This window comes from Kribbella sp. CA-247076 (assembly GCF_050942445.1).
In the GTDB taxonomy this organism is placed as follows: Bacteria; Actinomycetota; Actinomycetes; order Propionibacteriales; family Kribbellaceae; genus Kribbella.
Genome location: NZ_CP192051.1, coordinates 2,290,410 through 2,347,561 on the forward strand (window position 1 = coordinate 2,290,410; position 57,152 = coordinate 2,347,561).

Annotated in this window: 51 protein-coding genes (2 of these 51 cut by a window edge); 34 read left to right on the forward strand and 17 right to left on the reverse strand. The window is 69.1% G+C overall.

What is annotated here, in order from left to right; genetic code table 11:
* Positions 1-110, reverse strand: partial view of a hypothetical protein gene (locus tag ACQPYZ_RS11115; RefSeq protein WP_433167378.1) — the start only. 208 nt of this gene lie to the left of the window's left edge; 110 of the gene's 318 nt are visible here — the first part of the coding sequence; its start codon is at positions 108-110; its stop codon lies off the left edge, out of view.
* A gap of 136 nt (positions 111-246) precedes the next feature.
* On the opposite strand from ACQPYZ_RS11115, the gene ACQPYZ_RS11120 reads away from it, so the two are divergent.
* Positions 247-939 carry a hypothetical protein gene (locus ACQPYZ_RS11120; RefSeq protein ID WP_433167379.1) on the forward strand — a complete coding sequence of 231 codons (693 nt, stop codon included), beginning with the start codon at positions 247-249 and terminating at the stop codon, positions 937-939.
* Between the two features lie 10 nt (positions 940-949).
* Here ACQPYZ_RS11120 and ACQPYZ_RS11125 read toward each other — a convergent pair whose 3' ends face one another.
* Positions 950-1,507 carry a hemerythrin domain-containing protein gene (locus tag ACQPYZ_RS11125; protein WP_433167380.1) on the reverse strand — a complete coding sequence of 186 codons (558 nt, stop codon included), beginning with the start codon at positions 1,505-1,507 and terminating at the stop codon, positions 950-952.
* 155 nt (positions 1,508-1,662) lie between these two features.
* On the opposite strand from ACQPYZ_RS11125, the gene ACQPYZ_RS11130 reads away from it, so the two are divergent.
* Entirely contained in the window at positions 1,663-2,352 is a 690-nt protein-coding gene (locus ACQPYZ_RS11130) for a GAF and ANTAR domain-containing protein (RefSeq protein WP_433167381.1), read from the forward strand.
* Between the two features lie 43 nt (positions 2,353-2,395).
* Here ACQPYZ_RS11130 and ACQPYZ_RS11135 read toward each other — a convergent pair whose 3' ends face one another.
* Both ACQPYZ_RS11135 and ACQPYZ_RS11140 read right to left on the reverse strand, forming a co-directional pair.
* Positions 2,396-4,534, reverse strand: a complete 2,139-nt coding sequence (locus tag ACQPYZ_RS11135; RefSeq protein ID WP_433167382.1) for a hypothetical protein — start codon at positions 4,532-4,534, stop codon at positions 2,396-2,398.
* Between the two features lie 102 nt (positions 4,535-4,636).
* Entirely contained in the window at positions 4,637-5,500 is an 864-nt protein-coding gene (locus tag ACQPYZ_RS11140; RefSeq protein ID WP_433167383.1) for a LysR family transcriptional regulator, read from the reverse strand.
* Between the two features lie 95 nt (positions 5,501-5,595).
* On the opposite strand from ACQPYZ_RS11140, the gene ACQPYZ_RS11145 reads away from it, so the two are divergent.
* The 3 genes from ACQPYZ_RS11145 (at position 5,596) to ACQPYZ_RS11155 (ending at position 8,295) form a co-directional block, all read left to right on the forward strand.
* Entirely contained in the window at positions 5,596-6,243 is a 648-nt protein-coding gene (locus ACQPYZ_RS11145) for a dihydrofolate reductase family protein (protein WP_433167384.1), read from the forward strand.
* 32 nt (positions 6,244-6,275) lie between these two features.
* Positions 6,276-7,223, forward strand: a complete 948-nt coding sequence (gene rarD / locus ACQPYZ_RS11150) for an EamA family transporter RarD (RefSeq protein ID WP_433167385.1) — start codon at positions 6,276-6,278, stop codon at positions 7,221-7,223.
* An 85-nt stretch (positions 7,224-7,308) separates the two neighbouring features.
* A complete protein-coding gene (locus ACQPYZ_RS11155; protein WP_433167386.1) occupies positions 7,309-8,295 on the forward strand; it encodes a TerC/Alx family metal homeostasis membrane protein in 987 nt (328 codons plus the stop codon).
* Here ACQPYZ_RS11155 and ACQPYZ_RS11160 read toward each other — a convergent pair.
* Entirely contained in the window at positions 8,279-9,526 is a 1,248-nt protein-coding gene (locus tag ACQPYZ_RS11160; protein ID WP_433167387.1) for an MFS transporter, read from the reverse strand. The two genes, ACQPYZ_RS11155 and ACQPYZ_RS11160, sit on opposite strands and share 17 nt — an antisense overlap.
* Before the next feature lie 326 nt (positions 9,527-9,852).
* Between ACQPYZ_RS11160 and ACQPYZ_RS11165 the strand changes: the two genes are divergently transcribed.
* From ACQPYZ_RS11165 to ACQPYZ_RS11190, 6 genes are all read left to right on the forward strand, one after another.
* Positions 9,853-10,602, forward strand: coding sequence for an SDR family NAD(P)-dependent oxidoreductase (locus tag ACQPYZ_RS11165; protein ID WP_433167388.1), 750 nt, complete (start codon positions 9,853-9,855; stop codon positions 10,600-10,602).
* Positions 10,603-11,040: 438 nt separating this feature from the next.
* Complete coding sequence (locus ACQPYZ_RS11170; RefSeq protein WP_433167389.1) at positions 11,041-12,039, forward strand: ABC transporter permease; 999 nt, start codon at positions 11,041-11,043, stop codon at positions 12,037-12,039.
* Positions 12,036-12,980, forward strand: coding sequence for a carbohydrate ABC transporter permease (locus ACQPYZ_RS11175; protein ID WP_433167390.1), 945 nt, complete (start codon positions 12,036-12,038; stop codon positions 12,978-12,980). The genes ACQPYZ_RS11170 and ACQPYZ_RS11175 overlap by 4 nt, the downstream gene beginning before the upstream one ends.
* A gap of 41 nt (positions 12,981-13,021) precedes the next feature.
* Positions 13,022-14,677 (forward strand): ABC transporter substrate-binding protein, encoded by a 1,656-nt coding sequence (locus tag ACQPYZ_RS11180; protein ID WP_433167391.1) that lies wholly within the window; start codon positions 13,022-13,024, stop codon positions 14,675-14,677.
* Between the two features lie 5 nt (positions 14,678-14,682).
* The gene (locus ACQPYZ_RS11185; RefSeq protein ID WP_433167392.1) at positions 14,683-16,965 is read left to right on the forward strand and encodes a glycosyl hydrolase family 95 catalytic domain-containing protein; all 2,283 of its coding nucleotides are present in this window, start codon (positions 14,683-14,685) and stop codon (positions 16,963-16,965) included.
* A 24-nt stretch (positions 16,966-16,989) separates the two neighbouring features.
* On the forward strand, positions 16,990-18,003 hold the full coding sequence (locus ACQPYZ_RS11190; protein ID WP_433167393.1) for an ABC transporter substrate-binding protein: 1,014 nt from the start codon (positions 16,990-16,992) through the stop codon (positions 18,001-18,003).
* Here ACQPYZ_RS11190 and ACQPYZ_RS11195 read toward each other — a convergent pair.
* On the reverse strand, positions 18,000-18,659 hold the full coding sequence (locus ACQPYZ_RS11195) for a hypothetical protein (protein WP_433167394.1): 660 nt from the start codon (positions 18,657-18,659) through the stop codon (positions 18,000-18,002). The two genes, ACQPYZ_RS11190 and ACQPYZ_RS11195, sit on opposite strands and share 4 nt — an antisense overlap.
* Positions 18,660-18,765: 106 nt before the next feature.
* On the opposite strand from ACQPYZ_RS11195, the gene ACQPYZ_RS11200 reads away from it, so the two are divergent.
* The 7 genes from ACQPYZ_RS11200 to ACQPYZ_RS11230 all read left to right on the forward strand — a co-directional run bounded on the left by ACQPYZ_RS11200 (position 18,766) and on the right by ACQPYZ_RS11230 (position 26,344).
* Entirely contained in the window at positions 18,766-19,761 is a 996-nt protein-coding gene (locus tag ACQPYZ_RS11200) for an endonuclease/exonuclease/phosphatase family protein (protein WP_433167395.1), read from the forward strand.
* Positions 19,762-19,857: 96 nt separating this feature from the next.
* Positions 19,858-21,537: a sodium:solute symporter family protein gene (locus ACQPYZ_RS11205; protein WP_433167396.1), complete on the forward strand. Its 1,680-nt coding sequence runs from the start codon at positions 19,858-19,860 to the stop codon at positions 21,535-21,537.
* 14 nt (positions 21,538-21,551) lie between these two features.
* Positions 21,552-21,815: a hypothetical protein gene (locus ACQPYZ_RS11210; RefSeq protein ID WP_433167397.1), complete on the forward strand. Its 264-nt coding sequence runs from the start codon at positions 21,552-21,554 to the stop codon at positions 21,813-21,815.
* Between the two features lie 60 nt (positions 21,816-21,875).
* The gene (locus ACQPYZ_RS11215; protein ID WP_433167398.1) at positions 21,876-22,769 is read left to right on the forward strand and encodes a hypothetical protein; all 894 of its coding nucleotides are present in this window, start codon (positions 21,876-21,878) and stop codon (positions 22,767-22,769) included.
* Positions 22,769-24,538, forward strand: a complete 1,770-nt coding sequence (locus tag ACQPYZ_RS11220) for a GMC oxidoreductase (protein ID WP_433167399.1) — start codon at positions 22,769-22,771, stop codon at positions 24,536-24,538. The genes ACQPYZ_RS11215 and ACQPYZ_RS11220 overlap by 1 nt, the downstream gene beginning before the upstream one ends.
* 118 nt (positions 24,539-24,656) lie before the next feature.
* Positions 24,657-25,424: a phytanoyl-CoA dioxygenase family protein gene (locus ACQPYZ_RS11225; RefSeq protein WP_433167400.1), complete on the forward strand. Its 768-nt coding sequence runs from the start codon at positions 24,657-24,659 to the stop codon at positions 25,422-25,424.
* On the forward strand, positions 25,421-26,344 hold the full coding sequence (locus ACQPYZ_RS11230) for a helix-turn-helix domain-containing protein (protein ID WP_433167401.1): 924 nt from the start codon (positions 25,421-25,423) through the stop codon (positions 26,342-26,344). The genes ACQPYZ_RS11225 and ACQPYZ_RS11230 overlap by 4 nt, the downstream gene beginning before the upstream one ends.
* Before the next feature lie 28 nt (positions 26,345-26,372).
* Here the strand turns inward: ACQPYZ_RS11230 and ACQPYZ_RS11235 are convergent, their stop codons facing one another.
* Positions 26,373-26,828, reverse strand: a complete 456-nt coding sequence (locus ACQPYZ_RS11235; protein WP_433167402.1) for a hypothetical protein — start codon at positions 26,826-26,828, stop codon at positions 26,373-26,375.
* 78 nt (positions 26,829-26,906) lie between these two features.
* Here ACQPYZ_RS11235 and ACQPYZ_RS11240 point away from each other — a divergent pair, with 78 nt between their 5' ends.
* The 5 genes from ACQPYZ_RS11240 (at position 26,907) to ACQPYZ_RS11260 (ending at position 33,725) form a co-directional block, all read left to right on the forward strand.
* Positions 26,907-27,527: a TetR/AcrR family transcriptional regulator C-terminal domain-containing protein gene (locus ACQPYZ_RS11240; protein WP_433167403.1), complete on the forward strand. Its 621-nt coding sequence runs from the start codon at positions 26,907-26,909 to the stop codon at positions 27,525-27,527.
* Between the two features lie 162 nt (positions 27,528-27,689).
* Positions 27,690-30,170 carry a leucine--tRNA ligase gene (leuS, locus tag ACQPYZ_RS11245; protein ID WP_433167404.1) on the forward strand — a complete coding sequence of 827 codons (2,481 nt, stop codon included), beginning with the start codon at positions 27,690-27,692 and terminating at the stop codon, positions 30,168-30,170.
* Positions 30,171-30,267: 97 nt separating this feature from the next.
* Positions 30,268-30,687: a YjbQ family protein gene (locus tag ACQPYZ_RS11250; protein WP_433167405.1), complete on the forward strand. Its 420-nt coding sequence runs from the start codon at positions 30,268-30,270 to the stop codon at positions 30,685-30,687.
* Between the two features lie 101 nt (positions 30,688-30,788).
* Positions 30,789-30,995 carry a hypothetical protein gene (locus ACQPYZ_RS11255; RefSeq protein ID WP_433167406.1) on the forward strand — a complete coding sequence of 69 codons (207 nt, stop codon included), beginning with the start codon at positions 30,789-30,791 and terminating at the stop codon, positions 30,993-30,995.
* A gap of 168 nt (positions 30,996-31,163) precedes the next feature.
* Positions 31,164-33,725, forward strand: a complete 2,562-nt coding sequence (locus ACQPYZ_RS11260; protein WP_433167407.1) for an ATP-binding protein — start codon at positions 31,164-31,166, stop codon at positions 33,723-33,725.
* A 676-nt stretch (positions 33,726-34,401) separates the two neighbouring features.
* Here the strand turns inward: ACQPYZ_RS11260 and ACQPYZ_RS11265 are convergent.
* Entirely contained in the window at positions 34,402-34,938 is a 537-nt protein-coding gene (locus ACQPYZ_RS11265; RefSeq protein WP_433167408.1) for a pyridoxamine 5'-phosphate oxidase family protein, read from the reverse strand.
* Between the two features lie 86 nt (positions 34,939-35,024).
* On the opposite strand from ACQPYZ_RS11265, the gene ACQPYZ_RS11270 reads away from it, so the two are divergent.
* From ACQPYZ_RS11270 to ACQPYZ_RS11280, 3 genes are all read left to right on the forward strand, one after another.
* The gene (locus ACQPYZ_RS11270) at positions 35,025-35,867 is read left to right on the forward strand and encodes a DegV family protein (protein ID WP_433167409.1); all 843 of its coding nucleotides are present in this window, start codon (positions 35,025-35,027) and stop codon (positions 35,865-35,867) included.
* Between the two features lie 107 nt (positions 35,868-35,974).
* On the forward strand, positions 35,975-36,910 hold the full coding sequence (locus tag ACQPYZ_RS11275) for a helix-hairpin-helix domain-containing protein (RefSeq protein WP_433167410.1): 936 nt from the start codon (positions 35,975-35,977) through the stop codon (positions 36,908-36,910).
* A 322-nt stretch (positions 36,911-37,232) separates the two neighbouring features.
* Positions 37,233-39,383: a ComEC/Rec2 family competence protein gene (locus tag ACQPYZ_RS11280; protein ID WP_433167411.1), complete on the forward strand. Its 2,151-nt coding sequence runs from the start codon at positions 37,233-37,235 to the stop codon at positions 39,381-39,383.
* 45 nt (positions 39,384-39,428) lie between these two features.
* Here the strand turns inward: ACQPYZ_RS11280 and ACQPYZ_RS11285 are convergent, their stop codons facing one another.
* The gene (locus tag ACQPYZ_RS11285; RefSeq protein ID WP_433167412.1) at positions 39,429-40,004 is read right to left on the reverse strand and encodes an isochorismatase family protein; all 576 of its coding nucleotides are present in this window, start codon (positions 40,002-40,004) and stop codon (positions 39,429-39,431) included.
* Between the two features lie 88 nt (positions 40,005-40,092).
* Between ACQPYZ_RS11285 and holA the strand changes: the two genes are divergently transcribed.
* Positions 40,093-41,076: a DNA polymerase III subunit delta gene (gene holA / locus ACQPYZ_RS11290; RefSeq protein ID WP_433167413.1), complete on the forward strand. Its 984-nt coding sequence runs from the start codon at positions 40,093-40,095 to the stop codon at positions 41,074-41,076.
* 141 nt (positions 41,077-41,217) lie between these two features.
* Here the strand turns inward: holA and rpsT are convergent, their stop codons facing one another.
* The gene (gene rpsT / locus ACQPYZ_RS11295) at positions 41,218-41,478 is read right to left on the reverse strand and encodes a 30S ribosomal protein S20 (RefSeq protein ID WP_433167414.1); all 261 of its coding nucleotides are present in this window, start codon (positions 41,476-41,478) and stop codon (positions 41,218-41,220) included.
* Between the two features lie 23 nt (positions 41,479-41,501).
* On the opposite strand from rpsT, the gene ACQPYZ_RS11300 reads away from it, so the two are divergent.
* Positions 41,502-42,575 (forward strand): DUF2207 domain-containing protein, encoded by a 1,074-nt coding sequence (locus ACQPYZ_RS11300; protein ID WP_433167415.1) that lies wholly within the window; start codon positions 41,502-41,504, stop codon positions 42,573-42,575.
* Here ACQPYZ_RS11300 and ACQPYZ_RS11305 read toward each other — a convergent pair.
* Positions 42,523-42,981: an SRPBCC family protein gene (locus ACQPYZ_RS11305; RefSeq protein ID WP_433167416.1), complete on the reverse strand. Its 459-nt coding sequence runs from the start codon at positions 42,979-42,981 to the stop codon at positions 42,523-42,525. The genes ACQPYZ_RS11300 and ACQPYZ_RS11305 overlap by 53 nt on opposite strands.
* A gap of 177 nt (positions 42,982-43,158) precedes the next feature.
* Between ACQPYZ_RS11305 and ACQPYZ_RS11310 the strand changes: the two genes are divergently transcribed.
* Positions 43,159-46,155, forward strand: coding sequence for a S8 family serine peptidase (locus tag ACQPYZ_RS11310; RefSeq protein ID WP_433167417.1), 2,997 nt, complete (start codon positions 43,159-43,161; stop codon positions 46,153-46,155).
* A gap of 54 nt (positions 46,156-46,209) precedes the next feature.
* Here the strand turns inward: ACQPYZ_RS11310 and ACQPYZ_RS11315 are convergent, their stop codons facing one another.
* From ACQPYZ_RS11315 to ACQPYZ_RS11325, 3 genes are all read right to left on the reverse strand, one after another.
* Entirely contained in the window at positions 46,210-47,331 is a 1,122-nt protein-coding gene (locus ACQPYZ_RS11315) for a hypothetical protein (protein WP_433167418.1), read from the reverse strand.
* Positions 47,328-47,855 carry a SigE family RNA polymerase sigma factor gene (locus ACQPYZ_RS11320; RefSeq protein ID WP_433169658.1) on the reverse strand — a complete coding sequence of 176 codons (528 nt, stop codon included), beginning with the start codon at positions 47,853-47,855 and terminating at the stop codon, positions 47,328-47,330. Before ACQPYZ_RS11320 ends, ACQPYZ_RS11315 begins: the two co-directional genes overlap by 4 nt.
* 212 nt (positions 47,856-48,067) lie before the next feature.
* Positions 48,068-48,967, reverse strand: coding sequence for a hypothetical protein (locus tag ACQPYZ_RS11325; protein WP_433167419.1), 900 nt, complete (start codon positions 48,965-48,967; stop codon positions 48,068-48,070).
* Positions 48,968-49,110: 143 nt separating this feature from the next.
* Here ACQPYZ_RS11325 and lepA point away from each other — a divergent pair, with 143 nt between their 5' ends.
* The 5 genes from lepA (at position 49,111) to ACQPYZ_RS11350 (ending at position 54,935) form a co-directional block, all read left to right on the forward strand.
* A complete protein-coding gene (gene lepA / locus ACQPYZ_RS11330; protein ID WP_433167420.1) occupies positions 49,111-50,997 on the forward strand; it encodes a translation elongation factor 4 in 1,887 nt (628 codons plus the stop codon).
* Entirely contained in the window at positions 50,997-51,902 is a 906-nt protein-coding gene (locus tag ACQPYZ_RS11335; RefSeq protein ID WP_433167421.1) for an aminoglycoside phosphotransferase family protein, read from the forward strand. The genes lepA and ACQPYZ_RS11335 overlap by 1 nt, the downstream gene beginning before the upstream one ends.
* A 42-nt stretch (positions 51,903-51,944) precedes the next feature.
* Entirely contained in the window at positions 51,945-52,571 is a 627-nt protein-coding gene (locus tag ACQPYZ_RS11340) for an MOSC domain-containing protein (RefSeq protein WP_433167422.1), read from the forward strand.
* Between the two features lie 100 nt (positions 52,572-52,671).
* Positions 52,672-53,928, forward strand: coding sequence for an MFS transporter (locus ACQPYZ_RS11345; RefSeq protein WP_433167423.1), 1,257 nt, complete (start codon positions 52,672-52,674; stop codon positions 53,926-53,928).
* Positions 53,929-53,972: 44 nt separating this feature from the next.
* The gene (locus ACQPYZ_RS11350; RefSeq protein ID WP_433167424.1) at positions 53,973-54,935 is read left to right on the forward strand and encodes a UDP-glucuronic acid decarboxylase family protein; all 963 of its coding nucleotides are present in this window, start codon (positions 53,973-53,975) and stop codon (positions 54,933-54,935) included.
* A 40-nt stretch (positions 54,936-54,975) separates the two neighbouring features.
* On the opposite strand, the gene ACQPYZ_RS11355 is transcribed toward ACQPYZ_RS11350, so the two are convergent.
* The 3 genes in view from ACQPYZ_RS11355 to kduI are tightly spaced (at most 10 nt apart) and all read right to left on the reverse strand, a layout consistent with a single transcriptional unit that may run on beyond the window.
* Positions 54,976-55,737 (reverse strand): IclR family transcriptional regulator, encoded by a 762-nt coding sequence (locus tag ACQPYZ_RS11355; protein ID WP_433167425.1) that lies wholly within the window; start codon positions 55,735-55,737, stop codon positions 54,976-54,978.
* Positions 55,738-55,747: 10 nt separating this feature from the next.
* Positions 55,748-56,506 carry an SDR family oxidoreductase gene (locus tag ACQPYZ_RS11360; RefSeq protein WP_433167426.1) on the reverse strand — a complete coding sequence of 253 codons (759 nt, stop codon included), beginning with the start codon at positions 56,504-56,506 and terminating at the stop codon, positions 55,748-55,750.
* A protein-coding gene (gene kduI / locus ACQPYZ_RS11365) for a 5-dehydro-4-deoxy-D-glucuronate isomerase (protein ID WP_433167427.1) crosses the window boundary here: on the reverse strand, positions 56,503-57,152 show its 3' portion. Its footprint extends 175 nt past the window's final position; only the last 650 of its 825 coding nucleotides appear in the window; its start codon lies beyond the right edge, outside the window; its stop codon occupies positions 56,503-56,505. Before kduI ends, ACQPYZ_RS11360 begins: the two co-directional genes overlap by 4 nt.

A 57,152-nucleotide genomic window follows, 5' to 3' on the forward strand; every position in this document is an offset into this window, starting at 1 on the left:
GGCACCTGGACGACCTGGGTCTGCTCACCGCCGGCTGCCGCGGCAGAGACCCCGGCGGGCGTCAGCAGCAGGACGAGTCCGGTAAGGAGTACCACGCACAACCGTCGCATTGCGGGCAGGTTCCCTGGTCGGGAGCTTCTACACGCTTCGGGAGATTCGCCGCGGTCATGAGCGGTTGCCGGGGTTAGGGGACGAGCCCTCGGGTACCGACGGCCGCTTGGTGAGGTCTCGGTCAGGAGGGCAGACGTGGGCGGCTATCCGGTGGTGTGGCGGATCCTCTGTACGGCGCTCGTCGCGGCCGGTGTCCTGCTGGGTGTGGTCGTCCTGCCGCTCGAGGTCTGGGTCCTGGTCGCGCTACTCGCCGTCGTCCTCGGACTGACCGCAATCGTCGGCCGGGACCGGCCGACCCAGCCAGTTCCGTCGGCTCGCGGCGGTGCGCGGCCGGTGTTGCTTCTGGTGCGAGCTGTGGGTGTCGGCTTGGCGGTGGCGGCCGTTCTCGCGTTCGCCGTCGTACTCCGCGCGGGTGTGGTGGTACTGGTTGTGATGGTGATTGCAAGCTCCTCGCCCGCGGTCGGGTGGTGGCGTCGGCTGCTCCGGAAACACGCGCGGTCGGCTGAATCGCGCGTTCCGGCGCCTGTCGAATCCCGCACGCAGGCATCACCGGCCGACTCCGCGGTGCTCGCGTTGCCGGCCGCAGATCTGACGACCAGCCAGCTTTGTCGGCAGTGGCACGACAGTTACCTCGCGCTGCGCCAGGCGCCCCCGGCCCAGCGGCTTCGGCTCGTGATGATTCGTCAGCAGTACCTCGACGAGCTCGAGCGCCGCGACCCCAGAGGTCTACGCGCGTGGTTTGACTCCGCCGCCAGCGCCGGTGGCGACCCCAGTCGTTTCCTCACCACCACTCACTCCGACGTCCCACCTGACCAACACTCGTCCTGACGCTTGCCGATCAGGAGGGGCGGCCGCTGAGGCGGTCGCGGAGTCTGTCGACCAGGCCGACGCCTGGTCCGACCAGCTTGTGGAAGAGCTCGGCGTTCGGTGCCGCCGGATGTGGTCGCGTCGGTGCCACTTGCTTCGCCAGCTCGACCATTTCCTTGAGCTCGACCAGGGTGGCGGCCGGGACGTGCGCCCGCAGCTGCGGGAACTGGCTGCTCTCCTCGTCCTGCACGTGATCGCGAAGTACCCGCCGTAGATTGCCGACAATGCTCTCGAACTCGGCGCTGTCCGCGCGGGCGCTCTCCAACCGCTTCATCAGCGTCTCGAGTTCCTGGTGCTCCTCGATGTCGTGCTCGACGGCCCGGGCGCCGTTCGGCAGGTGGTCCCGCATCGCCGGGTACACGTACATCTCCTCGGCGACAGCGTGCCGGACCAGTTCCGCGATGAGCTGGTCCGCCAGGTTCCGCCGCTCCTCCGGATCGCTGGTCGCGACGACCTGGTCGCCGAGGATCTCGACTTCTCGGTGATCCGCCGTCAGCACGTCGATCACATCGGGGTCGCGCGAAGTCATCAGCATCTCCTCGGTACGCCGGAACGGTCGCCGCCTAGGTACCCCGACGAAGCCCCCCGAAAAGTGCGCGGGCTGTGAATCCGGGACGCCGCGTCGACGAGGGTGCAGACTGAGGTCAACTGGCCGTGCAGCGCCGGTCGAGCTGGGGAGGCAGCATGGAGCGAAAGGATCTGCTCGAGGCGGTGACCGAGGTCGCTGCCAGCCTGCCGCCACCCATCGACGTGGACGAGGCGCTCCGGCGGATCACCGCCAGTGCGGTGGAGACCATCCCCGGAGTCGCCTACGCCAGCCTGTCGGTGACGTCGAAAGGCGGAAAAATCCGGACCTTGGCGCCGACCGATGCGGTGGCCGTCCAGGCCGACGATCTCCAGTACGAGCTCCGGCAGGGACCGTGCTACGAGGCGGTGACCGGCGCGCCGATCGTCCAGGTCGACGATCTCGCCGGCGATCTCCGCTGGCCGCAGTACGGGCCGAAGGTCGCGGTGGCGCTGGGGCTGCGGGCGCAGTTGGCGTTCCAGTTCCGGGCCGAGCCGCACGCCAGGGGCGCCCTGAATCTGTACGCCGTCGACGCGCGCGAACTGACGATCGAGACCCGGCAGCTGGGTGCACTGTTCGCTCATCTCGCCTCGGTGGCGCTCGGCTGGTCGCGGCAGGACCAGAGCCTGCACGAGGCGCTCACCACCCGCGAGACGGTCGGCCAGGCGGTCGGCATCCTGATGGAGCGCTACAAGATCGACGCCAACCGGGCGTTCTCCTACCTGGTCCGGGCCTCGCAGACCACGAACGTGAAGGTGCGCGAGGTCGCCGCCGGGATCATCGCGGACACCCTCGACGGCGCGCCGTAGGCGACGGGCGGCGTACGGCGGGCCGTCGGGGGAGTAGGCGGGGTCAGAACTTGAGGTCGATGGTGGTGCCGGACGGTGTGCCGGGGTGGCGCAACCACAGGACGCCGGCGTCGGCGTCGTAGCGGAGGTCGGTGAGTTCGGCGTCGTCGGCCGTGACGGTTGACGGCTCGGCGGGGACGCGCAGGGCGGTGGTGACCTGCACGCCTTGCGGCGCCTCACAGGTGAAGTGGATCGTCGATCGGTCCTGATGCCAGTCGACGACGCGGCCGGCCGAGGCCAGGAGTACGTCGTCGTCGTACGTGAGATCGCGAAGCCACGTCAGCTGACCTGGGCCGAGCTCGCGCTTCCGGACGACGGCGAGGTTCGGGTCGAGCAGGTCGAGGTACGTGCCTTCGACCACGTGCGCGCCGCCGGCCTCCGCGAGCACGGCACCGATCAGGTAGGGACCGCGTTGCACCGACAGCCAGTTGGTGGAGGTCCAGATCAGGCCGCCAGCTTCGGCCAGTTCACGGATCGCCGCGACCAGGTCGGCGGCGCGTTCCGGCGATTCGGTGAAGTCGGCTGGGCGGGAGGCGAGGAACCTCACCCGGCCCTGGCCGACCGGCTGGAGGTCGTCGCGGGTGCGGTCGGCTCCGAGTGCTTCGGCGAGGTGGTCGGCGCAGGTCTCGTAGCGGCCGGTCCACCAGGAGCGGAGCTCGTGGTACGGGTCCGCGCCGTCGCCGACGTACAGCAGGCTGCCGCCGCGGTTGACCCAGCCGGCCAGGGCGTAGTGGATCCCGGGCGCGAGCGGCTTCTGGAACTCGTAGCTCAGGACGAGTACGTCGACGTCGTCCAGCGCATCCGGAGTGTCGATCACGTTCTCCAACTGGACCGGGCAGACGCGTTGCCCGTCGCACAGCGGCGGCAGCGCGAGCCCGTAAAAGTCGGAGAAGTGCAGTTGCTCGCGCCCTTCGACGGCGAGGGCGTCCTGCAGCCCGTCGTAGTGTCCGCTCTCACCACCGGGAGCCCAGCGCTGGAACATGGCGGTGTCCGAGAGCGCGATCCCGATCCGCGGTCCTTCCTGTGCCCAGCGGACGTCCGGCTGGTCTAGGTCGCGCAGGCTGTTCATCGCGATCAGGTAGCTGGTGGCGGTGTCCGCCGGGATCGGCTGCCGCTCGGCGGAGCCCTCGCGCAGGTACGGGCGGTTGAAGATCCGATTCGGCCACGGTGCCACCTCGTACCGCGAGACGCCGGGGTGCAGCAGCGACGCGACCAGCGTGCGCTGGTAGTTCGCCAGGTAGTCCTCCCAGGTGCGGTCCGGGTGGTCCTCGATCGGGTCGTGCAGGAACCACATCCGCCGGTCGGTGCCGCGGGTGAGGTCCTGGGCGATGCCGTACTCCAGGTACGCCGTCTCGAACGTGCGCTCGGCGACCTTCCCGGCGTACACGTTCGGCGTCCGGGAGGTCCCGGTCCACACCTGCGCGATCGCGCCGTCGATCGAGGGCAGCGTCCGGAGGCGCGATTCGGGGCTGATGATCTGCCACTGGGTGTAGTTCAGCAGGCTGTGCGTCGGGACGTAGAACCGGACCTGGCGGCCCTGCTGGAGCGCTTCGTCGCGCAGGACGGACGTGACCCGGTCCAGGCTCCGCGACAACAGGTGCTGCTTGAGTTGCCCGGCGCGGAAGTGCGCCTCGGGAGTACTGTGCGGTGGCTGCCAGGGCTCGCCGAAGAAGGCCTGCCATTCCCGCTTGAACGACTCCGAGTAGCCGGCCCGGGCCCAGAACTCCGGCTCCTCCAGATGGATGCCTTCGACACCCAACTCGATGATCGGCCGGAGCTTCTGCACCAGGTACTCGGTGAAGGCGAACGTCGGCACCATGTATGGGATGTCGGTGCTGTGACCGTGCAGGATCGGCGACCCGTCGCCCGCGGTCTGCGCGTCGGCCCAGTGGTCGGAGCCGTCCCACCGCCCGTCCAGGTAGTCCTGGTAGGTGCCCCACGAGATGCCGGTCATCAGGTGGACGCGATACCCGGCGGCACGCCAGCGGGCGATGCGCTCCGGGGTGGTGTCGTTGAGGCCGTACACCATCACGAAGTCGGTGCGCAGGTCGATCGACTCGTCGTACGGCGCCTGCTCCTGAAACCCGGTCGCCTCGCGAAGCTTGTCGGTGGTGCGGTCGTTTCCGGCGTTGCTGTTCGTCATACGCCCTTCCCGTCTCCTCGACTTCCACCAACCCTTCCCGCTCCGGGACCGCGCACGCCAGCCCGACGTCAGGAACTGGACAACCGCGGTCGCCGGGCGCTGCTACTCGGCCGCGTTCTGGAGGGCTTCGATGAGGGCGGTGGTAGCCGGTGGGTCGGGAGGCTCGCCGTAGGTGACGGCGAAGAGCTGACGGCGGTAGTCGGGCACCTCGGTGGCGTGGATGCCGGGGTGGCGGTGGGCCTGCAACGCGAGGCCGGGGATGGTGGCGACACCGATGCCCGCGGCGACGAACGCCTGGACGACGACGATCTCGTCGCTGAGCGAGGCGATCCGTGGGGTGACGCCCGCCAGCCGGCAGACGGTGATCAGCTCCTCCTGGCATCGTTCGCAGCCGCCGATCCAGGCCGAGTCGCGATGGTTGGCGATGCTGTCGCCGGGTTGCAGGCTGAGGAGGTAGATCGAGTCGTAGCCCACGTGGACGAGCCGGAATCCGTCGTCCTCGGCCGGCGCGTCGGCGTACCGGAAGATCAGGGCGACGTCGATCTCGCCGTGCCGCAGCAGTTGCAGGGCTTCGACCGGATGGTGCTCGATCAGGTTCAGCTCGAGCCCCGGGTACGTCGAGGTCAGCGCGGCGGCCGCCTTCGGGACGAGCGTGCTCAGCGCGGACGCGTTGGCGGCGAGCCGGACCCGCCCGGCCTGGAGCCCAACGTGGGCGGCCAGCTCCGTGGTCGCCGCTTCGATCCGGCCGATGATCTCGGCGGCCCGGTTGGCGAGCAGCTCACCTTCGGGGGTCAGCCGGATCCCGCGGCCGACGCGTTGGACCAGCTTGACGCCGGTCGCCGCTTCCAGCCGGGCCAGGTGGTGACTCACCGACGGCTGCGAGTAGTGCAGCTCCCGGGCCGCTTCGGTCACCGAACCGTAGCGCGCCACCGTGGCCAGCACCTTGAGATGGACCGGGCTGAGCATAGATCAAGAATATCAATGAGTTCCTCGAAGTATTGGCATTAGACGGCATCTGTTCGCGACTCCATGCTGAAGGCAACGCCAACTCAGGAGGAACGATGAGCAAGCTCAGGTGTCATATTTCGATCTCGCTGGACGGCTTCGTCGCCGGCCCGAACCAGAGCGTGGAGAACCCGCTCGGCGAGGGCGGCGAGAGCCTGCACGACTGGGTGGTCCCGCTGGCCACCTGGCGCGAGTCCCATGGCAAGCAAGGCGGCGAGCAGAACGAGAGCGCCCGGGTCGTCGAGGAGGTCCGGGAGAACATCGGCGCCGCGGTGATGGGCCGGGGCATGTTCGGCCCGATCGGTGGCGGCGACTGGACCGGTCAGGAGTGGAAAGGCTGGTGGGGCGACAACCCGCCGTACCACTATCCCGTCTTCGTGGTCACCCACCACCCGCGCGAGTCGATCGAGATGGCGGGCGGTACGACGTACCACTTCGTCACCGAGGGGATCGAGTCCGCCCTCGACCAGGCGAAGAAGGCCGCCGGCGGGAAGGACGTCATGCTCTGGGGCGGCGGCAACATCGTCCAGCAGTACCTGGCTGCGGGACTCCTCGACGAGCTCGAGTTGCACGTCGTTCCGCTGCTGCTCGGCGACGGCTCGCGCGTCTTCGGCGGTCCGGCAGGCCCCAACGTGCGGCTCGAGCAGATCCGGGCCGTCGAGGCGCCCGGCGTCACACATCTGAAGTACCGGGTCCTGAAGTGACCTGACGGCTGACCCGCGGAAGGAGTACCGAGATGTCTGCACCTACGTCGACCGCCGGACCACCGGTCCAGTCGCCTGACTCCGACAGCCACGGGTCGCTGAACCGTGGTCTGCTCTACGGCGCGTCGACGTACGGCATCTGGGGGCTGCTTCCGCTGTACTGGCGTCTGCTCGACAACGCCGGCGCGATCGAGGTGCTCGCCCACCGGTTCGTGTGGACGCTCGCGATCATCGCGCTGCTGCTGTGGGTCCGTCCGCGCGCCGGCTGGTGGCGCGAGCTGAGGCAACGCCCCGCCGCCCTCCGGCTGCTCGCCGCCGCCGCGGTGATCATCGCGTTCAACTGGTACCTCTACATCTGGGGCGTCAACCACGAGCGCGTGGTCGAGACCTCACTCGGGTACTTCATCAGCCCGCTGATCACTGTCGTCGTCGGAGTCGTGCTGTTCCGCGAACGGCTCCGGCGACCACAGTGGTTCGCGCTCGGCCTGGCCGCGGTGGCGGTGGCGTGGCTGACGCTGGACTACGGCCGGGTGCCGTGGGTGGCGGTCGGGCTGGCGTTGAGCTTCGCGACGTACGGCGTCCTGAAGAAGAAGGCGGCCACCGGAGCGGTCGAGGGTCTCGCGGTCGAGGCGACGATCATCCTGCCGGTCGTCCTCGGCTACCTCGTCTGGCTGGACCTCGTCGGCCGCGCCACCTTCATCCACGCCGGCTGGACGACCACCCTGCTCTTGATCGCCGCCGGCCCCGCGACGGCCATCCCACTCCTGTTCTTCGCCGGCGCGGTGACCCGCATCCCGTTGACCTACCTAGGCCTCCTGCAATACCTCACGCCTTCCATCCAGTTCGCCCTGGGCGTCCTCATCTTCGCCGAACCCATGCCCCTCACCCGCCTCATCGGCTTCGCCCTGATCTGGACCGCCCTGGCCATCTTCTCCGGCGAGAACCTCCGCCACGTCCGGAAGCTCCGCCGCTCCATCTAAGTTGTATGCGGTATACGATTCTCGAGTTATATTGGTCTTGGATACAGTTGACGTGTTGTCGTGGGGGGTCGTCCGGAGGTTTGTCGTGGTCTCTGTCGTGCCCCCTGCCGTCTGGGTGCTGACGATTGCCGGGTTGTTGGCAATCGTCGCATTCGACCTGATCGTGATCGCCCGCCGGGATCACGCGGTGACGATCAAGGACGCGACCCGGTGGGTGCTGTTCTACGTCGCACTCGCCGGACTGTTCGCGGTCGGGCTGTTCCTGTTCGCGCCGGGCGGAGGCACGACCGGTGGTGAGTTCGTCGCCGGCTACATCACCGAGTACAGCCTGAGCGTCGACAACCTGTTCGTCTTCGTGATCATCATGGCGCGGTTCGCCGTACCGGGGCTGGCGCAGGACAAGGTGCTGTACGTCGGCATCGTGGTGTCGATGGTGTTGCGGGCGGTGTTCATCCTGGCCGGCGCGGCGGCGATCGCGGCCGCGAGTTGGGTGTTCTACCTCTTCGGCGCCTTCCTCGTGTACACCGCGGTCCGCCTGGCACTCGAGGGCGACAACGAGACCGACTTCCAGGAGAACGCCGTACTGCGGGGCCTGCGCCGGATCCTCCCGTTGTCGCAGGAGTACGACGGCGCGAAGCTGACCACCCGCGTCGACGGCCGGCGGATGGTGACGCCGCTGGTGATCGTGATCTCCGCGATCGGGACGGCGAACGTGATCTTCGCGCTCGACTCGATCCCGGCGATCTTCGGGCTCACCCAGGACGCCTACATCGTGCTGACCGCCAACGCGTTCGCGCTGATGGGCCTGCGGCAGTTGTACTTCCTGATCGGCGGTCTGCTGGAGCGGATCATCTACCTGAACGTCGGCCTGTCGGTGATCCTCGCGTTCATCGGCGTGAAGCTGATCATCGAGGCCCTGCACGGCTCGCACATCGACGACATCGGCGCCATCCACCTTCCACACATCGGCATCCTGACGTCGCTCGGCTTCATCGCCGGCACCCTGTTCGTCACCACGGTCGCCAGCCTGATCAAATCGTCGTACGACCGCCGCGTCAGCTCGGAAGACTGACCTGCGATCGGGAGGAGCGCAGTCGCAGGAAGAGCAGTGGGATCGGCGTGAGGATCAGGCCGGACGCGAGTAGCGCCGTACGCAGCGACGAACGACCGACCGCGCCGAGCGGCGGCCCACCGACGACCTGACCGATCGCGTTGGCCTGCGACACCATCGAGATCACCGTCGCGCGGGACCGCGAGTCGACGTGCCGGTTCAGCCACGCGGACTCGATCGGCCACGACAGCGTGGCGGTGATCGTCCGTACCCACATCGCTGCCAAGGCCAGCCACAGGTGGTCCAGCAGTGCGAACGCGATCACCCCGCCGACCTGCAACAGGCTGAGCAACGCAAGGATCCCGTGCGGATGCGCGGCACTGAGCCGCGCCGGCGTGAGCTTGTTCAGGACCAGCGAGGTGACGAGCGACAGCAGGGTGCCGACCAACGCCAGCACGGTGAACCAGAACGCAGGGTCCGACGTCCCGAAGACCGAGGGAAACTCGAACTCCAGGATCTTCACCGACCACAGCCGGTCGAACGCCTCACTGGACAACCCGGAGATCAGGCTGATCACGACCAGCATGCGTACGACGGGACGCCGCCGGGCGACCGCGAGACCGTGCTGGAACGTCTCGGCCACCTGCCGGAACGTCTCCCGCTCCGCCTTCGGTGTCCGGTGGAAGTTGTCCTCCCGCATGAACGCGGCCAGCACCAACGCCAGCAGGATCATCCCGGCGCCGGACAACGTCAGCGGCAACGGCAGGCTGATCAAGCCGAGCGCCCCGGCCGTGACGGTGCCGGCGATCGTTCCCGCCAAGCCGATCTGCTGACTGCGGACGAACACGGGCCCGGCGCGCTCGGCGCCGATCTCGTCGGTGATCCAGGCCTGGTCGGCGCCGGAGGTGAAGGTGTAGCCGACGCCCCAGAGCACCTGGGCGGCGAGGATCGCCAGGAACTCCGGCACCAGTCCCTGCAGCAGGAAGCCGGCACCGATCAGGACGATGCCGATGACGATCGAGAGCCGTCGGCTGTACAGGTCGGCGACGATGCCCGTCGGCACCTCGAACAGGAAACAGGCGAGCTCCAGAGTGGTCCCGACCAGAACCATCTGGAGCGGGTCCAGTCCGGCGTCGCGGACGTAGTACACCATGCTGAGCGTGAAGGTCAGCGCGGAGAAGAACGCCCAGGCGCCGTTGTAGGAGTAGTAGGTCCGGACCGGATCGGCGGACCGGAACGCGGGCAGAGACATCGTGGTTGCTCCCGGAAAGCGTGTGCTGGCATGACGAAGCGCGACCGGACGTACAGGTCAAACGCTTGACGTGACGCACGACCGCGATCCCCCGCGGAGGTGCGCTTTCAGGAGCGACGTTGCATGCCGCCAGGGTAGGGAAGATCCGGCGAGTCCGCCGCCGATTTACCCGGCCACGAGTGGTGATCGGAGGTACCATCGAAAGTGCCTGGCCCGGCCGTTCCCCCGTGATGGTCGGGTCAGGTTTTTCGTGCCTCGATGTCGAGGATCCCCGGCCGGCTTCGTCGCCCCTGTAGACCGTCAGGACCGACGAGAGGATCCGCATCATGCTGCTCGAGAACAAGACCGCGATCGTGTACGGCGGCGGAGGCGCGATGGGCGGCGCGATCGCCCGGGCGTTCGCCGCCGAAGGCGCCATAGTCCACCTGGCCGGACGTACGCTCGCGAAGCTGGAGAAGGTCGCCGCCGACATCACCGACGCCGGCGGTACGGCGTCCGTGGCCGTCGTCGACGCGTACGACGCCGACGCGGTCAACGAGCACGTGGCGTCGATCGAGGGCCGGATCGACGTCGCCTTCAACGCCGTGAGTGTCCGGGTGAAGCAGGACGTCCCGCTGGTGGACCTCACCGTCGACGAGTTCGTGATGCCGGTCGAGGACGCGGCCCGCACCAACTTCGTCACCGCGACCGCGGTCGCCCGGCGGATGATCGAGCAACGCGGCGGCGTGCTGATGATGCTGTCATCGTCGGCGGCGCGCGAGTCCGGCGCCGACTTCGAGATGGGTGGCTTCAGCCTCGCCTGCGCCTCGATCGAGTGTCTCGCCCGGGCGATGGCCGGCGAGCTCGGCAGGTACGGCGTCCGCGTGGTCGCCCTCCGTCCGAACTTCACCCCCGACACCCACCCCGAGTGGGACATCCCCGAGGACGGCCTCGACCACCTGCTCCGGGGGACGGCGCTCGGCCGTCTGCCCCGCAAGGCCGAGGTCGGCGCCACCGCCGCCTTCGCCGCCTCCGACCACGCCGCCCCGATCACCGGCGCCGTCCTCAACCTCTCCTGCGGCGCGATCGTGGACTAGGGCGCAGTTCGACAGGAGGTGCTCGGTCCTCGAGCGCGTTCAGGCCCCGGCTTACGCCGGGAGTGGCCGGCAGTGGACGTATACGTCCTGTCGTGCGGTACCCAGCCGGGGGTTGACAGGGGTGGTGCTGGGCGGGTTGACTGCGACATAGTTCACTGAGGAAATAAAAGCGGTACGGTCCGGAGTCGGTGGCTCAGAGCGACTCCGGCCGGTATCGGTGTTCGCCCGGATCCCGTGGTCCAGCCATGGGATCAGGTCGTGTTCCCCGACAGTCGGTTGCCTTAGGCAACCCGGCGGAATCCTTGTGGACAAAGGGATCTGAGTCGATCGGTCAAGGTCTGGTATCGGCCGGAGTGGGGCTCTTCCGCTGTCCGCGGTTCTGTGTCATCCTCCCGGAAGTACGAGCCGAAATCCTATCGGATATTGGAAGGATGCGGAGTGAGCGCAACCCTGAAACCGGCCGCACCGCCGCCGGCGCCGGTCCGGCCGGAGGCGGTGAGATCGACCCGGATTCCGCGCCCGAGCCGGCGGACCGCCGCCCGCCGCAGCCTGCGCCGGCACTGGCAGCTGTACCTGCTGGTGATCGTCCCGCTCGCGTACTTCGTGATCTTCAAATACATCCCGATCGCGAACGCGGTGATCGCGTTCAAGAACTACAGCCCGGTCAAGGGTCCGTGGGGCAGCGAGTGGGTCGGGTTCCGCAACTTCGAGCTGTTCTTCGCCAACCCGGTGTTCTGGACCCTGGTGAAGAACACCTTCATCCTCGCCGCCTACACCGTGCTCGCCAGCTTCCCGATCCCGATCATCCTGGCGATCGCGCTGAACGAGATCCGCAACGGACGCTTCAAGAAGATCACCCAGCTGGTGACGTACGCGCCGTACTTCATCTCCACCGTGGTGGTCGTCTCGATGACGATCCTGGTGCTGTCGCCGCGGCTCGGGTTCGTCAACGACGCGATCGGGCTGTTCGGCGTACCAGCTGTCGACTTCCTCGGCAACCCGGACTACTTCCGGCATATCTACGTCTGGTCGGACGTCTGGCAGACGACCGGGTACTCCGCGGTGATCTACCTGGCCGCCCTCGCCGGGATCGACCCGGCGCTGCACGAGTCGGCCCGGATCGACGGCGCCAGCCGGATCCAGCGGATCCTGCACGTCGACCTGCCGGGCATCATGCCGACCGCGGTGATCATCTTGGTACTGGGTGTCGGCAACATCATGTCGATCGGGTTCGAGAAGGCGTTCCTGCTGCAGAACCCGCTCAACACCGCGCAGTCGGAGATCATCGCGACCTACGTCTACAAGACCGGTCTGCTGAACGCGGACTTCAGCATGGCGACCGCGATCGGGCTCTTCAACTCGGTGATCAACCTCTTCCTGCTGGTCGGCGTGAACTTCGTCGCCAAGCGCATCACCGGAAACGGACTGTGGTCATGAGCGCTACTCTGCAAGGATTCCGGCGTACGTCGGCTCCGCGGGCGTCGCAGCGCACCGCGATCGAGGAGACCCGCGGCGACAAGATCTTCCTGATCGGCGTGAAGATCATGCTCTGGGTCGCGCTGATCCTGGTCGCGGTCCCGCTGATCTACATCGTCGCCAACTCGTTCAGCAGCCCGTCCGCGGTCAGTGCCGGCCGGGTCCTGCTGTGGCCCGTCGAGCCCAGCCTTCGCGCGTACCAGGAGGCGTTCAGCGACCCACTGATCATGAAGGGGTACCTGAACTCCTTCATCTACGCGATCGGCGGCACGCTCATCAGTGTCACGCTGACGATCGCGATCGCGTACCCGCTGTCCCGCCGGACGTTCTTCGGCCGCAACGTGATCATGAGTGCGCTGATCTTCACCATGTTGTTCTCCGGCGGCCTGATCCCGACGTACATGGTCGTCCAGGACCTCGGGATGCTGAACACCCGCTGGGCGATGGTGATCCCGAGCGCGATCGGGGTCTGGCAGGTGATCATCGCGCGGACGTTCTTCCGCTCGACCATCCCGGACGAGCTGTACGAGGCGGCCACGATCGACGGTGCGAGCGACCTGCGGTTCCTCTGGTCGATCGTGCTGCCGCTGTCCAAGCCGGTGATCGCGGTGATCGCACTGATGTACGCGATCTTCCAGTGGAACAGCTACTTCGACGCCCTGATCTACCTGAAAGATCCCAGCCTGTATCCGCTGCAGATCGTGCTACGGAACGTGCTGATCCTCAACCAGTTCGGTGGTACGGGCTCGCAGGACCTGGCTCGGCAACTCGAGCAGCAACAACTGGCCAATGTCTTGAAGTACGCGCTCATCGTCATCTCGAGTCTGCCCGTACTGATCATCTATCCGTTCGTCGCCCGCCACTTCACCAAGGGCGTAATGGTCGGCGCGGTCAAGGGCTGAGACGCCCACCTCCAGAAGGGAAACAAGAAATGCGCTCATCCGTGAGCAGGGTCGTCGCGCTCGGCGCGGCCGGCGTGCTCGCCCTGGCGGCGTGCAGCTCGGACAATTCGGACAAGGGAGCCGCGAACGAGACCAGCGCGGACGGCAAGGTCGTGATCGACGCATTCGCGCCGGCCGACCCTTCCAACGGCACCAACCTGGACACCAACGCGGTCACCAAGCTGGTCAGCGACAAGTTCAAGGTTCAGTTCCGTTGGCAGACCACGACCTTCGACGCCGGTCCGGCCAAGGAGAAGCGGCAGATCGCGCTGGCCAGCGGCGACTACCCGGACCTGTTCCTGCTGATCCCGTGGGTCGACGGCTTCACCCAGGCGGAGGTGTTGAAGCTCGGGCAGCAAGGTGTCGCGCAGCCGCTCGAGGACCTGATCAAGGACAATGCTCCGAACATCCAGAAGGCGCTGGACGCCAACAAGACGTTCAAGGAGATGTCGACGGCGCCGGACGGGCACATCTACGCCCTGCCGCAGTGGTCGGACTGCTTCCACTGCACGTACCCGGACAAGCTGTGGATCAACAGCGCCTGGCTGAAGAAGCTCGGCCTGCAGGTGCCGAAGACCACGGAGGACCTGCGCAAGGTGCTCACCGCTTTCAAGACGCAGGACCCGAACGGCAACGGCAAGGCCGACGAGATCCCGATGACGACCGACGTCCAGGACAGCAGCCTGATCGCGTACCTGATGAACGCGTTCGCCTACAACCCGGTCGGCGCGAACAACGGCGTCCGGTCGCTGATCACACTGGACGGCGACAAGGTCGTCACGCCGGTCGCCTCCGACCAGTGGAAGGCCGGCCTGAAGTACATCAACTCCCTCTACAAGGAGGGCCTGATCGACCAGGCCGCGTTCACCCAGAACGCCGCCGCACTGCAGGCCCAGGGCAACAACCCGAAGGCGGTCGTGCTCGGCTCGGTGCCGGTGCTCTGGCCGGGCATCTTCGTCCAGCTCGACTCCAAGGACGGCCGGGACAAGCAGTACGACGCCGTACCGCCGCTGACCGGTCCGGAAGGCAAGAGCTACACCGGCTACAACTACCCGAGCTCGACCGGTTACACGTTCATGCTGACGAACAAGGCCAGCAAGGAGGCCCAGGTCGCGGCGATCAAGATGCTCGACTGGATCTACAGCGACGAGGGTCGGGCGATCTCGCTGATGGGCCCGGAGAACGTCGGCTGGCGCAAGCCCAAGTCCGGTGAGATCGGCTTGGAGGGCGAGCCGGCCTGGTACCGGTTGTCCGGGGACAAGCAGCCGAAGAACCTCTCCTGGGACGCCATGGCGCAGTACAACATCACGCTTGCCTTCCGTAACTCGCAGGTCGTACCCAAGGACATCTACTCCGGCGACGGCCTGGAGCGGCGGCTGTTCGAGGCAACCAAGCTGTACGAGGGTCACGAGGACAAGGCGCAGTGGTTCCCGCAGACCTCGGTCTGGCCGGACCCGAGCCTCAGCGGTGAGCTCGCCACCCTGCAGACGAACCTGAACAGCTACGTCAACCAGAACCAGCTCGCCTTCATCACCGGGTCGAAGAACATCGACGCCGAGTGGGACGCCTACGTGAAGGGGCTCGAGAGCACCGGCATGAAGCGGTACCTCGAGATCCAGCAGCAGGCGTACGACAAGTACAAGTCCGGGAGCAAGTAACCTCCATGTCGCACGAACTGTGGTTCACCACCGCCGCCCCCGACTGGTTCGAGGCGTTGCCACTGGGCAACGGCCACCTCGGAGCGAAGGTGTTCGGCCGGGTCGGGGAGGAGCGGATCGCGCTCAACCTCGACGACGTCTGGTCGGGCGACGGCCCGCGCACGCTGACCGTGACGGACGGTCCGGCGGTGCTGGCCGACGTACGGCGGCTGTTGCTGGACGAAGGTGATCAGCTGGCGGCGACCGAGCGGACGCGCGCCCTGCAAGGGCCGCTGGTCGAGTCGTACCAGCCGCTCGCCGACCTGCTGATCCGGGCGTCCGGCGAACCACAGGACTACCGACGCGGTCTGGACCTCCGCACCGGGATCGCCGCCGTCGACTACACGGTCGACGGCGTGCGGTTCCGGCGGGAGACGTACGTGTCCGCACCGGACCAGGTGATGGTGTGGACGATCACCGCCGACCGACCGGGGGCGATCGACCTGGAGCTGGAGCTGACCAGTCAGCACCCGATCCGGGCGGAGGTTGCCGATGGCACCTATGGTGTCGTCGGTCGTGCGCCGTCCGACCTGACGATCGAGTACCGGCAGAGCCCGGACCCGATCCGGTACGAGGAGGGACGTGGGATCGGCTTCGGCGTCGCCCTCCGAGCCGTCAACCAGGGCGGCACCGTGACGGTGACGGACGGCGGTGTCTCGGTCCGGGGTGCCGACGGGCTGACGGTGGTGCTGTCGGCGGCCAGCACGTTCGCCGGCTGGAAGGTGCCGCCCGGCCGGGATCCGCTGGTTGCGTTGCGCGAGGCAACCACCGCGCTGGATGCGGTCGCCGTGGACAAGCTCCGTGAGCGTCATGTCGAGGACCACCTCGAGCTGTACGACCGCGCCGAGCTGACACTGGGCGAGTCCGTCGATGCCCCGACGGACGAGCGGATCCGGGCGGTCGCTGCCGGTGGCAACGATCCGGACCTGGCCGCGCTCACGGTCAACTTCGGCCGCTACCTGTTGATGGCGTCCTCCCGCCCCGGGACGCAGGCGGCCAACCTGCAAGGCATCTGGAACCAGGACCGCCGGCCGATGTGGGCCAGCGACTGGACCAACAACATCAACACCCAGATGAACTACTGGCCGGCGGACCTGACCGGCCTGGGGGAGTGCTTCGACCCGCTCACCGACCTGCTCGACGGGCTGGCCGAGTCGGGCGCCGAGACCGCCCGGATCCTGTACGACGCCCCCGGCTGGGTCTCGCACCACAACGCCGACATCTGGCGCGCGACCTGGCCGGTCGGTGACGGCGGCGACGACCCGGTGTGGTCGATGTGCGCGACCTGTGGCGTCTGGCTGACCGCGCACCTGATGGAGCACTACCGCTTCCAGTTGGACCAGGATTGGCTCCGCGACAGGGCGTACCCGTTGATCGCGGGTGCGGCCGAGTTCGTGCTGTCGATGCTGGTCGAGGACGGCGACGGCCGGTTGCAGTTCATCCCGTCGACGGCGCCGGAGCACCACTTCGTCCTGCCGTCCGGTGAGAAGGCGTCGGTCGACCTCACCTCGACGTACGACATCTGGCTCATCCGCGAGCTGTTCGCCAACCTGACCGAGGCGGAGGCTGCGTTGCGGCTCAGCTCGGAGCTCGCCGGCCGGGCCACTGCCGCCCGCGACCGACTACCCGACATCCGCGTCACGCCGGACGGCCGGCTGCACGAATGGCCGACGGACTGGCAGCCGTCCGAGCCGCAGCACCGCCACCAGTCGCACCTCTACGGTCTCTATCCGGGTGCGGAGATCGACCCGGACCGTACGCCGGAATGGGCCGCAGCGGCTCGTGCGTCGTTGGAGCTGCGGACGGCCGGCGCGACGAACGGCGGGTGGACCGCCGCCTGGCTGGTCGCGCTCTGGGCCCGGTTGTACGAGCCGGAGAAGGCGTCGGCGGTCATCCGGGACTATTTGAGTCGGCTGGTCTCGGACAACCTGCTGCACCGCGACGGCGACATCTTCCAGATCGACGCCAACTTCGGCATGACCGGCTGCATCCCCGAGCTGCTGATCCAGAGCCACACCGACACGATCAGGCTGCTGCCGGCGCTCCCGGCGGAGTGGCCGGACGGTTCGTTCCGTGGGCTGCGGGCCCGGGGAGGGCTGGCGTTCGACGTCACCTGGCAGGGCCGCCGGATCACGGCCGCGACGGTCCGGGCCGATCACTCCGGTACACACCGGATCGCGGTCGCCGGCGAGGTGGTGACGGTCTCGATGACGGCGGGTGAACAGCTGGATCTGGTTAGGCCTGCCTAACCAACGGTGTGTATGCTCGCGTCCGTGAAAACCCGCATCGTAATGGCCGTTACGGCTGCCCTGCTCGTGCTGGCCGGGTGTGGTGGCAACGACACCCAGACGACCGACACTGGGGTCGGCGACACCGAGGTGGCGACCGGAGGACGGTTGTTCAAGACCGCCGACGAGGAGACCGCCAAGCTGGGCTCGGACGCGCAGCCGGGAGCCTTCCCGCGGACGGTGAAGCACGCGCTCGGCGAGACCACGCTGGAGAAGAAGCCCGAGCGGGTCGTCGTCCTGGACAGCGGTGAGCTCGACGACGTGCTCGCGCTCGGTCTCACCCCGGTCGGGATGGCGACGACCGCGGGTCAGGCCGGCGTACCGTCGTACCTCGCGGACAAGGCGCAGGGGATCAAGACCGTCGGCGGGATCAGCGAGCTGAACCTGGAGGCGATCGCGGCGCTCACGCCGGACCTGATCCTGGGCAGCAAGCTGCGGGCCAACGACCTGTACGACAAGCTGAGCGCGATCGCGCCGACGGTGATGAGCATCCGGCCCGGGTTCCCGTGGAAGGAGAACTTCCTGCTGGTCGCGGACGCGGTCGGCGAGGAGACCAAGGCCGACGGGATCCTGAACGACTACCAGAAGCGCGCCGACGAGGTGAAGTCGAAGGTCCAGGGCTCGCCGACGATCTCGCTGGTCCGCTTCCGGCCGGCCGAGATCCGGTTGTACGGCAACCTGTCGTTCATCGGCGTGATCCTGAAGGACATCGGGCTGCCGCGGCCGAAGATCCAGGACGTCCAGGATCTCGCGGTCGAGGTGTCGCAGGAGAACATCTCGAAGGCCGACGGGGACTGGGTGTTCTACTCCAGCTACGGCAAGCCGGAGACGACGGCGGAGAATGTCGTTGTCAACGGCAACTTGTGGAAGGCGCTGCCGGCGGTGCGGAAGGGGCAGGTCGCGCGGGTCGACGACGAGGTCTGGTTCCTGGGCCTCGGTCCGCTGGGTGCCATGGATGTCCTCACAGACCTGGAGAAGTTGTTGTCCAAGCGCGGCTAGTTGGGGACGCGGCCTCGGTTGGTTACTTGGACGTGGGGGGCGTAGCGGGCTACGGCGGTGACGAGGTCGTCGTACGGGAGGGGTTTGCCGAGGAGCTCGACGGTGCCGGGCCACTGTTTGGACGGGCCCCACGCCTTCGAGTTGGGTGGCAGTGCCTCGTCGTCGTACAGCAGGACGACGAGGTACGGCGACCACGTCTCCTCGCCCTCGGAGTCGACCTCGCGCCGCTCCACCCGGCAGATGCCGCGCACCTCGCTCCACGGGACCGTCCGCGGCTGCTCGCCGCCGAGGTAGACGCCGGTCGCGTCGATCGACAGCAGCACGTCGTCCTGTTCACCCTCGTGCCGTTCCTCGGCGGTCGTCACCAGACCGACCAGCAGCAGCACCGGCAGGCCGACCGCGAAGATCAACGGCATCCCGCCCCACGACAACCACACCGCCTCGAGCGGCTCGCGGACCGGCTCGTCCCTGACCACAGCCACCAGTACGGCGACCAGCGTGAGCAGCACCATCAGCGCGAACACGAGCGTGCCCAGGTACAGCATGGTCCTCGTCGTCCCGAGCCCGCGGCGCTTGACGACGAACGGCTCGGTGGTCGGCTCGGGCGGCATACCGGCATTGTCGGGTGCATCCGCCGTACGCACCAGCGTCCTCACGGAACGCTACTCATTTCGTCCCGGGCGGATCGTCCGTACGGATGAAAATGCGGCTCCCGCCGGGCGCGGGCTTTGGTCCGGACCCGGTGTCCGCAACAATCGCTGCATGCCGGACCGCCAGACCGCCGTCGCCTCCCGGAAACCGCCGACGCGCCGCACCGCCCGCCAGCGCCGTACCGGCGGCCGCTGGCGTCGTGGCTGGGTGATCGCCGTCCTCGCCCTGCTGACCGCCGTTCCGCTGCTGTTCCACCGCTGGGTGCCGAACTCGGTCGGCAACCTGGGCAGCCTGCTCGACACGTTCCTGCCCTGGGTCGGCCTCGCCGTGCCCGTCCTGGCGCTCGCGGCTTTGGTTCGTCGGTCCGCCGTCGCCGGGGTCGCGCTGCTCGTGCCCGCGGTCGTCTGGGGACTGATGTTCGGCAACCTGCTCATCCCCGGCAAGGGTGGCGGCGCCCACGACCTGCGAGTGCTGTCGCACAACGTCGACGCGGCCAACCCCGACCCGCGCAAGACCGCCGAGGACCTGCTCGCCGCGGACGCGGACGTGATGGCGCTGGAGGAGATCACCCCGGCGGATATGAAGATCTACAAGGCCGCGTTCGCGGAGGAGTACCCGTACGAGGTCTCCCGGGAGACGGTCGCGCTGTGGTCGAGGTACCCGGTCGCCGAGACCAAGTCGGTCGACGTCGGCTTCACCTGGACCCGGGCCCTGCGTGCCGAGGTCCGTACGCCGGAGGGCGACGTCGCGGTGTACGTCGCCCACCTGGCCTCGGTCCGGATCGGGACGAGCGGGTTCACCTCCGACCAGCGCAACGACACGATCAAGGCCCTCGGCCGGCAGATCGCGGACGAGAAACTGTCCGGCGTGGTCGTGCTGGGCGATTTCAACGGTACGGCGAACGACCGCAGCCTGGCCCCGCTGACCGCCGGACTGCGCTCGGCGCAGGGAGCGGCCGGGCACGGGTTCGGCTTCACCTGGCCGGCGAAGTTCCCGATGGCGCGGATCGACCACATCATGGTCCGCGGCGTCGTCCCGACGAAGGCCTGGGTGATGAGCCCGACCGGCAGCGACCACCGCCCGGTCGTCGCCGAACTCCGGGTCTAGGGCGCGCGCTCGCGTCTGCGCGATTGTGGTGACCGGGAGGAGTAACGTTTCCCACCGGTAACACCACGATGCGTCAGACGACGATCCGGAGGGCCGATGCTTGCGCAAGACTCCATCCTGAGGCTGGACGCCACGGCGATCGACTACCTCATCATCGCCTTGTACTTCGCCTTCGTGCTCGGCATCGGGTACCTGGCCAAGCGGGCGGTCTCCAACAGTCTCGACTTCTTCCTGTCCGGCCGGTCGCTGCCGGCCTGGGTCACCGGCCTGGCGTTCATCTCGGCGAACCTGGGCGCGATCGAGATCATGGGCATGTCCGCGAACGGCGCGGAGTACGGCATGCCGACCGTGCACTACTTCTGGGTCGGCGCCATCCCGGCGATGCTGTTCCTCGGCGTCGTGATGATGCCGTTCTACTACGGCTCCAAGGTCCGCAGCGTGCCCGAGTTCATGCTGCGGCGGTTCGGGCCGACCGCGCACCTGGTGAACGCGATCAGCTTCGCCGTCGCGCAGGTGCTGATCGCGGGCGTGAACCTGTTCCTGCTGGCCACCATCGTGAACGTGCTGCTCGGCTGGCCGATCTGGGTCTCGGTCATCGTGGCCGCGGTGATCGTGCTCAGCTACATCACCCTCGGCGGCCTGTCCGCGGCGATCTACAACGAGGTGCTGCAGTTCTTCGTCATCGTCGCCGCGCTGCTGCCGCTGACCATCGTCGGCCTGCACAAGGTCGGCGGCTGGCAGGGCCTGACCGAGAAGGTGACCGCCTCACCCGGTGGCGGCGAGCAGATGACCGCCTGGCCGGGGAACGCGCTGAGCGGCTTCAGCGACAACTTCCTGTCGGTGATCGGGATCGTCTTCGGTCTGGGCTTCGTGCTGTCGTTCGGCTACTGGACGACGAACTTCGTCGAGGTGCAGCGGGCGATGGCGTCGAAGAACATGTCGGCCGCCCGGCGGACGCCGATCATCGGGTCGTTCCCGAAGATGTTCGTCCCGTTCATCGTGATCATCCCGGGCATGATCGCGGCCGTGCTCGTCCCCGAGCTGGCCGAGTTCAAGGCCAGCGGCAGTGGGGAAGTGGACTACAACGACGCGCTGCTGCTGCTGATGCGCGACCTGCTGCCGAACGGCATGCTCGGCCTGGCGATCACCGGTCTGCTCGCGTCGTTCATGGCCGGTATGGCAGCGAACCTGAGCTCGTTCAACACGGTCGTGTCCTACGACCTGATCGAGCGGTACGTGATCAAGGACCGGCCGGACGAGTTCTACCTGCGCACCGGCCGCTGGGTCACCGTCGCCGGCACCATCATCGCGATCGGCACCGCCGCGATCGCCTCCGGCTACAGCAACCTGATGGACTACCTGCAGCAGCTGTTCTCGTTCTTCAACGCGCCGCTGTTCGCCACGTTCATCCTCGGTATGTTCTGGAAGCGCATGACCGCGACGGCCGGCTGGGTCGGCCTCGTGACCGGTACGACGACCGCGGTCCTGGTGTTCATCCTGGCGGAGAACGGCGTCATCGACCTGCCGGGCCAGGGGGCCAGCTTCGTCGGCGCCGGTGCCGCGTTCGTGGTGGACATCCTGGTCAGCGTCCTCGTCAGCCTGCGGACGGCGCCGAAACGCGACGAGGAACTGGTCGGCCTGGTCTACTCGCTGACGCCGAAGGAACAGCGGACCGAGGTGACCGTCCGCGGTGACCACGGCTGGTACCGCAGGCCGGTGCTGCTGGCCGGCATCTCGCTGGCGATGACCATCGCCCTGAACATCATCTTCGGCTGACAAGGAGCACAGTCATGGCTGAGCAGACGCCGACCCCGAAGAAGAAGGCCGGGGCGTTCGACATCCGGGTGGTGATCGCGGCGCTGATCGCGATCTACGGGCTGGTGCTGACGATCCTCGGCATCATCGCGGATCCCGACGAGGTGGCCAAGGCCGACGGGCTGAACATCAACCTGTGGGGCGGGATCGCGATGCTGGTGTTCGCCGCCCTGTTCGTGCTCTGGGCCCGGCTGCGGCCGATCGCCGTACCGGTGGACGAGCACGTGCGGGAGGAGTAACCACGGCCCGTGCGGCTCGTTGTGAGACCAGTAGCCCACTGGTCCCACCACGGAGGACGCATGATCCGTGCCCAGGTACTGTCCCGGCGAGCCTTCCTGGCTCGGATCGGCGTGCTCGGCGCGGCGCTCGGAGGTGGTGGGCTGGCGGCCCGCAGCCTGCTGGCGCCCGCCGGTGCCGCCACCAATCCGTTGCTACCGACAACGGTCGACCTGATCCGGCCGGTGCTGGCCGCGCTCGCCCGCGACACGCTCAACGGGCTGACCGTGTTCGCGATGCCCGGCCGCGACCCGTACTCGCGGACCCAGGGCACCCCGAGCAGTACGCCGGGCGCGATCGAGGCCGGCGCGACCGACTTCATCATCAACTCGCTGGACAACTTCGTCCCGTTCCCGGACGCGGTCGCCCAGCCCGTCGGCGCCGCGCTGGTGACCGGCCTCGCCGACTCCGGGATCGGGCTGCCCGGTCTCGAGGTGCTCCCGGTCGAGCTCCGGCGGCTGGATCGCGCGCTGGCGGCGTACCTGAACAGTGACGAGGCGCTGCCGCTGTCGTTCCCGATCGCCGGGCTGCTGAACCTGATGGCGACCCAGGTGAACCCGCTGGCGGTGAACGGGCCGCACCTGTCGCCGTTCGCCCGGCTGTCGTACGCCGAGAAGGCGCAGGCGTTCGAGTTGATCGAACGGACCGACGCCGATCTGGTCGCGCTGCTCGACGTGCAGTTCCCGGAGCCGCTGAAGGCCTCGGTGTCCGGGCTGCTCAAGTTCGTCGGCGGTGCCTTGATCGAGTTCGCCACCTTCGGCGCGTACGGCGAATCGGCCGTCTACGACAAGGTCAGCCGGACGCTGCGGAAGCGGCCGGTCGGCTGGAACCACACCGGCTACCAGCCGGACGGCCCGGTCGAGGGCTGGGACGACTTCATCGGTTACTACCAGGGCCGGCAGAAGGTGAGTGACTGATGCGCGACGTCATCGTGATCGGAGCCGGCGGCGGGGGACCGGTGGTGGCCAAGGAGCTGGCCGCCCAGGGCCTCGACGTGCTCCTGCTCGAGGCCGGGCCGCGGCACGCCAACCCGCGGGACGAGTGGACGACGTTCGAGGACGACGCCAACAATCCGCTGACCGGCTACCTGCGCTGGGGGCCGTCGGACCGGTCCAAGCCGGGCTGGTTCCGCGAATGGCCGCAGAACTCGTTCGTCTGGCAACTGTCCGGCGTCGGCGGCACCACGCAGCACTTCTACGGCAACTACCCGCGCGCCTATCCAGGGGTCTTCGAGGGGTACGACGGCGCCGACCGGTCGGCGTACGACGTCGAGCACCGCTTCCCGTTCGGCTACGACGAGCTCGTGCCGTACTTCGAGTGGGTCGAGGCGACCATGCCGGTGATGACGGCGGCGATGGGCCACAAGGAGCAGCTGTTCTTCCGCGGTGCCGAGACGCTCGGGCTGCCGGTGCAGACCACGAAGACCACGCACCGGCCGTCGTACCGTCCGCAGGAGAACGCGATCCTGCAGCCCGGCGGGACGGCCGGCCGCACGGCGGACCCGAAGCTCCTGGTGTATCCGAAGGCGACCGGGTGCACGTTCTGCGGGTACTGCTTCCAGGGCTGCATGCGGCCGAACGGTGCCCCGCGCAACCAGTTCGCCAAGCGGTCGACGGACAACAGCTACGTGCCGATGGCGCTGACCGCGGAGGTGTGGTCGGCGGGCGGCAAGCCGGTCTCGCTGATCGCGGACGCGTTCGTCACCCGGGTGCACACCGAGAAGCGGAACGGCGTCCTGACCGCGACCGGGGTCACGTGGCTGTCCAAGGGTGCCGAGCATCGTGAGGACGCCCGGGTCGTGGTGATGTCAGGCGGCTGCACGGAGAACCCGCGGCTCTGGTTCAACAGCGGCCTGCCGAACCCGAACGGCTGGGTCGGCCGCGGCTACACCGACCACTTCTTCGACTGGGTCTTCGGGGTCTTCGACGACTACACCGGCAACCCGAAGGGCGTCGGCTCGAGCGCCCGGCTCGACTTCCCGCCGTACGGCGGGTTGGAGAACGTCGGCCTGCCGCCGGCGCTGATGGCTTTCTCCGGCACGCTGTCGGACAGCGGGATCCGGGGCCAGTACACGAACGGCCGCGGTCGCACCGGGCCGTGGGACGGGCCGGCCGGGCGGGTGATGGGGCCCGAGCTGAAGGAGATCCTGTCGCACGGGCTGGACCGGCTGCTCAGCGTGCTGGTGATCACCGACGACGACGTCGAGGCGCAGAACCGGGTCACCCTCTCGGCGCTGCCGGCCGACGAGCACGGCCCGATCCCGAAGGTCACCTTCAAGCAGCGGCAGCGGACCGCGCGGACCCTGCGCAACCGCGAGTTCATGGCCCGGAAGGCGGCCGAGCTGCTCCGCGGCGCCGGCGCGCGCAAGGTGTACCGGATCGACTGGGCGCCGCTGATCCTGCACGTCCAGTCGTCGATGCGGATGGGCCGTTCGGAGAACAACTCCGTGCTCGACCCCCGTGGTGAGACCCGCGCGGTGAAGCGGTTGTTCGTGGCCGACAACTCCGCGCTGTCGAACGGCCTCGGCGGGCCGAACCCGACCCTGACGTCGCAGGCGCTCGCGACGCGGACGGCCGAGAAGATCTTCTCGACCTATTTCGGGGGTGATCCGTGGGTGCGATCGAGCTCCCCTGTCGTGTCCACGGATCCCCGGATCAGCGTGCGGCTCGGCGAGCTCGGCCTCTAGCGTGTCCTGACTCGGGACAGCCGCGTGTCCGTTTGACGAACATCGGCGTCCGGCGCGGTCCTGCCGTCCGGGCGCCGATGTTCCTAGGCTCGAAGTACCCGATCTGGAGGACTTCGAGATGACGATCACTTCGAGCGGCGCGGATCTGTCCACCCTGGCCCAGCGGTACGCCGAGGACGGCTTCGTGCTGGTGAAAGGCCTGCTCAGCAAGGAGGAAGCCGCCTACTACCGGCAGCGCAGCCACGACCTGCTGGCGGCGCTGAACCGCAAGGACGACCCGACCTGGAAGTCGGCGATGGGCCTGTCCGGCGGTGCCACCCGGCTGCAGCACCTGCACGACGCGCAGTTCTACGACGCCGCCTTCTCGCGGCTGCTGGTGGACCCGCGGTTCACCAGCGTGGCCGCCGCGGTGATGGGCGTCGAGGGTGTGCAACTGCACCACACCAAGCTGTTCGTGAAGCCGCCGGAGAACGGCTCGCCGTTCCCGCTGCACCAGGACTACCCGTTCTTCCCGCACACGTACCACCGGGTCGGTGCGGCGATCTTCCACTTCGACGACGCGCCGGAGGAGAAGGGCTGCGTGCGGGTGATCCCGGGCAGCCACAAGGACGGTCCGCGCGAGCACGACCCGGAGGGCTCGTTCCACCTGCCCGACGTACCGTTCGAGTCGGCGACACCGCAGCCGGCCGAGGCGGGCGACGTCCTCTTCTTCACCTACCTGACCGTGCACGGGTCCGGCGTGAACGTGAGCGACGAGGCGCGGACCACCTGGCTGATCCAGTACCGCGACCCGGCGGACCCGCCGACGGTCAAGACGCACGACCACTCGCTCGGACAGGGCATGATGCTGCGAGGAGTGGACCCGACCGGCAGGAGTGCTTCTTGACGCTGGAGTCTGTCGCTTCGGCAGATCGCTTCGTCGACCTCGCAGGGCTGCTGGAGTCCTGCGAGGTCGACGGGTTCCGTGCGGACTTCCTGAGCTTCGGGCACTACCGGCCGGAGTACTGGCGCAACTACTGGCACAGCCACTCCTTCCACGAGGTCTGCCTGGCGTTCTCAGGCTGCGGCCGGTTCAACTCGGGCGACACCGAGTACGACGTCCAGCCCGGCGCGGTGTTCCTGGCCCGCCCCGGCGAGGTCCACGAGATCGAATCGAGCCACTCCGAGCCGCTGGGCATAGCCTTCTGGGGCTTCACCTTCCGTCCAGCCACCACCCAGCCGCCTTCCGCCTCTCGCCCTGTGTCCAGTGATGCGGGGTGGTGGTCCGGTCTCACCCGGCCCGACGGCCCGGTGATGTCACGCCGCGTCGGCTCGTTGCCTGCTCTGATCACCGCGCTGGCTGCGGAAGCCGCGGCTCCGGTGTCCGGTTACAACACCGCCCTCACCGCCCTCGGCTCCACGTTGGTGATGGAGACCGCTCGCGCGTTCGCCCTCGACGACGACCTGACCGTCGAGCCAGTACGCCGTGACCGCGGACCTCTCGTGGTGGAGTCGATGCAACGTCATCTCCGCGACAACCTGTCCCGCCCGATCACCGTCCGGGACGTCGCCGCCGTCGCCCACCTCTCCGAGCGTCACGCCGAGCGCCTGTTCCACCAGCAGACCGGCGCCTCGATCATGTCCACCCTGCGCCGCCTACGCCTGGAGTTGGCCGCCCAACTGCTGCTCGACCCCTCGATGACCGTGACCGAGGTCGCCCGCGCCTGCGGCTACTCCGACGTGCGCCCGTTCTCCACCGCGTTCCGTCGCCACTACGGCCGCACCCCCGGCGACCACCGCCGAGCCGGCGGCACCGAGTTCGTCTGACGGCCCCGAGCCGACGACACAAGAGCGCTTAGCGGCCCTTGCGCCAGAGGCCGATGACGGCGACCAGGCCGGCGAGCGACGGCAGGAAGCCGATCACGCCGTGCAACGTCGGCACGATCGTGGTGTAGGCCTCGCCGCCGACGGACAGGCTGAGGAGTTGAACAGTCGCGCCGACCAGGAACAACGTCGTGCCGACCGCACGAGCCCCCCGCTTGCCGCGGGCCACGGCCACGATCGTCCACAGCCAGCCCGCGAGACCCAGCACTCCGACGCCCACCAGGTAACCGGTGATCGCCATCCGATCCTTGGCGACGTCGTCGGCCGACCAGCCCGGGTACGCCGACCGGACGTGCTCGCCGATGGTGTCGGCGGTCGCGAGATCGATCAGCGGGGCCAGTGTTGCCACGAGCGTCAACAGCACACCGGCGTACAGCGCCTGCTTCAGGTACGCCGGCGAGCGCGTAGGTGCCGTGAGAGTGGTCATGATGTCCTCCGAATGATTCTTACGATGTAAGATTCAGCGTATACTTACGACGTAAGAATCATCAAGCGAGGAGGGCCGATGCCCGGTCGACCCGGTCACAGCGTCGGTCTGACCCGCGCGACCGTCCTCAGGGCCGCGCTCGCGCTGGCCGACCGCGACGGGCTCAAGGCGCTGTCGATGCGCCGCCTCGGTGCCGAGTTGGGTGTCGAGGCGATGACCATCTACCACCACGTGCCGAACAAGGACGCCCTCCTCGACGGACTGGTCGAGCAGGTCGTCGCCACCGTCACCCCGGCGTTCGGCGCGACGTCCTGGCAGGACGGCCTCCGGGACTACGCGCGCGACCTGCGATCCACACTGCTCGCGCACCCGAACGTCGTACCTCTGGTCGCGTCCCGTCCCGCGGTCACTGCGCAGAACCTCCAGGTGATGGAGGCGGCGCTACGCAGCATGCAGGAGGCCGGACTGCAGCCTGCTGACGCTCTGGACGTGATCTACGCGGTCACCGGCTTCGTGGTCGGGCATGTCCTCACCGCAGCCGACGGAGACCCGGTCGACCGGCTGGAGACCCTTGATCCGACGGCGTTCCCGCTGCTGGCGCAGGCGGTGAGCCGGACCGGTCCGCGGGGGACCGAGGCACGCTTCGAGTTCGCCCTCGACGCCTTGCTGTCCGGACTCGGCCCGGACGCGCTAGACTGATGACATGCGAGTGAGCCTGCTCCTTAGTTAGCCGTACTGGCATCCAGGCGCCTGAGCGCCGGTCAGTGCGGCGTCCCCTCCTGTGTGAGGGGCTTTTTCATTTCTGAAGGCTGCTTCTGGCAGATTTAGGCTCAACCAACACAAGAAGCATGGAGTAGGACCGTGAGCGAGCAGGTGGACGACGCCCCGATCGACCGGGGCGGGTACGACTTCGACGTCCTGCAGGCCAAGTGGCGGCCGGTGTGGGAGAAGCTGGACCCGTTCAAGACGCGTGACGACGGCTCGGCGGAGCGCCGGTACGCGCTCACGATGTTCTCCTACCCGTCCGGCGACCTGCACATGGGTCACGGCGAGGTGTTCGCGCTGCACGACGTGCTGGCGCGCTACTGGTTCCAGCAGGGGTACGACGTGCTGAACCCGGTGGGCTGGGACTCGTTCGGGCTGCCGGCCGAGAACGCCGCGATCAAGCGCAACGAGCACCCCGCCACGTACACCTACGCCAACATCGAGACCCAGGCGGAGTCGATCCGCCGCTACGGCCTGAGCTTCGACTGGTCGCGCCGGCTGCACACCTCCGACCCGGAGTACTACCGGTGGACGCAGTGGCTGTTCCTGCGGTTCTACGAGCGCGGTCTGGCGTACCGCAAGGCGTCGTACGTGAACTGGTGCCCGAACGACCAGACCGTGCTGGCCAACGAGCAGGTGGTGCAGGGCCGGTGTGAGCGGTGCGGCTGGGAGGTGACCAAGCGCGAGCTGACCCAGTGGTACTTCAAGACCACCGAGTACGCGCAGCGCCTGCTGGACGACATGGAGCTGCTGCAGTGGCCGGAAGAGATCCTGCTGATGCAGCGCAACTGGATCGGCCGCTCCGAGGGTGCGTTCGCGGACTTCCAGGTCGAGGGCCGCGACGAGCCCATCCGCGTGTTCACGACCCGGCCGGACACGCTGTTCGGGGCCACCTTCATGGTGGTCGCGCCGGACGCGAAGCTGGCCGCCGAGCTGGTCACACCGGAGCAGCAGGAGGCGTTCGACGTCTACCTGGCCAAGGTCAAGGGTGAGACCGAGATCGACCGGCTGAGCACCGAGCGGGAGAAGACCGGTGTCTTCCTGGGCTCGTACGCGATCAACCCGGTGACCGGTGAGCGGATCCCGATCTGGGCGGCCGACTACGTGCTGGCCGACTACGGCACCGGCGCGATCATGGCGGTGCCCGGCCAGGACACCCGGGACTGGGAGTTCGCGGAGAAGTTCGGCCTGCCGATCGTGCGGACCGTGCAGCCCGAGGACGGTTTCGAGGGCAAGGCGTACACCGGCGAGGGTCCGGCCATCAACAGCGCGAACGACGACATCAGCCTGAACGGGCTGGGTGTCGACGAGGCCAAGGCGCGGATCAGCGACTGGCTGGAGAGCAAGGGCCTGGGCGAGCGGACGATCAACTACCGGCTGCGCGACTGGCTGCTGAGCCGCCAGCGCTACTGGGGCTGCCCGATCCCGATCATCCACTGCCCGTCCTGCGGTGAGGTCCCGGTCCCGGACGACCAGCTGCCGATGGAGCTGCCGGACCTGCGCGGTGCCGACCTGGCGCCGAAGGGTGTGTCGCCGCTGGCGGCAGCTCGCGACTGGGTCGAGGTCGACTGCCCGAAGTGCGGTGGCGCGGCCGAGCGGGACACCGACACCATGGACACCTTCGTGGACTCGTCCTGGTACTTCCTGCGCTACCTGTCGCCTGACTACACCGAGGGTCCGTTCGACCCGCAGGCGGCCGAGCGCTGGATGCCGGTGTTCCAGTACGTCGGCGGCAAGGAACACGCCGTACTGCATCTCCTGTACGCGCGGTTCTTCGTCAAGGCGCTGCACGACATGGGGTTGCTGACCGCGGTCGAGCCGTTCACCCGGCTGCTGAACCAGGGCCAGGTGATCAACCAGGGCAAGTCGATGAGCAAGTCGCTGGGCAACGGCGTGAACCTGGGCGACATGATCGACCTGTACGGCGTCGACGCGGTCCGGCTGACCATGGTGTTCGCCGGCCCGCCGTCGGACGACATCGACTGGGCCGACATGTCGCCGGGAGGCTCGCTGAAGTTCCTGCAGCGTGCCTGGCGGCTGGCCGGCTCGGTCGAGGCGCCGCTGGGCGCGGATCCGTCGACCGGTGACGTCGAGCTGCGCAAGATCACCCACCGGACGGTGGCGGACGCGGCCGAGCTGATCGACTCGCTGCGGTTCAACGTCATGGTCGCTCGGATCATGGAGCTGGTGAACGCGACCCGGAAGGCGATCGACGCCGGCCCGGGTGCGGCCGACCCGGCGGTCCGCGAGGCGACCGAGGCGGTGGCGGTCCTGCTGAGCCTGGTCGCGCCGTACACCGCCGAGGACATGTGGGAGACGCTGGGCCACGAGCCGACCGTCGCCAGGGCCGGCTGGCCGAAGGTCGACCCGGCGCTGCTGGTCCAGGACACGGTCACCTGCGTCGTCCAGATCGCCGGCAAGGTGAAGGACCGGCTGGAGGTGTCCCCGGACATCACCGACGCCGACCTGGAGCAGCTGGCGCTGGCGTCCGAGTCGGTGCAGAAGGCGCTGGACGGCCGCGGTGTCCGCAAGGTCATCGTCCGGGCGCCGAAGCTGGTCAACATCGTCCCGGCCTAAGGAGTGCGCCTGGCCGTCCCGCCCTGGTGGTCGGGACGGCCAGGCTGTGGGACGGCTAGGTGCCCCCGCCGGCGGGCGGGGCGGCTACGCTGCTCAGATGCGTTCTGAGCTGATCGACGTGGCGACCGGTGGTTCCGAGGTCGTGTTCGACCTCACCAGCAGGTGTGAGCAGTTCGTCGACGCCGAGGCCCACCAGGCCCAGGGCGACGGCCTGCTGCACGTGTTCGTGCCGCACGCGACCGCCGGGGTCGCGATCCTGGAGACCGGTGCGGGCAGCGACACCGACCTGCTCGCGGTGCTCGAGGAGCTGCTTCCCCGCGACTTCGGCTGGCGGCACCGGCACGGTACGCCGGGCCACGGCCGCGACCACGTGCTGCCCGCGCTGATCCCGCCGTACGCGACCGTCCCGGTGCTGGACGGGCGGATGATGCTCGGCACCTGGCAGTCGATCTGCCTGGTGGACACCAACGTCGACAATCCGCAGCGCCAGGTCCGGCTTTCCTGGCTGCCCGGTTAACAGACCACCAGGTAACCGGCGCATCCGGAATTCTTGTGACTTATCGGGATGTTGCGGGTTGCGTTACGTTTGCGAAACACGACTCCGCTTGAATTGCCCGCATGGCAGCGCTTGACATCCTTCGGACCCAGTGGGCGGGGCTCGGCACCGAACTGCTGATCCGCGCGACCCGCGGGATCTGTGCCGGCAGCCTGCTGAACGCCGAATCCGGTCGTGCGGACACCAGCGCCCGGCTCGAGGACTGGACCGGAGTCCTTTCCCTGTACGCGACCGAGAATGAATCTTCCTCGGTTCGCGCAACCGCTTGAATTGTTTGTCTGCCCGTTCAGTAATGCGAATTTGAACCAAACTTGTTGCCTCTGCCAACCGTTCGGTGTGACGTGTGCCGCATCTTGTGCTCCGGGAGTCCCCGGCACGGGCGGGCCAGTCACGCTATGTTGTGACGGGAACGTGAGGCTCAGGAGGGGTGACGGGCTTTGTCGGACACGGATGGCCGGGCGGAGGGGCGGCGGGGTTTCGCCGATCTCCTGCTCGACCTGAGGGTCCAGGCCGGTCTCTCCCAGGAGGAGCTCGCCGACCGCGCCGGTCTGAGCGTGCGATCCATCCGCGAGATCGAGGCCGGCCGCGTCGCCCGCCCCCGCAAGGACTCCGTCCGGCTCCTCGGGAAGGCGCTCGGCCTGCGGGACGGTGACGCGGAGCAGTTCCTCGCCGCGGCGGGCCACGGGACGGCACGACCTGTCATCTCGGTCGCCGCGCCGGCCCCGACCGGGCTGCGCTGGCGCGGGACCAGGCCGATTCCCGACGGTCTCGTCGGTCGCGAGCAGGAGCTTGTCGAGCTCGAGGCCCTGCTCCGGCAGAACCGTCTGGTCACGCTCGTCGGCCCGGGTGGTGTCGGCAAGACCGAGCTCGCCCTGGCCGCGGCCGACCGCTTCTCCGGCGCCGAGACGACCGTCGTGGTCGTCGACCTCACGACCGTCCAGCGGGATGCCGCCGTACCCACGGCCATCCTGGACGCCTTCGGCACCGCACCGGGTACGTCGGACCTGGACGACGTACTGTCCGGACGCCAACCGGGTGACCTGGTGATCGTCGAGGACAACGCCGAGCACGTGCTCGACGGGGTCGCGACGGTGGCGAACCGGATGGTCCGCAGCTTCCCGGGCGTCGGCGTCCTGGTGACCTCGCGGATCCCGCTCGGGCTCCCGGACGAGGTGGTCCGGCGGGTCGCCGTCCTCGGGCTGCCGGCGAACGACCAGGACTTCGCCGAGATCGCGGCCAGCCCGGCCGTGGAGATGTTCTGCCGGCGGGTGGCGCGGGTCCGGCCGGGTTTCCAGCTGACCGAGGACAACGCTCCGACCGTCGCCCGGCTGTGCCGTCGGCTGGACGGGTTGCCGCTGGCCCTGGAGCTGGCCGCGGCCCGGGCGGGTTCGCTGTCAGTGGAGACGATTCTGGCCGCGTTGGACGACCGGTTCCGCCTGCTGTCGGGGCCGCGGCGGTTCGGGGCTCCGCATCAGCGGACGCTGGCCGACACGATCGCGTGGAGCGTGGACGCGCTCTCGGACGCCGCCCGGCAGTTGCTCTACCGGGCGTCCGTGCTCGGGTCGCCGTTCACGCTCGACGCGGTCGCGGGCGTCTGCACGGGCGATCCGATCGACGCGGCCGACGTACCGATGCTGCTGGCCGAGCTGGTGGAGAAGTCGCTGCTGCAGCCGGTGCACGAGTTCGAGCAGTTGTACGGCGCCCGCTACAAGCTGCTGGAGACGATCCGGGAGCATGCGTACGCCGGTCTGTCGTCGCAGGGCGATGACCTGACCGAGTTCCGCGACCGGGCGGTCGAGTGGTGCACGACGTACGTCGCCGGGCTCGAGGGCGCGTGGTCGTCGCCGGACCGCGACCGGCGGTATCGGGCCGCGCATGCGAACTCAGCGCTGTTCGAGGTCGCGCTGGAGCGTGCGGCCGAGCTCGGGCAGTGGGACGTGGCCGCGCGGATCGTGCTCGGCTTCCGGATCGCCTGGCAGTACCAGGCGAGTGTGGCCGAGAGCGGCATCCGCTGGGCCACGGCGTGCGCGGAGAACGTCACGGACAAGGAAGTCAGCGGGCGGATGCTGGCCATCGCCGGTCGACTGTCCAGTCTGACCGGTGACGTCCGGGGCGCCCGCCGGTACTACGAAGAGGCCCGTCAGCTGATCCCCGGTGAGACCGAGATGGGTCTGGTCGCGCGCGGCGGTTGGGTGTCGTCCGGCTCGCATCTGCTCGACACCCAGAGCCTGGCCGAGATCCCGGCGCTGGTGGCGGACGCTCGCAAGCACGGTGACGTGCAGCGGTCCGCCACCGTCCAGGCCACGTGCGGCCTCGCTCTCCTGCGCTGGGGCCGGCTGCCCGAGGCCAAGGAGTTGTTGCTCGCCTGGGAGGCCGCGCTGGTCAATCCGGGTGTCTACCCGGACGAGATCGCGTACATGGCGCTCAGCCGGGTGGAGCTCGAGCTGGGCAACCTGTCCGAGGCGCGGCGCTGGGCGACGCTCGCCCGGGACAGCCAGGCCTCCGACGACCCCGAACGTACGAAGGTCGCCGGCTGCCAGGCGATGGTCGAGTACCAGGACGGCCGGTACGACGAGGCGCGGGCGCTGCTGGACGAGGCGGACGCGGACATCCGCGGGCACCGTGGGTACTTCGACTACCTGGTGATGCTGTACCGGTCGCGACTCGCCCGTGAGGCCGGTGACGCCGATCAGGCCCGGGTGTGTATCCGGGACGCGGTCAACCGGCTCCTGGTCGAAGGGCGGGTCGTGTACCTGCTCGAAGTACTGCCTGAGGCTGTGGCCGTGCTGCATGCGCTGGGGAAGTCGGCGGAGGGTGATGTGCTGTGCGGGCAGCTGATGGCCTGGCAGCGATCCATGGACCCGCCTATGCTGCCGACCGCGTGGGCCGTGCTGCAGGAGTCGTGCGAGACCGCTTCGCCCGCCGAAGGGTGGCCCGAGCCGGATCCCGCGGCCGCGGTGCAGCGGCTGGCGAACGACGTACTGACCGCGCTTTCGTGACGCGCAACCGCTGAAGCTGCCGGGTAACTGCCGGTTCTTCTGCCTCGTCCTGACATGCCTGCCGGCCGAAGAATTACAGCCGTAGGACAGGTTCCACGAAGCAGGGTCCGAGACCGGGCGCAGGCAGAGGAATGGGCGGTGAACCGTGATGAGGCAGCGAGGTGCCACGGGTGCTGCACAAGGACTGCCGGCCAGCTTGGGGGAGGCGACGCGGAGGGCATCCGGCGGCCGGACGGTGGGGGCGCCGATCGGCTGTCGAGAGCTCCGGAGTGCTGCGTCGTGCGGATCTGTCCTACCTGAACCGGGTGCCGTGCGCCGTCAGGGCACCACACCCGGGGAGGGGTCCCAGCACTGGACCGAGCACACGACACAGGGGACGAGTGCCGGCCCGGCTGACACGGGGAAGCCGGCGGGTTTGGTCACCCGCCGGCGGGGTCAGCCGCTGGGGCCTCCCGGGACCTCGACGAGCTCGCGGTCAGACCGGTACTTCGCGGAACCGGCACGGGGAGTGGCTCGCCGAGGACTGAACTCTGCTGACAACCAGGGGGAGTCAGCACAGCAGTAAGCGCCGGCAACGAGGGGGAGTCGGCGTAGCGGTGAAGCTGACGCACAGGGGAAGTCAGCACGGCGAGGTGAAGGCCCCGGAGGGGTGGCCTTCACCTCGCCACCGCCGGTCCTACTTCTTCCGCTTGGCGGACGCCTTCTCCACCTCCGCGAGAAGCGTCTTCTGGTCGCCGTACCCGACCATCCAGGTCGGCTGCTGACGGCAGTACACGATGTCCGGCCCCCAGCTCGACGGCGAGCTCCCGTAGAACTTCGTCAGATGGGCCTCGATCTCCGCGAAGTCCGGATGCTCCGGGGTCAGGAACTCCACGTCACCGTGACTGAACACGCCGATCCGCTCGCCGTCGACGTACGAGATGCTCGTCGCCGGTCTGGCCCGCAGATGTCGCGCCTTGGCCGCCGTCCCGGAGGTGCTGAACACCCACCGCGCGTGCAGGAAGTGCCCGTCGACCGCACTGATCCGTGGCTCGCCGCGAGCCGTCACAGTGGCCACGTTGAGCGTGCACATGCCGGTCAGAACCCGCACCAAGACGTCGGCGTCCAGCCGGCGCGGGCCCTTGATGATGTTGCGCAGATGCTCCGTCGAGCGCTGGTACGCCGCGTCGAGGAGCGCCTGCAGTTCGGTGATCTCTGCCGCGGTCTCCTTCATTCTCCGCAGTCTCACACCGGCCACCGACAGAAATCTCGCGCCTACGACACCGCGCGCAGGCGAAAACTGTCCGGTAACCTCGCTGCATGTCAGCCCGCGTGCACGTCGTCACCGACTCCACGGCCGGTCTGTCCACGCACGAAGTCCTCCGCCTGCCGCTGACCGTCGTACCGGTCCAGGTCGTCATCGGCGGCACGTCGTACGACGACGGCGCCACCTCGGCCGACGCGGTCGCGGAGGCGCTCAAGACCTTTACGCCGGTGTCCACGAGCCGCCCGGCGCCCCAGACGTTCGCGGACACGTACGCCGCCTGCGCCGCCGCCGGAGCCGAGTCGGTCGTGTCCATCCATCTCTCAGGCGAGATGTCCGGCACGGTCGAGGCCGCCATGATCGGCGCGAAGGAGTCGCCGATCCCGGTCCGGGTGATCGACTCCCGCTCGATCGCGATGGGCCTCGGCTTCCCGGTCCTGGCCGCGGCCGAGGTCGCCGCCGCGGGGGAGGACCAGGCCGCCGTCGAGGCGGCCGCCCGGGTCCGGATGGCGTCCATCTCGGCGTATTTCTACGTCGACACCCTCGAGTACCTCCGCCGCGGCGGCCGCATCGGCGCCGCCCAGGCCCTCCTCGGTACGGCGCTCGCCGTCAAACCCCTGCTGACGATCAGCAGCGGCCGGATCGTCCCCCTCGAGAAGGTCCGTACGTCGAGCCGCGCGATCGCCCGCCTGGCCGACATCGCCGTCCAGCGAGCCGGCGACGCACCCGTCCAGGTCGCCGTCCACCACCTGGCGAATCTGGAGAAGGCCCAAACCCTCGCCGACAACCTCGCCGACCGCCTCCCTCAGACCAAGGACCTCGTCCTCCGCGAAGTAGGCGCCGTCATCGGCGCCCACGTCGGCCCCGGCCTCTTGGCCGTAGTCATAGCCCCGCACTAGCCAGGCACCCGCTCTCACCCAGCTGATTTGGCGGCAGGCTCGCCTGGGATTTCCACAGCTCTGATTTCGTCGTCGGCGAGCGTGCTCGGACTCGTACTTTCTCTGGCGTGAAGGTCTTTCGCCGTGCCGCCGCACCCGACCCGGGTGCGCGCGAGCGTGCGCTGGCGCGCCTCGCCCCACGCGCGCCGCGGTACGACGAGGCCGACGAAGAACTGGAGGAGCGTGATGAGGAGGTGCGAGGTGGATGGATCCCCGAAGCCGTCCGGCCCGAGCGACTGCGTGATGCCCGCTGGAGCCTGTCGCCGAAGCATGTCGTGGTCCTGGCCGTCGTCCTGTCCATCGGCCTCGCCTGGGCAGCCTGGTCGGTCGTCCGCGCCCGCCCCGAGACCGTCCCCGAGGCCCGTGCACCATCCACCCTCACCTCCGGCGCCCCGGTCACCCAACCGTGCCCCGCCGGCCAACCCTGTCCACCCTCAACCGGTGCCGCCTCACCAGGTGCTCAGCCTTCTCCTGGCGCCCCGTCGCCTGGCTCGGGTGTCCCGCCGTCGGGCGCGCAGCCGTCACCGGGCATACCCGGCCAGGCAGCAGGCACCGTCATCGTCCACGTCGCCGGCAAGGTACGCCGCCCCGGGCTCGTTCACACGTCGACCGGCTCGCGTGTCGCCGACGTGCTCACCCTCGCCGGCGGTCCGCTGCCGGGAGTCGACCTCACCACCCTCAACCTCGCCCGCCAGGTCACCGACGGCGAACAGATCGTCGTCGGCCACCCCGCCCCACCACCCGGCGCATCCACAACCGCGCCAGGCACCACCAACCCGCATACCCCGGCCAACCCGACCGCCCCGGCCAGCACCCCGGTCAACCTCAACACCGCCACGCTCGACCAACTCGACGCCCTCCCGGGTGTCGGTCCGGTCCTGGCCCAACGCATCGTCGACTACCGCACCCAGAACGGCCCCTTCACCACCATCGACCAACTCCAGGAGGTTTCCGGCGTAGGCCCCAAGAAGTTCGACTCCCTCAAACCCCATGTCCGCATCTGACCGCACCACCCCTGCCCCAGATCCCGCCACCCCTACCCCTGACCGCACCGCACCCACCGAGACAACTCCCGCCAACCGCCCGCTGGACCTGCGCCTGCTGGTCCCAGCCGCCGCAGCTTGGCTCACCGCAGTCCTCCTGATAGCTCAAAGCCCCTCGATCGCCTTCCTCACCACAGCCCTGACCCTCACCGTCGCGATCACCCTCGCGGTCCTGCTCCGCCGCCAAGCCTCCGCACCGCCGCAGGGAGATCCCGTCCCACGGGATCGCGTCCGAGCGCGCGCCGGCTGGGTTGTCGTCGGGGCGCTGGTTGTGGTGGCCGGCATGGGAGTGGCGGCCGGGCTGCAGGTGCAGGGGATGCGGGCCGGTCCGGTCGTCGGTCTGGCGGCGGACAACGCGTCGGTCGGCGTGCAGTTGAGGATCGACAGCGATCCCTCGGTACGGCGAAGTCCGGGCAGCCGGCGACCGCCGTACGTGGTGCTGAAGGCAACGATCGAGGAGGTCCGAGCACGTGGAACCACCACCCGAGTCCGTACGCCGGTGCTTGTCATCGGCTCGACGCAATGGCAAGACGTCCGCTTCGGGCAACGGGTCGGCGCCAATGGCCGGCTCGAGGCCGTCGACCGTGGATCCGACGTCGCCGCGCTGCTTTCGATCCGCTCGGCTCCGAAGCTCGCGGCCGATCCACCCTGGTGGTTGCGCGCCGCCGAACAGGTCCGCGCCGGCCTCCGGGAATCGGTCGCCGAGCAACCCGACGACGTACGCGGCCTGGTCCCCGCGCTCGTCATGGGCGACGAGTCCGGTCTGCCCGCCGACCTCGTCGAGGACTTCCAGACGACAGGGCTGACGCACCTCTCGGCCGTGTCCGGCACGAACCTGACCTTGCTGCTGGCGTTCATCCTCCCGTTCGCCCGGCTGATCGGAGTACGCGCACGCGGGCTGACCGCGGTCGGCCTGATGACGGTTGTCGTGTTCGTCATCCTCGCCAGACCACAGCCCAGTGTCCTGCGCGCGGCTGCGATGGGGCTGATCGCGCTGGCTGCGATGACGAGCGGTGGCTCTCGTCGTCGCGCGGTACGCAGCCTTTCGTTCGCGGTGATCGGGCTGCTGCTCCTGGACACCTCCCTGGCGAGGTCGGCCGGATTCGCCTTGTCCGTGCTCGCGACCGCAGGCATCGTCCTGCTCGGCCCGGGCTGGCGGGACGCGCTCGCCCGGTGGATGCCGACGTGGTGGGCGGACGCGGTCTCCTGCCCGCTGGCGGCCCAACTCGCCTGTACGCCGGTCGTCGCCTGGCTGTCCGGCGAGGTGTCATTGGTTGCCGTAGGCGCCAATCTGCTCGCGGGACCCGCCGTCGGTCCGGCCACGATCATCGGGTTCGCCGCGGCCGGAGTGGCGCTGATCAGCACGGAGGCCGCGCAACTGGTCGGGTGGATGGCAGGGTGGCCCGCCCGCTGGATCATCCTCATCGCCCGGGAAGGCGCCGACCTCCCCGGCGCCGCGAACGCCTGGCCGGCCACTGCTGTTGGTGTCACTGTGCTGACGGTCCTGTGCCTCGCGCTCGTCTTCGGGCTGTACCGCGTCCTCGCCCGCCCGATCGCCATGGTGCTCGCGGTGGTCTTGCTCGCGGTCGTCGTACTCCGGCCCGTCGGGTCCATCGGCTGGCCGCCCGACGACTGGCTCTTCGTCATGTGTGATGTGGGTCAAGGCGATGGGTTGGTACTGCGAGCCGGCGACCGGGCAGCCGTTGTCGTCGACACCGGGCCGGATCCGGCCGCGATGGATCGGTGCCTGCGGGACCTCGGCGTCGAGTACGTCCCGGTTCTCGTGCTGAGTCACTTTCACGCGGATCATGTCGGCGGGTTGGCCGGCGTACTGGAGGATCGTCGGGTCGACGAGATCGAGGTGACGCCGTATCTTTCACCGCCGGCGGAGTACGAACGGGTCGTCGACCTCGCGACGCATCACGGGGTCGCCGTACGTACCGTGACTTATCGGGAGAAGCGGGTGGTCGGGTCCCTCAGGTGGACCACGCTCTGGCCGGCTCGCGTGCCCGCGCTGCCGGCGGCCGGAGTCTCCACGACCTCAACGGGCGAGGGCTCGCCGGAGAACAACGCCAGCATCACGATGATGGTCGAGGCTTCCGGTCTGCGGATCCTCCTCACCGGCGACCTGGAACCGGAGTCCCAACGCGCCATCCTCGCGACCGGCGCCGACCTCCGCGCCGACGTCCTCAAGGTCCCGCACCACGGCTCGGCCCAGCAAGATCCCGCCTTCATCGCGGCCACCAACCCGCGCCTGGCCGTCATCTCGGCCGGCCGCGACAACGACTACGGCCACCCAGCCCCCAGAACCCTCGACCTCCTGTCCCACCGATCAACCCGGACCGCGACCACCAACACCACCGGCGCTCTGGCGATCACCAACTCCGACAACCGCCTGACCCTCACAACAAACCAGCAACCAGTCACACGCTGACGATCCGGCGGAGCGTCACGCTGCTGAGGGTGATGCCGGCGGAGGTCAGGTTGAAGGGCTGGTGAAGGTGACGTCGGCGGTTGGGATTGTGTTCTCGGCCTGGTCGCCGAGGGACCAGGCGGCGACCCGGGAGACGACGTGGGCCGGGACGGGTTCGCTGACACCGAGCACCGCGGGCGCGTCGTACGTCGCGTGCGCATCATGTGGGACGACGACCCGGTAACCGTGAGCCAGGGCCGTCTTCGCGGTCGCGTGCACGCACATCTCCGACATCAGACCGCAGATCGCCACCGACCGCACACCCGCGCCGACGAGGACCTCGCCGAGCGAAGTGCCGTCGAACCCGTCGTCCCTGAGCTTGCGGATCACGTGCTCCGCCGGACCGTCCTTCACCGGAAGGTACAGCTCCCAGCCCGGCGTGTTCGGCTCGTCGTCCGAGCCGGGCTTCCCGTCGTTCTGCAGGTGTACCACGACGGCGCCCGCCGCCCGCGCTCGATCCAGCAGCTCACCCACCCGATCGAGCAGCCGCACCGCGTCCGGCACCGGGGTATCGCCCGAGACGAAGGCGCTCTGAACGTCGACGACGATGAGCGCATCAACCGGCTGCACGGTGTTGGTCATGCCTCATCCTCACGTCCGTGCGGCCATCCTTCCAGCCATTTCCGGCGGTCGGTCACCGAGTGTCGGTGGGGTGTGGGAGGGTGACGGGGTGGCTGGTCGTAGAGGTGCTGCGCCGAAGCTGGGCGACGTATTGCTGGTGACGGGGTCCGAGTCGTTCCTGGCGGATCGGGCTGTGCGGTCGGCGATCGCGGCGGTGTCCAAGGGGAGCGCCGAGGTCGAGGTGACCGAGCTGGACGCGGTCGGGCTGGACGTCGGCGTGTTCGCGGAGCTCACCGGGCCGTCGCTGTTCGCGTCGGAGCGGGTGCTCGTCCTGCGCGCGCTCGAGAACCTCCCGTCCGAGATGGCTCCGCATCTGATCGAGTACGCCGGCGCGACGTCGGACGACGTACTCGTGGTGCTCGTGCACTCCGGTGGGCAGAAGGGCAAGGCCTTCCTGGACAAGTTGCGGAAGGCATCGGTCAACGAGGTGGTCGCGACCGCGCCGAAGGCGTGGGAGTTGCCGCAGTTCGTGGCCGGGGAGATCCGGTTGCACGGTGGGACCGTGGACGAGCGGGCGGCGTCGGCGTTGGTGGACGCGGTCGGGCACGATCTGCGGGCGCTGGCGGGTGCGTGTTCGCAGCTGGTGTCGGACTCAGGCGGTCAGGCAGTCACCGCGGAGCTGATCGGTCAGTACTTCGGCGGTCGGGCCGAGGTCACGAGTTTCGCGGTCGCGGATGCTGCGATCGCGGGGAGGACCGAGCCGGCGCTGGAGCAGCTGCGGTGGGCGCTCGACTGTGGTGTCGCGCCGGTGCTCGTGACGAGTGCGATGGCGGGTGGGTTGCGGGGGCTGGCGAAGTTCTCCAGTGCGCCTGGGGGGCTGAGGGAGGCGGATCTGGCGCGGGAGGTCGGCGTACCGCCGTGGAAGCTGAAGCAGCTCAAGCAACAGGCCCGCGGCTGGACGCCCGGCGGGCTGGCGACCGCGATCAAGGCGGTGGCCCAGGCCGACGCCGACGTCAAAGGCGCCTCCGGCGACGCCGGGTACGCCCTCGAGCGCATGGTCATCACCGTAAGCCAAGCCCACGGCCGCCGCTGACCACACTCACCCCAACGACCAGGCCGCGCGGGTAGCAACCGGCCTGCCAACAGAACAAGCCCAGCCGGAGGTGCCGGCCGGGCTTGGTGGGGACGCCGAACGATCGGCCGACCCGGTGGGTGGCCGATCGTCAGGGGTGGATCAGAGGGAAGCGGCCTTCTTGAAGATGGACGACTTCCGGTTGGCGGCCTGGTTGGCGTGGATGACGCCCTTGCTGGCGGCCTTGTCGAGCAGGCGGCCGGCCACGCGGGCCTGCTCCTGCGCCTTCGCGCCGTCACCGGCCTGGGCGGCCTCGTGGAAGCGGCGAACAGCCGTCTTGAGGGTCGACTTCACCGACTTGTTGCGAAGTCGCGCAGCCTCGTTCTGGCGGTTGCGCTTGATCTGGGACTTGATGTTCGCCACGGAGCAGAGCCTCGATCAGGAGTATGCGGTCAATACAGGAAAATGTCGCGCGCACGGCTGAGCATCACCCGTGGGGGCGCGAAGAGCCAGATTACCAACAAGTCCGCCCCGCAACCAAACCGGCAACCCGCCTGAACCCCCGCGTCGGCGACACTCCGGGCATGGTCGATGGCAGAGTGATGCGGATCGTCGCACTGACGTTCCTCGTCCTCTGCGTGGCCTGGACCGGGCTGGTGGTCCGCGCGACCTGGCAAGGCTACGAGCCCGAGCGCTTCGTGGTGGCCCCGGCCACGGTGCAGTACGACGTCCAGCCGGACGGGGTGCTGGACGTGACCGAGACCATCCACTGGGGCGACGTCGACGGACCGGGCGATCGCGTCGTCCAGGTCCGGCGACCCGAGGACGCCCGCCTCGACACGAGCGTCGAGAACCGCGGCAAGGATCGGGTCTGGAAGGTCACGGACATCAGTGTCACCGACACGGCCGGGAAGTCGGTCGACTTCAGTACGGATGAACTCGACCCGCTCCTGCCGCCGTTGTTCAGGGCGACCTCTGTCGACGGCTTCGACACCCGATTGTCCGACCTCCGGATCCAGATCAGCCCAGAAGGGACCGCGCTGCACGGGGCGACGTACATCCTCAAGTACAGCGTCCATGGCGCCTTGGACCGAACTGAGGACGGGTACGAACTGCACTGGCCGGATCCACGCCGCTTGAACGATGAGTGGTCGGACGACATCAGCCGTCACCTGCGGGCCACGGGCACCGAGATCCGGGTGAGCACGCCGACGGACCCGACCGGAGTGGCCTGCCACGCCCACCGCCGCGACGCAGCGCCGGTGCCCTGCTCGACAGTGACCGCAACGGGCCGAACCGCCGCCTTCGCGCACGAAGGCGGCGGCGCGCTGATCATCACGGTTCGAATGCCGGCCGACAGCATCACCAAGGGCGGACCGCGGTACGACGCATCGCCCCGACCGCACTGGATGCGGATCGCCGCCTACGCCACCGGCACAGTCCTCCTGCTCACCCTCGTCGGCCTCGTCACCCACCGTGTGCTTCGGCGGCGTGCTTCAGGCGGGACAGGGTTACCTTGATGCCGCGGTTGTTGGTCCGGGACCGGTCGCCGAAGAAGGGGTGGAAGAGCCAGCGCATGGGGGCCGGGCGGTGGTCGGTCCATGACTCGACGACCTCGCAGCCCGACGGCAGGTGGCGGAAGTCGTAGGCCCAGAGCGAGATCGGGATCGGGCCGAAGGTGATGGCGAAGCTGAAGCGTTCGCCCGGTACGGCGTCCACGACCCGGCCGAACGTGAACCAGCGGATCGCGCCGACCCGGTTGTGTCCGACGAACCGCGCGCCGGTGGCGGGTCCCGGCGTACGGGACGACCAGGTGACCCGGGTGCACTCCGGACTCCACTCGCCCATCCGGGGCAGGTCGCTGACCAGGCCGTAGACCGACATCGCCGGGGCGGAGATGGTGATGGACTCGCTCAGGTCGGGCATCGGGTTTTCCCTTGCTGTCAGCTGACACCTGCTGTGCTGAGCGTGACATCGGTGCCTGCCGCAGGCATACTCGGGCCCGCGTGACGCTGATCACCGCTGGGGGGTGGTGCGTGCGGTCGTCACCGGTCCAGCGAGCCATGCTCCACCATCGCGCCGTCCAAGCCCTGGAGGATCTCCGTGTCCCGCCGTACTCCGATCATCGTGGCCAGCGCGCTCGTCGCGTCCCTGGCCGGCCTACCGCTCGCGGCCCGTGCCGCGGACGCGCTCCAGGCCGAGGAAGCACCCGCAGTCGCCGATCCGCAGGTGAAGGAGTCGTCGACCGGCTCCTACATCGTCCAGCTCGACGACGCCCCGGTGGCGGAGTACGGCGGCGACATCGCCGGCCTGCCCGCCACCCGGGTCGCTCCCGGGGGCAAGCTGCTCAAGAGCGCCACCCAGGTCGTCGGCTACGTCCAGCACCTCGCCCGCGAGCGCCAGGAGGTCCTGGCCAAGGTGCCCGACGTGAAGAAGCTCTACGACTACAGCTACACGTACGCCGGTTTCTCCGCGCAGATGTCGTACGACGAGGCCGTCAAGCTGGCCAAGGCGTCCGGGGTGAAGAGTGTGGAGCCGAACGAGCTCCAGCACCAGGACACCGTGGACACCCCACGGTTCCTCGGCCTGTCCGGCCGGGGCGGTGCCTGGCAGCAGGCCGGTGGTGTCGACAAGGCCGGCGACGGCGTCATCATCGGCGTCCTCGACTCCGGCTTCGTCCCGGAGCGGGCCAGCTTCGCGCCGATCAAGACCACCAAGAAGTCGGACGCGATCGTCGCGAAGAAGTGGAAGGGCACCTGCCAGACGGGTGAGGAGGCGCCTGTCACCTGCAACAACAAGGTGATCGGCGCCCGGTACTTCGACAAGGGCATCGGCACCCGGCCGATCCCGGAGGAGTACAAGTCGCCGCGCGACTACGGCGGCCACGGCACGCACACGGCCAGCACGGCGGGCGGCAACTACGGCGTCGAGATGAGCGTCATGGGCCGTGACTACGGCAAGGGATCGGGGATCGCCCCGCACGCCCGGCTGGCGATCTACAAGGTGCTGTGGGCGGTCGACCAGACCGGCGGCGGCAGCGGGACGGACGCGGACATCGTGGCCGGCATCGACGCGGCCGTTGCGGACGGCGTCGACGTACTCAACTACTCGATCTCCGGCTCCGGCTCGACCTTCGTGAACGCCACCGGCCTCGCCTTCCTGCGCGCCGCCCGGGCGGGCGTGTTCGTGGCCACCAGCGCCGGCAACACCGGTCCGGGCGTGAGCACGGTCGGCAAGAACTACCCGTGGGTGACGACGGTTGCCAACGGCACGCACGACCGCGACATCCAGACCACCGTGACGCTCGGCAACGGCAAGGCCTACACCGGCGCCGGCATCGGCTCCGGCCTGCCGAGCACACCGGTCGTCCTGGCCAAGGACGCCGGCCTCGCGGGTGCGAACCCGGCCAACCTGCTGCTCTGCATGCCGGGCACGCTCGACCCGGCCAAGGTGACCGGCAAGATCGTCGTCTGCGACCGCGGCGGCAACGCCCGCGTCGACAAGAGCCTGCAGGTCAAGAACGCCGGCGGCGTCGGCATGATCCTGGTCAACATCACCGCCGGCACCCTGGACGCGGACCTGCACTCCGTCCCGACCGTGCACCTCGACCACGTGGCCGCGCCGGAGATCAAGGCGTACGTCGGCGGCACCGCCAACCCGACCGCCACCATCAGCGCCGGTACGCCGGTCCGCGTGACGGCTCCCAAGGTCGCGAGTTCGTCCAGCCGCGGTCCGGCGCTGGCCGGCAACGGCGACCTGCTCAAGCCGGACGTGATGGCGCCGGGCACGAACGTCCTGGCCGCGACGACCGCGTTCAGCGCGGCCGGTGGCGAGTACGCGTTCATGAGCGGTACGTCGATGGCCGCGCCGCACATCGCCGGCGCCGCGGCCGTGCTGAAGGGCAAGTACCCGACCTGGTCGCCGATGGCGATCAAGTCCGCCCTGCTCACCACCGGCACCGACAAGGACACCAGCGGCAAGCCGATCCAGAACGACTCCGGCTCGCCGGGCAACCCGTTCGGGTACGGCGCCGGCCTGGTCCAGCCGAAGAAGGCGATGGACCCGGGTCTGGTCTACGACTCGTCGTACGAGGACTGGACCAAGTTCGTCTGCGGCTCCGGTCAGGTGCCCGCGACTCACGAGCTGTGCGCCAACGGCAAGATCGACCCGAGTGACCTGAACTACCCGACGATCGCGGTCGGCGACCTGGCCGGCAAGCAGACGATCACCCGGACGGTCCGCAACGTCGGCAAGCTGCCCGAGGTGTACTTCCCGAAGGTCGAAGGGCTGACCGGCTTCAAGGTGACGGTGTCGCCGCGGATCCTGATCACGCTGCCCGGCCGTACGGCGACGTACAAGGTCACCGTGGAGAACACCGGGGCGCCGCTCGAGCAGTACACGTTCGGCAAGCTGACCTGGAAGTCGACGCGGCACTCGGTGACCAGCACCGTGGCGATCAAGCCGTTGACGGTGAAGGCGCCCGTCCAGGTCACCGGCACCGGGACCGCCGGGTCGGTGCAGGTGCCGATCACGGCCGGGTACACCGGCACGCTGAACACGACCGCGGTCGGCCTGACGCCGGCCACGGTGGCCGAGGCCACGCTGAAGAACCCGGGTGGCGTGTCGTTCCCGACCACGAACCCGGCGGCGAACGACCACGTCGCGAAGTTCACCGTGAACGTGCCGGCGGGCACCAAGCACGCCCGGTTCTCCACGTTCGACGCGGACTACCCGGCGGGCACCGACCTCGACGTGTTCGTCTACCGCAGCGGTACGACCACCCTGCTCGGCAGCAGCGCCGGCGGATCGGCTGAGGAGGAGGTCAACCTCCCGGCGCCCGCCGGTGGGTCGTACGACGTGTACGTCGACCTGTTCGCCGGAGCGGACGAGCAGGTGGTGAAGCTCAACCACTGGGAGCTGCTCAACGCCGAGGGCAACCTGACGGTCACTCCGGCCAGCCAGTCAGTCCAGGTGGCCGGTCAGACGAACGTCACCGCGTCCTGGACCGGCCTGACCGCCGGCACGCGGTACCTGGGCCGCCTGCAGTACAGCGACGGCGCCGACGGCTCGGGCTCCACCATCGTCCGAGTGGACAGCTAACAGCAACGCGACGAGCGGCGGCTCCCGGTGACGGGGGCCGCCGCTCGTCGCGTGTCACGGTTGCTGCAGATAGATGTTCGACGCGTCCTTCTTCACCAGCGTGCACTTTCCGGTCGTGACGTCGCAGCGGTACAGCTCCCGCAGGAGCGCGCCCATGTCGCCGTCCCGCTCGCTGAGGGCCAGCACGTGCGTCCCGTCCTCGAACACCGCCTCCGGCCAGTCGAGCATCCGCTCCGGCAGCTGGAGCTTGGTCACCTTCCCGGTGGCGATGTCGACGGCGACCTTCTGCACGCTGTGAATCATCGCGCGGCCGTCCGGCGAGAGCACCGGATACAACTGCTCCGGACCCTGGTCGCAGTACTCCCGCTGGATCTCGAAGGTCGTGCCGCGCACCGCACCGGCCTTCAGGCATCGGTTCTGGCCGTCCCTGGTCGCCAGCACGACGGTGTCGGTTGCGGCCGTGATCGACCCCGCGCCGAGGTACCCGGGTACGGCGATCGGTCGGGGCTCACCGGAGCCGGGCTGCCAGACGCGCGACCCGGCGGCGTCGAGGGACAGCCAGATCCCGGACTTGTTCCAGCCGATCGCCGGCGGCAGGCCGGCCTGCACCGGAGTGCTCGCGACCTCACGGCGGGTCCGTGCGTCGACCACCAGCACGCGCCCCTTGCCGTCGGCATCGCGGGCCACCATCGCGATCTGGGTGCCGTCGGGTGACGCCACCGGGCTCTCCGATCGTGGCGGGCCGACGGGCCAGAAGGTTCCGTTCGGCCTGAGCACGCCGACCTGCAGGATCCGGCTGGGCGGCATCTCCAGGCCCAGCCAGCCGCCGCCGACCCGGCCGCGGAAGTAGCCGTCGGTCCGGAACTTGACCGGGACCTGCTGGTCGCCGTCGTACAGCGTGCTGACGCGGTTCTTGGTTTCTGTGTAGGGCACCCGGGGCGGGCCGGACGCCGGTGCGGGCATGTCGGCCGGGTCCGGCTCGGTGGGCCCGAGGCGGGTTAGGAACGAGCCGGCGAGGACAAGGACGACGGCGATGGTCGTGGCGGCGAGCAGCACCGGCCAACGTCGGCGGGCCGAGGTGGAGGTCGTCTCGAGGTCGAATCCCGGTGGGGTGTCGGGAACCGTCGCGGCGGTGGCCTGCAGGTAGTCGCGCAGGCGGGTCTCGGTGTCGTTCATCGCAGTTCCTTCAGCCTGTCGGTCAGGATGGCGATCCCGCGCGAGCACGTGGAGCGCGCGCTGGACTCGCCGATCCCGAGGAGCTCGGCGATCTCGGCGAAGGGGAGATCGAGGTAGTAGCGCAGCACCAGGACCGCTCGGGTCCGGACGGGCAGGGCCTGCAGCGCCTGCCGCACCTCCAAGCGGTCCTCGCCCAGCACGGCGGAGACCTCGGCGGAGACGTTCGGTGCCTCGTGGGGCGGGGTGTAGAGCCGGGCGACCTTGCGGCGGCGCAGGACCGAGCGGCTGCGGTTGAGAACGGCCGTGCGGAGATACCCCAGCGCCTTGCCGGCGTCCCGCAACGGCCAGTGGCGGTACAGGTCGGCGTACGCCTCCTGTACGACGTCCTCGGCCGCTTGCCGGTCGTCCATCACCAGGACGGCGAGCCGGACCAGCCCGGCCCAGTGCCGCTGGTAGAGCTCCGACACGGCTGTCCGCGCGTCGTCCTGCGCCGGCACCCGCAGGGGGTCGCCGATGCTCACCATTGGATTCGTCACACCCCTACAGACGCACGGGTCCGGAAAACGCTGCTAGGACGTGTCTGACAATCCATCGCCTACTGCGCGGCACTCGGCACGGCACCTCGCCGCACTGGAGTGAAGGCCACGATGAAAACCACATCGAGGCCTTCACTCCAGCACGCCGAGCCACCGCACCGAGCACCTGCTCGCGACGGCGCTGAATTGTCAGACACGTCCTAAGCCAGTCGCTCCCGGAGCCAGTCGAGGTGGATGAGGGCGTGCCTGCGCTGCCAGGCGCGGATGGTCGGCAGGCCGGGCGGAGCCGGCTGAGCGGCGCCCCACCACAGGCCGCCCGCGATCGCGGCCAGGAAGCCGGTGATCGCCACGTCGTCCGGGAGCTGCGGCAGCCTGACGGACTCGCGCATGTCGGCGTGCAGGATGACGGTATCGGCCCAGCGAGGCGCGAGCGCCGGGTGCGCCCAGTCGATGAACACCACGCGCTCGTCGGTCAGGATGATGTTGTCGGAGCGCAGGTCCCAGTGCGCCAACGCCTTGCCCTGGGCCAGCTCCCGCAGCCCGGTCCGGGCCAGCTCCGCCAACTCCTCCTGCCGCCCGGCCGCCCACGCGGGTACGGCGAGCCCGTCAGCGATCACGTTGTCCCACCGGCTGAGGAACTCGACGCTGCGTACGGCGGCGACAGGCGCTCCCGGCCACGGTGACAGGTCCAACGCCTCGGTCAGTTCAGCCACCGCGTCCAGGACCCGGTCGGCGTCGTACTGCTCCCACGGGTGCGCGGGCAGCCGGCCCTCGATGTCCTCGAACAGCAGTCCGACCCAGTCGCCGTCGTCGTACACGTCGTACAGCGCCGGCGCCGACGGCAACGGGCCGATCGCCTGGACGGCGGTGATCTCCTGGCGGAAGAGCTCCGGGGTCTTGGGGTTGAGCGTCGGGGCGACGGCCTTGACGAACGCGCGGCGGCCGGAGGCGGTGACCAGGCGGGCGGCGACGCCGGGGGAGAAGCCGCCCTGCTGGGTCGCGGCCGAGACCACCGTTGATCCGAGCGCACGCTCCACCCACGCCCGCACGTGGGCGGGCACCTCCTCGAACGGCAGCCGGACCCCAGCAGCGTGTGCCATGCGACCCAACGGTAGGGGTCATCCCCCGTCTCCGCCCGGGATTTTCGAATCCGCTGGACCCGCATGGGATGATTGACCGGATATCCGCACCGACCGAAGCACCAACCGAAGCGCCACCCGAAGACGAGAACTGGATCCCCTCCGTGCCAGCTGGCCCCACGAACGTGCCGCAGCCGGGTCGTACCGACCCGTCGCTGATCCGGAACTTCTGCATCATCGCCCACATCGACCACGGCAAGTCGACGCTGGCCGACCGGATGCTGCAGATCACCGGGGTGGTCGACGACCGCTCGATGCGGGCGCAGTACCTGGACCGGATGGACATCGAGCGGGAACGCGGCATCACGATCAAGTCGCAGGCGGTCCGGCTGCCGTTCGCGCCGAAGCCGGACACCCCGGGCGGCCTGCTCGCCGCGGACGGGACGACGTACATCCTGAACATGATCGACACGCCCGGTCACGTCGACTTCACCTACGAGGTGTCCCGGTCGCTGGAGGCGTGCGAGGGCGCGGTGCTGCTGGTCGACGCGGCCCAGGGGATCGAGGCGCAGACGCTGGCGAACCTCTACCTCGCGCTGAACGCCGACCTGCACATCATCCCGGTGCTGAACAAGATCGACCTGCCCAGCGCGCAGCCGGAGAAGTACGCCGCCGAGCTCGCCCACATCATCGGCTGCGACCCGTCCGACGTACTGAAGGTGTCGGCGAAGACCGGCGAGGGCGTCGAGGACCTGCTGAGCGAGATCGTCGCCCAGGTCGAGCCGCCGAAGGGCGTCGAGGACGCGCCGCCGCGGGCACTGATCTTCGACTCGGTCTACGACACCTACCGCGGCGTGGTCACCTACGTCCGGGTGGTCGACGGCGAGCTGAACCACCGCGACCGGATCAAGATGATGTCGACCGGCGCGGTGCACGAGATGCTCGAGGTCGGCGTGATCTCCCCGGAGCCGATGAAGACGCCGAGCATCGGGGTCGGCGAGGTCGGCTACCTGATCACCGGCGTGAAGGACGTCCGCCAGTCCCGGGTCGGTGACACCGTCACCTCGAACCAGAACGGCGCGACCGAGGCGCTCGGCGGGTACAAGCACCCGAAGCCGATGGTGTACGCCGGGCTCTACCCGATCGACGGTGACGACTACCCGACGCTGCGGGACGCCCTGGACAAGCTGCAGCTGAACGACGCCGCCCTGCAGTACGAGCCGGAGACCTCCGGCGCGCTCGGGTTCGGTTTCCGCTGCGGGTTCCTCGGCCTGCTGCACATGGAGATCGTCCGCGAGCGGCTCGAGCGCGAGTTCAACCTGGACCTGATCTCGACCGCGCCGAACGTGGTCTACCGGGTGGTGATGGAGGACGAGACCGAGCACGTCGTCACCAACCCGAGCGAGTTCCCCGAGGGCAAGGTCGACGAGGTCTTCGAGCCGGTGGTGAAGGCGACCGTGCTCAGCCCGAGCGACTACATCGGCGCGATCATGGAGCTGTGCCAGGCCAAGCGCGGTCAGCTGCAGGGCATGGACTACCTGTCCGAGGACCGGGTCGAGCTGCGGTACACGCTGCCGCTGGCCGAGATCGTATTCGACTTCTTCGACCAGCTGAAGTCGAAGACCAAGGGCTACGCGTCGCTGGACTACGAGCCCACCGGCGAGCAGTCCGCCCAGCTGGTCAAGGTGGACATCCTGCTGCACGGCGAGACCGTGGACGCGTTCTCCGCGATCGTCCACCGCGACAGCGCGTACTCCTACGGCGTCGCGCTGGCCGGCAAGTTGAAGGAGCTCATCCCGCGGCAGCAGTTCGAGGTGCCGATCCAGGCCGCGATCGGGTCCCGGGTGATCGCCCGGGAGACGATCCGGGCGATCCGCAAGGACGTGCTGGCCAAGTGCTACGGCGGTGACATCACCCGGAAGCGCAAGCTGCTGGAGAAGCAGAAGGAGGGCAAGAAGCGGATGAAGATGGTCGGCCGGGTCGAGGTCCCGCAGGAGGCCTTCATCGCCGCTCTCCGGACGTCGGACTCCCCGGAGAAGGCCAAGAAGTAGTGGAGATCCCGGCCGACTTCCTGGTCGTCGCGTCCCGCGGTCAGGACTGGGCGGACTGGATCGACCGGCTGCCGCGGCTGACCCGCGACCTGCTCGACGAGTGGGACCTGCGGGTCGACGGTACGACGGCGTCCGGGAACTGCGCGATCGTCGTCCCCGTGACCACGGCCGACGGGCAGGCCGCCGTACTGAAGGTGCAGTTCCCGCACTGGGAGGCGGAGACCGAGCACCTCGCGCTCCGGGACTGGGGCGGGAACGGCGCGGTCCAGTTGCTGCGGGCGGATCCGCGCCGGTTCGCGCTGCTGCTGGAGCGGTTGGAGCCTCGGGACCTGACCACGGTCGATGCGCTGGACGCGTGCGAGCTCGTCGGCACGACGTACAAGCGGTTGCATGTGCCGGCCGGCCCGCAGTACCGGACGCTCTCGGGCGAGCTGAAGCGGTGGATCGAGCGGCTGCGGCGGTTGCCCGCGTCGGCGCCGGTCCCGCACCGGTACGTCGAGCAGGCGATCTCGCTGGCCGAGGACTTCAGCACCGACGCGGACTGCGACGGCACGCTGATCCACACCGACCTGCACTACTTCAACGTGCTCGCCGGTGCGCGCGAGCCGTGGCTGGTGATCGACCCGAAGCCGCTGTCCGGCGACCCGCACTACGAGGTCGCGCCGCTGATCTGGAACCGGTGGGACGAGGTCGTTGCCTCGGGCGACCTTCGGTTCGCGGTCCGGCAGCGCTTCTACACCGCGATCGACGCCGCCGGCCTGGACGAGGACCGCGCCCGCGACTGGGTGATCGTCCGGCAGATGCTGAATGTCCTGTGGACCCTGGAGGAATCAGGCACCGACGAGTCCCTGCCACAGGACTGGCTGACCCGCAACATCGCGATCGTGAAGGCCGTCCAGGACTGAAATCCGGTGGAGTCTTGCGCCGTGGGCACCGATGATGGGGGCATGCGGCTGCTGACGGTGAACGTGGTGGAGGAGCTCATCCCGGGTCCCAAGGAGACCGGGCTGACCGCGATCGACAAGCGTCCGCAGGTAGACCGGGTACGCGTCGGTGAGCTGGGGCTCGCCGGTGACAGCGTGTGCGACACCAAGAACCACGGCGGCCCGGACCAGGCGCTCTACGCGTACGCCGAGGAGGACGCCGACTGGTGGTCCGCGGAGCTCGGCCGGGAGATCCCGACCGGCTTGTTCGGCGAGAACTTCCGCACCGAAGGGCTCGACATCACCGGCGCGTTGCTCGGCGAGATCTGGCGCATCGGCGCCGAGGTCGAGGTGATGGTGCGCGCGCCGCGGATCCCGTGCATCACGTTCGCGCACCGGATGCAGGAGCCGCGCTGGGTGAAACGCTTCCACCAGGCAGGCCGACCCGGCGCCTACCTGAAGGTGCTGCGGACCGGCTCGGTCGGCGCGGGCGACCCGATCGAGGTGCTGAGCCGACCGGACCACGAGGTCACCATCGGCCACATGTTCGGCGCCCAGGACCCGGCGAAGATGCAGCGCCTGCTCGACTCGGGAGTCGACCTCATGCCCGACCTCCGCGAAACCGCCCAACGAGTAGTAGCCCGCGCCTGACCATTTGGCTGGTTGACCCACCAACTTGTGGGTTCTCCAGCCGTATCCCGGGTGGACAACCCACAAGCTCGTGGGTCCACCACTCAAATGGTGGCAAGGGGTGGGGGCGGTGATGGTGGTGCGCGGGGTGGCTCGCGGGGTGGTGCCGGCGGCGGGGCCGTTGCGTCCGCTGGCGTTGGCGACGCTGCTGAGCAGGATCGGCAGCGGGCTGCTGATGACGGTCAGCGTGCTGTACTTCAACCGGATCGTCGGTCTGTCGATCGCCCAGATCGGGCTCGGCCTCACGATCGCCGGCCTGTTCGGGCTGTTGTCCGCCGTGCCGATGGGGCACCTGGCCGATCGCCGCGGTCCACGCACGCTGTTCGTCGTACTCAGCCTGATGCTCTGCGGGCTGTCGCTGCTCTACCTGGTCGTGCAGAACTTCTGGCAGTTCCTGGTCGTCTCGGTCGTGCTCACGGTGATCGACCGCGGCGCCGGGGCCGTCCGGGCCGCGCTGATCGCCGCGATCACCCAGGGCCCCGACCGGGTCGCGGCCCGCGCCTACCTGCGGGCGGTGACGAACATCGGCATCACGGCCGGCGCCGGGATCGCCGTGTTCGCGCTGCACTTCGACACGAGTACGGCGTACCGCTCGATGTTCGTCCTGGACGCGGTCCTGAGCGTCGTCGCGGCGCTCGTGGTCCTCGCCGTGCCGCGGGTCGCGCCGCAACCGAAGCATGCCGACGGTCCCGTCTGGGTCGCCTTGCGCGATCGCGGATACCTCGCGGTCGCCGCGCTGAACGCCGCGATGTCGATCCAGTACGCCGTACTCGAGGTGGCGATCCCGTTGTGGGTCGTCGACCACACCGACGCACCCCGATGGACGGTCGCGGTGCTGCTGATCATCAACACGGTCGTGGTCGCGCTGTTCCAGGTCCGGTCGTCGCGTGGGATCGCCGACCCGGCGAGCGCGGCCCGGGCCACCCGGACGGCCGGACTGTTGCTAATGGCATCAATGGTGCTGTTCGCCGGGGCGTCCTGGGGCAACGCCGCGATCGCGGTCGGGCTGCTGGCGGTCGGTGCGCTGGTCCAGGTGCTGGGGGAGTTGCTGCAGTCGTCCGGCTCGTTCCTGCTCGGGTTCGACCTCGCCGCGGACCACGCCCAGGGTCAGTACCAGGGCGTCTGGAACACCAGCATGTCGATCAGCACCATGGTCGCCCCGACCGTTCTCGCCCTGCTTCCGCTCGGTCTCGGGGTTCCCGGCTGGATCGTCCTCGGCGCCTGGTTCGCGGTCGTCGGGGTGCTGTTCGTGCCCGTCGTCCGATGGGCCGCCGAGCGACGGGAGCGGGCTGGTCAGATTCGAACAGCCGGTGCATAATCGGGGGCTCATTGCTTGGGGGGCATTGAGCAAGGGGGGAACACATGCGTCGCGCTGTCGTGACCGGGGGAGCAGGATTCATCGGGAGCCATCTGTGTGAACGGCTCCTGGACGAGAACTACGACGTACTCTGCCTGGACAATTTCCTGACCGGGCGTCCGGGCAACATCGCCCACCTGATCGAGCATCCGCGTTTCCGGCTGATCCGTGGCGATGTCACCGACGACCTCCGGATCGCCGGGCCGGTCGAGGTCGTGCTGCACTTCGCGTCGCCGGCCTCGCCGGCCGACTACCTGCACCTGCCGATCGAGACGCTCGAGGCCGGCTCGATCGGGACCCAGCACGCTCTCGGGCTCGCCCGCGAGAAGGGCGCCCGGTTCGTCCTGGCCTCCACCTCCGAGGTGTACGGCGATCCGCTCGTGCACCCGCAGCCGGAGGACTACTGGGGCAACGTCAACCCGATCGGTCCACGGGCCGTGTACGACGAGGCGAAGCGGTTCGGCGAGGCGATCACGTCGGCGTACCGTTCGTACCACGGCGTCGACACCGGGATCGTCCGGATCTTCAACACGTTCGGACCGCGGTTGCGGCCGGACGACGGGCGCGCGGTGCCGACGTTCATCCGGCAGGCCCTGGAGGAGCGGCCGATCGTGGTCGCCGGTGACGGCAGTCAGACCCGGTCGCTGTGCTACGTCGACGACACCGTCGAGGGGATCCTCCGGATGGCGCACGCCGACCATCCGGGTCCGGTGAACCTGGGCAATCCGCACGAGCTCTCGATCGTCGACCTGGCTCGCTGGATCAAGGCACTGGTCGGCTCGCCGTCGGAGATCGCGTTCGGCCCGTTGCCGAAGGACGATCCGCAGGTACGGCGGCCGGACATCGGCCGGGCCCGGGACGTGCTCGCGTGGGAGCCGAAGATCCCGGTCGAGGAAGGCCTCCGGCGGACGATCGACTGGTTCCGCACCACCTTGACCGACCAGGTCGTTCAGGTCGGCACGCGGTAGCCGAGGGCAGGTCGGCACGCGGTAGCCGAGGGCAGCTGGTTCAGGTGGGCTCGCGGTAGCCGAGGGCGGCGGAGATCTTGCGGGCGGCCTCGATCGCCGCGGGTGCCATCAACGCGACCTGGGCGATCGACTGCTCGAGGGACAACGTGGAGATGCTGACCGCGGCGATCGCGGCGCCGGTGTGGTCGTGGATGACGGCGGCCACGCACCGGATGCCCGGCTCGTTCTCCTCGTCGTCGAGCGCGTAGCCGCGCGACCGCACCTGGGCCAGGTCCGCCTTCAGCGCGGCCGCGGTCGTGTGCGTCAGCGGCGTACGGGCGGGCAGGCCGGTCCGGGTGATGTGCGCGTCGAGCGCCTCGTCGTCCTTCTCCGCCAGCAGGGCCTTGCCGATGCCGGTGCAGTGCAGCCAGAAGGCCTTGCCGACGCGCGACGGCATCCGGTACGGCTTCGGGCCGTCGAGCCGGGCGACGTAGATCGCCTCGTCACCGTTGAGCAGCCCGACGTGCACCGTGCACCGGGTCTGCGCGACCAGGTCGGCGAGCACCGGGCGGGCGACGGTGGCCAGGTCGACGTTGGTCAGCGCGTGCCCGGCGAGTCGCAGCGCCTTCGGGCCGGGGTGGTACGAACCGTCCTCCGCCTGGGCGACGAACTCGTGCTCGACCAGCGAGGCCATGATCCGGTGCACGGTCGACTTGGCCAGACCGGTCGCGTTGACGACGTCGGTGAACCGCGAGTGCTCCAGGACGGCGTCCAGCACCATCAACGTCTTGTCGATGGCCGAGGGCGAAGTGAGGTCGGTCATCCTGCTGCTCCTATCTGGCCAGCCAGCCGCCGTCGACCGCGAGGACATGGCCGTTGACGTAGCCGGCCGCCGCCGAGGCCAGGAAGACCGCGGCGCCGACCACGTCCTCCGGCCGGCCCCAGCGTCCGGCCGGGATCCGTTCCCGGATGGCCGCCTCGCGACCGGGGTCCGCGCGCAGTTCGGTGGTGTTGTCGGTGCTGATGTATCCGGGCGCGATCGCGTTCACCCGGACCCCGGCCGGCCCCCACTCGTTGGCCAGCGCCCTGGTCAGTCCCGCGACCGCGTGCTTGCTCGCAGTGTAGGCCGGAACGGTGATTCCGCCCTGGAAGCTCAGCAGTGACGCGATCGTGATCACCGCGCCGGCGCCGCGCTCGACCATCGCGGCACCGATCGGGCGGGTGACGGCCCAGGTGGAGTTGAGGTTCACGTCGATCACGTGCTGCCAGTCCGCGGTGGCGGTCTCGGCCGCCGGCGCGCGCCGGATCGTGCCGGCGTTGTTCACCAGGATGTCGATCCGTCGGGTCCGCGCGAGTTCCGTGGCGGCCGCCTCGACCGCGGCCGGGTCGGCGAAGTCCGCGGTCACCACGGAGGCCTCGCCGCCGCTCGACTTGACGGCTTCGAGGGTGTCCTCGAGCGCGGCGTCCCGGGCCATCAGGATCAGGTCCGCGCCGGCGGCGGCGTACCCGGCGGCGATGGCCGCGCCGATCCCCCGCCGGGCTCCGGTGACGAGCGCCGTACGGCCCCGCAGGCTGAACGGTTCAGCCGTCACCGCAGGTCCCGCACGTCGACGCCGTCCATGTCCCCGAAGGCCTGGTTCTCGCCGGCCATCGCCCAGACGAAGCTGTACGACGACGTGCCGGCGCCGGAGTGGATCGACCAGCTCGGCGAGATCACGGCCTGGCGGTCGGCGACGAGCAGATGCCGGGTCTCGTCGGGCTCGCCGAGGAGGTGGACGATCCGCTCGGTCTCGGGCAGGCCGAAGTACAGGTAGCACTCGGTCCGGCGGTCGTGCGTGTGTGCGGGCATCGTGTTCCAGGTGCTGCCTGCGTGCAGGGTGGTCACGCCGAGCACGACCTGGCAGCTGCGGACGCCGTCCGCGTGGATGTACTGGTCGATCGTGCGACGGTTCGCGGTCCGCTGGTCGCCGAGCTCGAGCCGGTTGCCCTCACCCGGGTTGACCAGCGTGGTCGGGAAGTCGGTGTGGGCGGCCGCGGAGAACACGTAGAACGCCGAGTCCGCGCCGTCGAACACCACGTCCCGGGTGCCGCGGCCGACGTACAGGCAGGCACCGGTGGTCAGCTCGTACTTCGTCCCGTCGGCGGTGACCGTCCCTGGTCCGCCGACGTTGACGATGCCGGCCTCGCGGCGTTCGAGGAAGTAGTCACTGCGCAGCTCCGGCCAGGTGGGCAGGACGA

Excerpts from the sequence above, each read along its gene's own strand:
- ACQPYZ_RS11125 (WP_433167380.1), bottom strand. The coding sequence starts at position 1,507 with ATGACTTCGCGCGACCCCGATGTGATCGACGTGCTGACGGCGGATCAC.
- ACQPYZ_RS11130 (WP_433167381.1), top strand. The coding sequence starts at position 1,663 with ATGGAGCGAAAGGATCTGCTCGAGGCGGTGACCGAGGTCGCTGCCAGC.
- ACQPYZ_RS11135 (WP_433167382.1), bottom strand. The coding sequence starts at position 4,534 with ATGACGAACAGCAACGCCGGAAACGACCGCACCACCGACAAGCTTCGC.
- ACQPYZ_RS11140 (WP_433167383.1), bottom strand. The coding sequence starts at position 5,500 with ATGCTCAGCCCGGTCCATCTCAAGGTGCTGGCCACGGTGGCGCGCTAC.
- ACQPYZ_RS11145 (WP_433167384.1), top strand. The coding sequence starts at position 5,596 with ATGAGCAAGCTCAGGTGTCATATTTCGATCTCGCTGGACGGCTTCGTC.
- rarD (WP_433167385.1), top strand. The coding sequence starts at position 6,276 with ATGTCTGCACCTACGTCGACCGCCGGACCACCGGTCCAGTCGCCTGAC.
- ACQPYZ_RS11160 (WP_433167387.1), bottom strand. The coding sequence starts at position 9,526 with ATGTCTCTGCCCGCGTTCCGGTCCGCCGATCCGGTCCGGACCTACTAC.
- ACQPYZ_RS11165 (WP_433167388.1), top strand. The coding sequence starts at position 9,853 with ATGCTGCTCGAGAACAAGACCGCGATCGTGTACGGCGGCGGAGGCGCG.
- ACQPYZ_RS11175 (WP_433167390.1), top strand. The coding sequence starts at position 12,036 with ATGAGCGCTACTCTGCAAGGATTCCGGCGTACGTCGGCTCCGCGGGCG.
- ACQPYZ_RS11185 (WP_433167392.1), top strand. The coding sequence starts at position 14,683 with ATGTCGCACGAACTGTGGTTCACCACCGCCGCCCCCGACTGGTTCGAG.
- ACQPYZ_RS11200 (WP_433167395.1), top strand. The coding sequence starts at position 18,766 with ATGCCGGACCGCCAGACCGCCGTCGCCTCCCGGAAACCGCCGACGCGC.
- ACQPYZ_RS11205 (WP_433167396.1), top strand. The coding sequence starts at position 19,858 with ATGCTTGCGCAAGACTCCATCCTGAGGCTGGACGCCACGGCGATCGAC.
- ACQPYZ_RS11210 (WP_433167397.1), top strand. The coding sequence starts at position 21,552 with ATGGCTGAGCAGACGCCGACCCCGAAGAAGAAGGCCGGGGCGTTCGAC.
- ACQPYZ_RS11215 (WP_433167398.1), top strand. The coding sequence starts at position 21,876 with ATGATCCGTGCCCAGGTACTGTCCCGGCGAGCCTTCCTGGCTCGGATC.
- ACQPYZ_RS11220 (WP_433167399.1), top strand. The coding sequence starts at position 22,769 with ATGCGCGACGTCATCGTGATCGGAGCCGGCGGCGGGGGACCGGTGGTG.
- ACQPYZ_RS11225 (WP_433167400.1), top strand. The coding sequence starts at position 24,657 with ATGACGATCACTTCGAGCGGCGCGGATCTGTCCACCCTGGCCCAGCGG.
- ACQPYZ_RS11235 (WP_433167402.1), bottom strand. The coding sequence starts at position 26,828 with ATGACCACTCTCACGGCACCTACGCGCTCGCCGGCGTACCTGAAGCAG.
- ACQPYZ_RS11240 (WP_433167403.1), top strand. The coding sequence starts at position 26,907 with ATGCCCGGTCGACCCGGTCACAGCGTCGGTCTGACCCGCGCGACCGTC.
- ACQPYZ_RS11250 (WP_433167405.1), top strand. The coding sequence starts at position 30,268 with ATGCGTTCTGAGCTGATCGACGTGGCGACCGGTGGTTCCGAGGTCGTG.
- ACQPYZ_RS11255 (WP_433167406.1), top strand. The coding sequence starts at position 30,789 with ATGGCAGCGCTTGACATCCTTCGGACCCAGTGGGCGGGGCTCGGCACC.
- ACQPYZ_RS11265 (WP_433167408.1), bottom strand. The coding sequence starts at position 34,938 with ATGAAGGAGACCGCGGCAGAGATCACCGAACTGCAGGCGCTCCTCGAC.
- ACQPYZ_RS11270 (WP_433167409.1), top strand. The coding sequence starts at position 35,025 with ATGTCAGCCCGCGTGCACGTCGTCACCGACTCCACGGCCGGTCTGTCC.
- ACQPYZ_RS11280 (WP_433167411.1), top strand. The coding sequence starts at position 37,233 with ATGGGAGTGGCGGCCGGGCTGCAGGTGCAGGGGATGCGGGCCGGTCCG.
- ACQPYZ_RS11285 (WP_433167412.1), bottom strand. The coding sequence starts at position 40,004 with ATGACCAACACCGTGCAGCCGGTTGATGCGCTCATCGTCGTCGACGTT.
- ACQPYZ_RS11300 (WP_433167415.1), top strand. The coding sequence starts at position 41,502 with ATGCGGTCAATACAGGAAAATGTCGCGCGCACGGCTGAGCATCACCCG.
- ACQPYZ_RS11305 (WP_433167416.1), bottom strand. The coding sequence starts at position 42,981 with ATGCCCGACCTGAGCGAGTCCATCACCATCTCCGCCCCGGCGATGTCG.
- ACQPYZ_RS11315 (WP_433167418.1), bottom strand. The coding sequence starts at position 47,331 with ATGAACGACACCGAGACCCGCCTGCGCGACTACCTGCAGGCCACCGCC.
- ACQPYZ_RS11320 (WP_433169658.1), bottom strand. The coding sequence starts at position 47,855 with ATGGTGAGCATCGGCGACCCCCTGCGGGTGCCGGCGCAGGACGACGCG.
- ACQPYZ_RS11325 (WP_433167419.1), bottom strand. The coding sequence starts at position 48,967 with ATGGCACACGCTGCTGGGGTCCGGCTGCCGTTCGAGGAGGTGCCCGCC.
- ACQPYZ_RS11340 (WP_433167422.1), top strand. The coding sequence starts at position 51,945 with ATGCGGCTGCTGACGGTGAACGTGGTGGAGGAGCTCATCCCGGGTCCC.
- ACQPYZ_RS11350 (WP_433167424.1), top strand. The coding sequence starts at position 53,973 with ATGCGTCGCGCTGTCGTGACCGGGGGAGCAGGATTCATCGGGAGCCAT.
- ACQPYZ_RS11355 (WP_433167425.1), bottom strand. The coding sequence starts at position 55,737 with ATGACCGACCTCACTTCGCCCTCGGCCATCGACAAGACGTTGATGGTG.